This is a genomic window from Variovorax paradoxus, assembly GCF_000834655.1.
GTDB classification, from domain to species: domain Bacteria; phylum Pseudomonadota; class Gammaproteobacteria; order Burkholderiales; family Burkholderiaceae_C; genus Variovorax; species Variovorax paradoxus_F.
Genome location: NZ_JXQQ01000026.1, coordinates 1 through 55,729, shown reverse-complemented (window position 1 = coordinate 55,729; position 55,729 = coordinate 1). Strand labels below are relative to the sequence as shown.

Below are 55,729 nucleotides of genomic sequence, written 5' to 3'. Positions count from 1 at the left end.
GTCCGGGCGCTGGCGCCGTGCGTTGCGCGCGTTCGTGTTCGGGGCGGCGGTGGATGCGTCGGTCATACGTGGGATCGGCGGGTGGGCGCGATGGATGAAAAGAGGAACAACAGAAAACCGGTTTTGCGCTCAGCGCGGCCGGAACATCCTGAACATATTGTCGGGGCTGATCTCGAAATAATCGGCCGGACCGCCGCCGCGCAGGATGGGCTGCGCCGCCGCGGTGTCGTAGATGCCGTTCTTGAGCAGGTGGCGCGCGATGTGCACGCCCACCACTTCGCCGAGCACGAGCCAGGTCTGCACCGGCACGCCGTCGACGCCTTCGAGCTGGATCAGTTGCGTGAGTCGGCATTCGAACGACACGGGGCTCTCTGCCACGCGCGGCACCGCGATCTGCTTCGAGGCGACGGGCGTGAGGCCGGCGAGCTCGAACTCGTTCACCTCGGGCGGCACGGCCGCGCACGACTGGTTCATGCGCTCGGCCAGCGGTCGCGTGGCGAGATTCCAGCCGAACTCGCGCGTCTGGCGGATGTTGTGCAGGCTGTCCTTCGCGCCGATGCTCGCGAAGCCGACGATCGGCGGCGTGTAGTTGAAGGCGTTGAAAAAGCTGTAGGGCGCGAGATTGAGCACGCCGTTCTCGTCCTGCGACGAGATCCAGCCGATGGGGCGCGGGCCGACCATCGCGTTGAACGGATCGTGCGGCAGGCCGTGGCCCTTGGCCGGCTCGTAGAAGTGGAAGTCGTCGCTGGACATCGTGGGTCTTTTTGGATCAATGGCTCAGGGCCGACGTGCGCGCGGCCTGCCGCCCGATCAGCAGCCGGAACGGCAGCAGCATCAGCACGCCCACGCCCAGCTTCACCGCGAGGTCGCCCGCGGCCCAGGTGAGCCAGGGTCCGTCGGTGCCCGCGAAGGCGATGCCCCAGAACACGATGCTGTCGAGCACCGCCGCGATCACGGTGGCCACCAGCGGCGCACGCCACCAGAGGCCGCGGCGCAGGCTGTCGAACACGCGGATGTCGAGCAGCTGCGAGGCGATGAAGGCCAGGCCCGAGGCCAGCGCGATGCGCATCGGCGCGAGCGCGAGCGAAGCGGCAATGGCCACCGCGAAACCGACCCATGCCACGCGGCGCGCCATGCCGGGGCCGAAGCGCCGGTTGACCAGGTCGCTCACCAGGTACGCCACCGGGTAGGTGAAGGCGCCCCAGGTGAGCCAGTCGTTGAGGGCGAACTGCACCAGGATGTTGGAGGCCAGCACCACCGCGGCCATGGCCAGCGTGGCAACCGCGAACTGGCCGGCCGTGGGGCGAGCGAAGGACAAGGCGTGCATCAGACCTTCGCCGTGCGTTCGCGTTCGGCCGCGGCGAGCACGTTGCGCGCCACCGCCTCGGCCACCTTGATGCCATCGACGCCCGCCGAGAGGATGCCGCCCGCGTAGCTCGCGCCTTCGCCGGCGGGGTAGAGGCCCCGCACGTTGAGGCTCTGGAAATCGTCGCCGCGCGTGATGCGGATCGGTGACGAGGTGCGCGTTTCCACGCCGGTGAGTACCGCGTCGTGCGTATCGAAGCCCTTGATCTTGCGGCCGAAGGCCGGGAAGGCCTCGCGCATCGCCTCGATGGCGTAGGCGGGCAGGGCCTCGCGCAGGTCGGTGGGCGTCACGCCCGGTTTGTACGAGGGCGTCACGCTGCCGAGCGCCGCCGAGGGCTTGCCGGCCACGAAGTCGCCGACCAGTTGCCCCGGTGCGTGGTAGTTGCTGCCGCCGAGCACGTAGGCGTTCGATTCGAGTTCGCGCTGCAGCGCGATGCCTGCGAGCGCATCGCCGGGAGCATCGGATTCCCATCCTGGGAAATCCTTCGGATCGATGCCCACCACGATGCCCGCATTGGCGTTGCGCTCGTTGCGCGAATACTGGCTCATGCCGTTGGTGACCACGCGGCCCGGCTCGCTGGTGGCCGCGACCACCGTGCCGCCCGGGCACATGCAGAAGCTGTAGACCGAGCGGCCATTGCTCGCGTGGTGCACCAGCTTGTAGTCGGCCGCACCAAGCAGCGGATGGCCCGCATGGCGGCCCCAACGTGCGCGGTCGATGAGGCCCTGCGGATGCTCGACGCGAAAACCGATCGAGAAAGGCTTGGCCTCGATGTACACGCCGCGGGCGTGCAGCATCGCGAAGGTGTCGCGCGAGCTGTGGCCCAGGGCCATCACGACGAGGTCGGTGCGCAGCTCGCTGCTTTCGCCGGTGGTCTGGTCGAGCACCGTGAGGCCGCGCAGCTGCCCGTCTTCGATGTGCACGTCGGTCACGCGCTGCTCGAAGCGGATCTCGCCGCCGAGCGCGACGATCTGCTCGCGGATGTTCTCCACCACCTTCACCAGCTTGAAGGTGCCGATGTGCGGATGCGCGACATAAAGGATTTCGGGCGGCGCGCCGGCCTTCACGAACTCTTCCATCACCTTGCGGCCGAGGAAGCGCGGGTCCTTGATCTGGCTGTAGAGCTTGCCGTCGGAGAAAGTGCCGGCGCCGCCTTCGCCGAACTGCACGTTCGACTCGGGGTTCAGCACGCTCTTGCGCCACAGGCCCCAGGTGTCGCGGGTGCGCTGGCGCACGGTCTTGCCGCGCTCGAGCACGATGGGCCTGAAGCCCATCTTAGCGAGCATCAGCGCCGCGAAGATGCCGCAGGGGCCGAAGCCGATGACCACGGGGCGGCTCGTGCCCTCGGGTGCGTTGGCCGGCGGCGTGTAGCGCATGTCGGGCGCGGGCTGGATGTGCGGATGCGCTGCGTGCTTCGCGAGCAACGTGGCCTCGAGCTTCGCGTCGGCCAGCTGCACGTCGCAGATGTAGACCGTGAGCAGGTCGACCTTGCGCGCATCGAAGCTGCGCTTGAAGACGGTGTGGGAGGCGATCGCTTCGAGCGGGACGTCCAGCGTCCGGGCGATCAGTGTGGCCAGCGCTTCAGGCGCGTGGTCGAGCGGGAGTTTGAGTTCGGAGATTCTCAGCATGGCGGTGGCTTGTGTTTATCAAGCAGACCGCGGATTTTACGCGCCGGGGCGCTATGAAAGAGATAGCTGGCGTGGCACCGGAATTCAGGCGGGAAGGAAGCCCTCGACCGAGAGGTACCGCTCGCCCGTGTCGTAGTTGAAGCCCAGCACCACCGCATCGGGCGCGAGCGAAGGCAGCTTCTGCGCGATGGCCGCGAGCGTGGCGCCCGACGAGATGCCCACGAGGATGCCTTCCTCCTGCGCGCAGCGGCGGGCCATTTCGCGGGCCGGCTCGGCATCGACCTGCAGCACGCCGTCGAGCAGCGAGGTGTCGAGGTTCTTCGGGATGAAGCCCGCGCCGATGCCCTGGATCGGGTGCGGCGACGGCGCGCCGCCCGAGATGACCGGCGAGGCCACCGGCTCCACCGCGAACACCTGCAGCTTGGGCCACTTCTTCTTGAGCACCCGGGCCACGCCCGTGATGTGGCCGCCCGTGCCCACGCCGGTGATGATCACGTCGATGCCGTCGGGAAAGTCGGCCGCAATTTCCTCGGCCGTGGTGCGCACGTGCACCTCGACGTTGGCGGGGTTGTTGAACTGCTGCGGCATCCACGCGCCCGGCGTGCCGGCCACGATTTCCTCGGCGCGGGCGATGGAGGCCTTCATGCCGCCGGCGCGCGGCGTGAGGTCGAAGGTGGCGCCGTATGCCAGCATGAGGCGGCGGCGTTCGATCGACATGCTGTCGGGCATCACCAGGATCAGCTTGTAGCCCTTGACCGCCGCCACCATCGCCAGGCCGATGCCGGTGTTGCCCGAGGTGGGCTCGACGATGGTGCCGCCGGGCTTGAGGGCGCCGGACTTCTCGGCGTCCTCCACCATCGACAGCGCGATGCGGTCCTTGATCGAGCCGCCGGGGTTGGCGCGCTCCGACTTGATCCACACCTGCTGCTTCGCATTGCCGAACAGCCGGTTGATGCGGATGTGCGGTGTGTTGCCGATGGTCTGGAGGATGTTCTGGGCCTTCATGGAATCTCCTTGGGAATGCGGTTGTTCGGGCGGACAGCGCGCATTGTGGCGCGCTCCGGGTCGCGCTGCACCCCCGCCCGCCCCCCGAGAGACCGGCCCGCAACCGCTTCAGCGCGAGGGTGTTGCAGCAGGCAACAACCGGCCCTGCACCAGCAGCGCGATCGTCCGGAGCGCCAGGTATCCGATGATCGCGTTGGCCGCCACGAAGGCCACCGGCGCGACCCATTCGACCGGCCCCGTGGCGCCGGCCGCGACCAGGCGCATGGCCAGGGTGGGGAGCGCCGCCACGCCGAAGGTGAAGCCCCAGTACGACGGGGTGAACGGCTGCTTGGCGATCCACGGCAGGAGGCGAAGGAGCAGCAGCGCCTGGAACAGGCCGTAGCCCAGCAGCACCTGCGCGAAAAGGTCGGGCGCGCCGTGGTTCAGGCTCATGTACGTGACGCCGCCCACCACCGGCGGCGCGAGCTGGATGCCCAGCACGGGGCGCAGCGCCTCGGGCAGCGGCGAATGCGTCGCTGCGCGGCCGAGGATCAGCGATTCGATGGCCAGCCACGAGAACAGGCCTGCGCCGAAGAACCACATGCCCAGTTGCGGCCAGCCGAAGGCCGCCGCGGCCGCGCCTGCCACGAAGTTCTGCCCGACCGCCGGCAGGTAGAACGCGGGCGTGACGAGCTCGGGCGCGAGCCCGCCCTGCCATGTGCGCCCATAGAGCCAGAGGCCAAGCACGAGCGACGCGGCAATAGAAACAGCGAACACGGTCAGCGCGACCGTCCGCGCGTAGGGCATCAGCGCCATCGCCGCGAGCATGCTGGACAGCGGGACCAGCGCCGCGAACGACGACTGCACCGGGTGGTTCATCTCGGCGCGCGCGGCGTCGGCGTGGCGCAGCCACTTGTGCGCGTAGAGCGCCAGCAGCCCGAGCCATACCGCGAGGCCGCTCCAGGTCGCGACCACGGCGATGTCCTGCGGCAGATGCCAGAGCGGCACCGCGACGCGCCAGGCATTGCCCAGCGCCAGCGCACCGACGGCAATGCCGAAATAGGAAACGGGAATGGGGGCACGCTCCGAGGAGGTCATTCTGTTCACCTGAAGGGAGGATCGGTGAATGAATTCTGGGCGCCCGGGGTAAGATTTTGAATGCTCTCCCAACGCTTTGAATTGCTCCATCGTCTCAAATGACTGCCTACGCCGATTCCCTGAGCGAACTCGTCGACTGGCTCGGCCTGCGCGGGCGAATGGACCTGCGCTGCCTGTTCGGCGAAGACTGGGCGGCGCCCCACGAGGCCATCGGCCCGTGGCGTGCGCCCTTTCACATCGTGCTGCGCGGGCGCTGCGAACTCTGGCTGCCCGGGAGCCGCACGCTGGTCCCGCTGGAGGAGGGCAGTCTCGTCGTCCTGCCGCGCGGGTCGGCGCATGTGCTGCGCACGGCAGGGCTGCAAGGCGAGGGCCGCGCGATCCGGCTGCGAAAGGGCGAGCTGATCGATCTGAAGACCAACCTCCGGCGCCCCGAGAAAGCGGACACCGACATCCTCTGCGGCGAATTCGAGTTCCCCGGCCGGCGGCGCAGCGTGCTGCTGGAGGCGCTGCCCGAACCCCTGGTGATCGCCTTCGCAGACCACCCCGGATTCGCCCGGCTCGAAGGGCTGGTGCGGTTCATGGCGGAAGAGATCGCGCAGCAGCGCGCGGGAGCTGCGGCCATCGTGGCGCAGCTGTCGGGCACGCTCTTCACGCTGGCGGTGCGCGCGCACCTGGAGGCGCGGCCCGAGCTCACCGGTGTGCTCGGCCTCATGGCCAGCCCGCGCATGGCGCCCGGCCTGCAGGCGATGCTGGCGCAGCCCGAGGAGCCCTGGACCGTGGCCTCGCTGGCCGCGCGCTGCCATCTTTCTCGCGCCACCTTCGCGCGCGAATTCACGCGGCGCGTGGGCACCGGGCCGCTCGAATTCCTGACGACGCTGCGCATGGAACTGGCCTCGCGCCTGCTCGCGCATGGCGGGCAGGACACGGCCAGCATCGGGGAGGCGGTCGGCTATCGCTCGGAGGCGGCTTTCAACCGCGCCTTTGCGCGGCACGCGGGCGTCACGCCGGGGCGGTTCCGGCGCGCGGGCGTCGGCACCACGGACGGATGAAGCGCAGGTTCATCCGTGCGCCCGGGTTTTCCTGCCCTCAGGCTTCCAGTGCTTCCAGCGGACCGAAGAACTCGTAGCGAAGCTGTTGCTTGGGTACGCCGAGTGCAAGGCCGTTGGCATACACCGCCTTCATGAAGGGCTTCGGGCCGAGAAAGTACAGGTCGACGTCGCGGTCCGCCGGCAGCAGGCCGGCCAGCAGCTCGCGGGTGACGAAGCCGGTCGCATGCGGCCGGTCGGTGTCGCGCGGGGCGTCGTACACATAGAGCGGCTTCACGTTGGCATGCCGCTGCGCGAGCGCGTCCACGCGGGCGCGGAACGCATGCGCACCGCCGTGCCGGGCCGCGTGGACGAAGTGCACCGGCCGGCCCGTGTGCGCCATCGATTCGAGCATGCTCATGGCGGGCGTGATGCCCACGCCGCCCGTCACCAGCACCAGCGGGCGCGCCTGCCCGCTCGCGGGCTGCAGCACGAAATCCCCGCACGGTGCCTGCACCTGCAGCCGCGTACCGATCGCGGCGGTCCGGTGCAGCCAGTTCGATGCGCGGCCGCCTTCTTCCTTCTTCACGCTGATGCGGTACCACGGCTTGCCCGGCGCGTCGGACAGCGAGTAGTTGCGCCGCACCGGCTGGCCGTCGATGTCCAGCACCAGCGTGAGGTACTGCCCCGGCGAGAAGGCCAGCAGCGCGCCGCCGTCCACCGGCTCCAGGTAGAACGAGGTGATGACTTCGCTTTCGTCTTCGCGCCGCGCAACCCGGAATTCGCGCGTTCCCCGCCATCCTCCGGTTTGCGCCGCATTGGCGCTGTAGACCTTTTCTTCGGCGCCGATGAGGAGGGCCGCCAGCGATTCGTAGGCCTCGCCCCATGCGGCGATCACCTCGTCGGTCGCGGCATCGCCGAGCACATCCTTGACGGCGCGCAGCAAGTAGGTGCCGACGATCGGATAGTGCTCCGGCAGCACGCCCAGCGCCGCGTGCTTCTGGATGATCCGCGGCAGCGCGCCGGCGATTTCGTCCAGCCGGTCGATGTGCTCGCCGTAGGCGATGACCGCGCCCGCCAGCGCGCGGGCCTGGGTGCCCGCGGCCTGGTGCGCCTCGTTGAAGAAGGCCTTCACCTGCGGATGGCCCTCGAACATGATCCGGTAGAAGTGGCTGGTGATGGCCTCGCCGTGGGCCTTGAGCGCGGGCACGGTGGACTTGACGATGGCGATGGTTTGCGGATTCATGTCTTGCATTCCTGCGGTTGGAGATGCCTTTGACTTCTCACGATCCGTGCCAGCCGAAAATCCTCTGCAAGTGCTTGATGGGATTGGGGATTTCCTAGGCGTGGTCAAATTCGCAACAAATTCCATGTTGTATTCATGACCACAATCCGTGTCGATTCGACCACCGAGGCTTCGTCGCCAGCGCCCGAACCCGAGGCTGCCCGCTACCGATCGCTTCTCGCCGCGGCGCGCGGACTGGTCCGCTGCGATGCCGCCGCGCTGCTGCAGCTGGACGTCGATGTGCTCAAGCCCGTCGCGGTCGACGGCTTGAGCGACGAAGCCCTCGGGCGTCAGTTTCCCGTCGCCTCCCATCCGCGTTTTGCGCGCCTGCTCGGCAGCGAACGGGGCCTGCGTTTCGCCCACGATTGCAACCTGCCCGACCCGTACGACGGCCTCGTCGCCGGCCAGCCGGGCATCCTGCCGGTGCACGACTGCATGGGCGCACCGGTGCGGCTGCGCGGTGCCGTCTGGGGCTTGCTGACGCTGGACGCACTGGAGCCGCACGCGTTCGATGCGGTGAGCCCGGCGCAACTGGAGGCCTTGATCGCCCTCGTGGAGACCGGCATCGAGGCCGCCCACACGATCCGCGAGGTGGAGGCCCGCGCGATGCGGGAGCAAGCCGTCGCGCACGCCTTGCGCGCAGGACGCGGCGCTCCCCGCGAGTTGCTGGGAAGCAGCCCGGCGATGAAGCAGCTGTGCAACGAGATCGACACGGTCGCCGTCTCCGACCTCACCGTGCTGCTGCTCGGCGAAACCGGCGTCGGCAAGGACCTGGTCGCGCAGCGGCTGCATGCGCGCTCGCGGCGCAGCGACCAGCCGCTCGTGCAGGTCAATTGCGCGGCGATGCCCGAGACGCTGGCCGACAGCGAACTCTTCGGCCACAAGCGCGGCGCATTCACCGGTGCCGTGCAGGACCGGGACGGCAAGTTCGAGATCGCCGATGGCGGCACGCTTTTCCTGGACGAGGTCGGGGAGCTGCCGCTGAGCGTGCAGGCCAAGCTGCTGCGCGTGCTGCAAAGCGGCGAGGTGCAGCGGCCGGGCAGCGACCGCATGCGCAAGGTCGATGTCCGCGTGATCGCGGCCACCAATCGCGACCTGCCAGGCGCGATCGCCCAGGGGCGCTTTCGCGCCGATCTCTATCACCGGCTGTCGGTCTACCCGCTCGTCGTGGCGCCGCTGCGCGAACGCGGGCGCGACGTGCTCGTGCTCGCGGGCGGTTTTCTCGAGGAGAACCAGCATCGGCTGGGCGCGCGCAACCTGCGGCTCTCCCCGGCGTCGAAAGCGGCCATGCTGGCGCACAGCTGGCCGGGCAACGTGCGCGAGCTCGAGCATGTGATCAGCCGCGCATCGCTCCGGGCTTTCAGGGAGCAGCCGCGCGGTTCACGCTGGACGGCCATCGAACCGCGCCACCTGGCGTTGGAGAACGCCGCCGCGGGAAATAGCCCTGCCGCATCTCCTGCGGTGGAGGCTGTGCGGGCGCTTGCGAGCGAACTCACGGGGCGTGTGGCCGGGGGCGGCACGCTGCGCGAGGCAACCGAGGCATTCCAGCGGGCATGGCTCTCGGATGTCCTGGCTCGCAACGGCGGCCGCGTGGCCAGCGCCGCGCGCGAAGCCGGCATCGACCGCAGCAACTTTCACCGGGCGTTGCGCAAGCTTGGCCTGTCGCAGGCCGGCGACCCCGACGCGACCGATTGACGTCCGGCTCGCGGCATCGTCTGAAGGGCCCTCGGCGCGCCGGGCGATAATCCGCCTCGTGAAGCACGCCAGACCGCCGCTGGTGCAAGCCCGAAAGGGACGCTCTGCCTTCGGGCATCGTGTCGAAAGACCGCACTGGAGGAACGTCCGGACTGCACAGGACAGCGCAGGAGTTAACGACTCTCCACCGTGAGGTGAGGATCAGAGCAACAGAGACGAGCCGATTCAGTTCGGGTGAAACGGGCAATCTCTGCGCGCAGCAACACCAAGTAGGCCAGTATCGAGGTGGTTCCGCTGAGCTGGCGGGTAGGTGGCATCGAGCCGTTTGGCGACAAACGGCCCAGAGTAATGGCGGTCACGCCGAGGGCTTCGCAAGAGGCCTTCGGTGCACAGAATCCGGCTTATCGGCGGGCTTCACACTTTTCTTCTTTCCCCGTTTTTCTTTTCCCGGTTTTCCGGCGCCCAAGGCGGGCGCCAGCGTGGGCGCTGCACGGATCAGTAGTTACCCGTATAATCGATAGCAAGCTAACTAATTGCTATCCGCCGTGCCCACCTCCACAACCACACAGACCCGCGAACACGCGCTCATGCACCTGGGCATGTCGCTGTCCACGCTGCAGCGTGCCTATCGCGCAGCGGCCGACAAGGCCGTCGCACACGTGGGCGTGTCGCAGACGCTCGCCTGGCCGATCGTGATGATCGGGCGCATGGGCGACGGCATGCGCCAGGGCGTGCTGGCCGAGGTGCTGGGCATCGAAGGGCCGTCGCTGGTGCGCTCGGTCGATCAACTGGTCGAGGCGGGCTTCGTGCAGCGCCTGGAAGACCCGGCCGATCGCCGCGCCAAGACGCTGCATCTCACACCGACGGGCGTGACCGCCTGCGCAACCATCGAGGCCGCGTTGAGCCAGATGCGCGGCACGCTGTTCGAAGGCATCGGCGACGACGACATCGCCGCCTGCCTGCGCGTCTTCGCCACGCTCCAGGAGCGCCTCGGCCGCAATGCCCCGGCAACGCAGGAAGGACGCAAGTAAATGGCCGCGCTCCGCCTGCCGCGCTTCAGCCGCGCGGAGCTTCTGTTCTCCGGCAAGAGCTTCGCCGCCGCGATGCTCGCGATGTACCTGGCCAGCCGCGCGGGCCTGCCGCGTCCGTTCTGGGCCTTGATGACCACCTACGTCGTGGCCCATCCGCTGGCCGGCGCAGTGCGCTCCAAGGCGGTGTACCGCTTCGTCGGCACGCTGATCGGCAGCACGGCGACGGTGCTGCTCGTGCCCGCGCTCTCCAACGCGCCCGAGCTCCTGACGCTGGTGCTCGCGCTCTGGGTCGGCATGTGCCTGTGCATCTCGCTCTTCGACCGCACGCCGCGCTCCTATGTCTTCATGCTCGCGGGCTACACGGCGGCGCTGATCGGCTTTCCGTCGGTGCAGACGCCGCTGGTGCTGTTCGACACCGCCGTCGCGCGCGTCGAAGAGATCGGCCTCGGCATCTTCTGCGCGACGCTGGTCCATAGCCTCGTGCTGCCCACGGGCCTTGTGCCCACGGTGCTGGGCCTGCTCGACCGCACGCTGACCGACGCGCGCAAATGGCTCGGCGACCTGCTGCAGCCGGCCGGCCGCAAGAACGCTGCCGAGCCCAGGCGCCTGGATGACGATCGCCGCCGCCTCGCGGGCGACATCACGCAGCTGCGCCTGCTCTCCACCCACGTGCCCTTCGACACCACGCACCTGCGCTGGACGGCCGGCGCGATCCGCGCGATGCAGGACCGCGTCGCCGCGCTCACGCCCGCGCTCTCGGCCGTCGAAGACCGGCTGCTTGCGCTCGAACAGGCCGAAGGCGCGCTCGCACCCGACGTCGCCGCCGTGCTCGCGCAGGCTGCGCAATGGCTGCGCGAAGAAGCCGAACCCGCGAGCGGCGGCACCTCGCGCGCAGAGCGCCTGCAAGGCCTGCGCCACGCGATCGACGCACTGAGCGCCACACGGCAAGCCGACGCCGGCGCACAACCCTCTGCCTGGGGCCGCGCCCTGCGCATCGGCCTCGCGGGCCGCCTCGAAGAACTGGTCGACGGCTGGACCGCCTGCGCCCAGTTGCGCCTGGACATCGACGAAGGCCTCAAGGGCGCCGCACCGCTGCGCCGCACCGCCGCGCTCGGCAGCCGCGCATTGCACCGCGACTACGGCATGGCGCTGCTTTCCGCGCTCGCGGCCGTCATCGCCATCTGCCTGTGCGGCGCGTTCTGGATACTCACGGGCTGGACCATGGGCTCGGCCGCCACCATGATGGCTGCGGTCTTCTGCTGCTTCTTCGCGACCATGGACGACCCGGTGCCGGCGATCCACGGTTTCCTCAAGTGGACGCTGTGGTCCATTCCGATCTCCGCGGTCTACGTGCTGGTGCTCATGCCCACGGTGCAGGACTTCGGCATGCTGGTGGCGATATGCGCGCCGCTCTTCCTGCTGCTGGGTCTCTACCTGCCGCGGCCGACGCACTTCATGCCCGCGATGGCGATGATCTTCGGCGTGGCCGGCACGCTCGCCATGCACGACACCGCCAGCGCCGACCTCGTGAGCTTCATCAACAGCATGATCGGCCAGGTCGTCGGCGTGGTGGTCGCGGCGCGCGTCACGCGGCTCGTGCGCTCGGTGGGCGCGGACTGGAGCGCGCGACGCATCCAGCGCGCGACCTGGCGCGAGCTCGGGGAGATGGCGGCGTCGTCGCACCCGCAATACGCGCAGGGCGATGCCTACGCGGTGCGCATGCTCGACCGCATCGGCCTGCTCGCGCCGCGCATCGCGCAGGCCGGAGGCACCGTCGAGGGCGTGGCAGCCGACGACGCGCTGCGCGACCTGCGCATGGGCGCCGACATCGCCGTGCTGCAGCGCGTGCGCGCGCAGTTGCCGCTGGCCACCTCGGCCGCGCTCCTGGGCGGCATCGCGCGCTTCTTCCGCCAGCGCGGCGAAGGCCGCATGACGCCGCGGCCGCAGGGCCTCCTGCCGCAGATCGACCAGGCGCTCGACGCGGTGCTCGCCGCGCGCGACACCTCCGCGGCGTCGCGCTCCGCCGTCACCGCACTGGTGGGCCTGCGCCGCAACCTGTTTCCCGACGCGCCGCCGACGCTGGCGGCGGTCCCTTCCGCAGTCTCTCCTGCAGTTGTTCAAGGAGCTTCCGCATGATCGGCGAAGCCAGTTTCTACGGCCTCTACGTGCCCTGGCTCATGGTGCTCGCCGCCGGCGCGCTGCTCGCGCTCTGGGGCGTGCGCCGGCTGCTCGCGGCCACCGGCCTCTACCGCTGGGTGTGGCACCCGGCGCTGTTCGACATGGCGCTCTACCTGCTGCTGCTCTATGCGCTGAGCCGCCTCACTTCACACCTTCAATGACGACGAGATTCCCATGACAACCAGTTCAACCGCAGACAACCCCCGGGCGCAGCGCCTGGTGCGCGTCCTCCTCACCGTGGCCGTGGTGGCCGCGGCCGTCTGGGCCGGCTTCCGGCTCTGGGACCACTACGAGCTCGCGCCGTGGACGCGCGACGGCCGCGTGCGCGCCAACGTGGTCCAGATCGCGCCCGACGTCTCGGGCCTGGTCACCGCCGTGCCGATCCGGGACAACCAGCCGGTCGCCGCCGGCACGCTGCTCTTCGAAGTGGACCGCGCACGCTACGACCTTGCCGTGCGCCAGGCGCAGGCCGCTCTCTCCGCGCAGCGCGCCATGAGTGCGCAGGTGCAGCGCGAGAACGCGCGCAACGCGGGCCTGGACGAACTCGTCTCCAAGGAGTCGCGCGAACAGACGCGCTCGCGCGTCGAGCAGATGCAGGCCGCCGTCGCGCAGGCCGAGGTGGCGCTCGACTCGGCGCGCCTGAACCTGCAGCGCGCCCAGGTGCGTGCGCCCGCCGCCGGCCTCGTCACCAACCTCGACCTGCGCCAGGGCAGTTACGCCGCGGCCGGCCGGCCGGTGCTCGCGCTGGTCGATGCGCAGTCGTTCTACGTCGAAGGCTATTTCGAAGAGACGAAGCTGCCGCGCATCCACCTGGGCGACCGCGTGCGCGTCACGCCGATGGGCGGCGGCGCGGTGCTCGAAGGCGCGGTCGACAGCGTGGCCGCCGGCATCGCCGACCGCGACCGCTCCACCAGCGCGAACCTGCTGCCCAGCGTGAACCCGACCTTCAACTGGGTGCGGCTCGCGCAGCGCATTCCGGTGCGTGTGAAGCTCGATCCACTGCCCGAAGGCGCGCGGCTCGTGGCGGGCCAGACCGTGACCGTGCAGGTGCTGGATCGCGTCGCCGCCCGCAGTGCTGCCGCGCCGCAGAAGGGATGACGCCATGACCCGCTTCGCTTTTCGCATGGCCTCATTGGCGGTCGCCGCAGGGCTCGCTGCGTGCGCGGCGGTCGGGCCCGACTACAAGCAACCCGCCGATGCACTCGCCAGCCAGCCCGCTGCCGCAAAGCCTTTCGCCGAGGCGCCCGCGAATGCCGCGCCGCTGCCCCCGCACTGGTGGCGCCTGTACCACGACCCGCTGCTCGACAAGCTCGTCGCGCAGGCTCTCGCGCACAACACCGACCTGCGGCAGGCCGTGGCCAACCTCGAGCACGAGCGCGCCATCGAATCCGAAGTGGCCGGCGCCGAACGCCCCACGCTGGGCGTGAGCGGCGGCCCGTCCTTCGGCCACGTGTCGGGCCTCTCGCTGCTGCAAAAGGGCTATGAGCCGCCGAGCCGCTTCAACTACAGCGCGGGCGCATCGCTGTCCTACCAGGTCGACCTGTTCGGCCAGATCCGCCGCAGCATCGAAGCGGCCGGCGCCAGCACCGAAGCCGCCGCCGCCGCACTCGATCTCGTGCGCGTGAACGTCGCTGCCGGCACCGCCCGCGCCTACGCCGAGGCTTGCTCGACGGGCCTGCGCCTCGAGATCGCACAGAAGTCGATCGCACTTCAGCAAGATGCGGTGAACGTGACCGACCGCCTGCAACGCGCAGGCCGTGCCGGCGCGATCGACGCGGGCCGCGCACGCGCGCAGCTGCAGCAGTTGAACGCCACCGTGCCGCCGCTGAAGGCCGAGCGCCAGGGCGCGCTCTACCGCCTGGCCACGCTCACCGGCGCACTGCCGCAGGACTTTCCGCGTGAAGTGGCCGACTGCACCGTGCCCCCGCGCGTGACCGGCATGCTGCCCGTGGGCGATGGCGCGGCACTGCTGCGCCGCCGCCCCGACATCCGCCAGGCCGAGCGCAGCCTCGCCGCATCGACCGCGCGCATCGGCGTGGCCACGGCCGATCTCTATCCGAAGGTCACGCTCGGCCTCTCGGCTTCGTCGGCCGGCCCGGCCGCCGACTTCGGCCGCAAGGACACCATGAGCTGGAGCATGGGCCCGCTGATCTCCTGGACCATTCCCAACACCGGCATCGCGCAGGCCCGCATCGCCGAGGCCGAAGCCGGCACGCGCGGCGCGCTCGCCAGGTTCGACGGCACCGTGCTCACCGCGCTGCGCGAAACCGAAACCGCGCTCGGCACCTACGCCCGCGAACTCGACCGCCGCGCCGCCCTGCAGGCCTCGCGCGACGAGAGCGCCAAGGTCGCGGCGCAGGCCCGCCAGCTCTACCAGAACGGCCGCACCGGCTACCTCGACGCGCTCGATGCCGAACGCTCGCTCGCGGCAAGCGACGCGGCGCTGGCCGCCAGCCAGGCGCAACTGGCCGACGACCAGGTGGTGCTGTTCATGGCGCTCGGCGGCGGCTGGGAGCCCGACGCATCCGGTGCCGTGGCGCTCGAAGGAAGCACGGCGACCGTCAAGCAATGACCGCAACCAAAACGCCGTCGCCACGCGTGCACGCGCCGCTCTGGCTGCTCGCGCTGGTCACCTTCAGCGGCACGCTGGCCATGCACATCTTCGTGCCCGCCTTGCCGATCGCCGCCAAGAACCTGGGCGCCGGCATGGGCGCGATGCAGATGACGGTGAGCCTCTACATCTTCGGCCTCGCGGTGGGGCAGCTGCTGTACGGGCCGATGGCCGACCGCTTCGGCCGGCGCCCCGTGCTGCTGTTCGGGCTGGGCCTCTACTCGGCGGCGGGGCTCGTCGCCGCGCTCGCGCCCGACGTGCATTCGCTCATCACGGCGCGGCTCTTCCAGGCCATCGGCGGCTGCGCCGGCCTCGTGCTGGGCCGCAGCATCGTGCGCGACACGGCCGGGCCGCAGGAGGCCACGCGGCGCCTTGCGCTCATGAACCTCATGGTTACCGTCGGCCCGAGCATCGCGCCGCTGGTGGGCGGTGCGCTCGCCACCGCGCTCGGCTGGCGCTCGATCTTCTACGCGCTCTTCGCCCTCGGCATCGTCGGGCTGCTCTTCACCTGGCGCCTCTTGCCCGAGACCGGCACGCCGGGCGCGCGGCTCGATGCATCGGCGCTCGCGCGCAACTACGGCCAGCTACTGCGCTCGCCCGCGTTCCTCGGCTTCTCGATCGGCGGCGGCTGCGCGACCACCTCGATGTACGCCTTCATCGCGTCCGCCCCGTTCATCTTCGTGGACCAGCTGCATCGGCCGGCGCACGAGGCGGGCATCTACCTCGCGATTTTGGTGTCGGGCGTGTGGCTCGGCAGCTTCCTCACGAGCCACCTGATCCAGCGCGTGCGCGTGGACCGCCTCATGATCCGCTCGAACGCGCTCAGCGTGCTCGCGGCCTTCGTGCTGCTGGGCGGGGTGCTGTCGGGGCACCTGTCGGTGGCGCTGGCGGTGGGCACCATGTTCCTCTTCACCGTCGGCGCGGGCATGGCCTCGCCGGCGGCGCTCACGCAGGCGATCAGCGTCAACCCGCAGGTGATCGGCTCGGCCTCGGGCCTCTATGGTGCAACGCAGATGGCGGTGGGCGCGCTGTGCACGGCGCTGGCCGGCATGGGCCACCAGAATCCGGCGCTGGCCGCGGCGCTCGTGCTGGCCGCGGCGGGCATCGTGGCGCAGCTGTCGTTCGCGGTGGCGCTGCGCAGCCAGAAGCAGGCTGCCGCAGCCTGAACGCTCAGCGCGTGAACAGCCAGCCGCCCTTGGGCTGGCGCATCAGCTCATGGCGGCGGATCGAGTGCTCCTCGCCGTCGTCGCCCACGTAGACCACCTCGAAGCGCAGCAGCTTCGGCGACACCATCTTCCAGTTCTGGATGCGCTTGACGGTCACGCAGGCCGTTTTGTCGTGGTACTGCATCTGCAGCATCGGGCCGCCCTGGAAGCCCGTGCCGTCGAACAGCCGCCCCGGCGCCGCGAAGGGGTTGAGCACCGCGCCGTTGCGCGCGGTGATGCAGCCCTCGGTGCGCACGAACGACTCGATGGTGGGCGCCGCGCCGCGCACCACCTTGGTCACGGCCGGGCTGGGCGTCTTGCCGCCGATGGCTTCGCGGATGCGCTCGACCTGCTCGCCGGTGATCGGCGCCAGGCCTTCCCTGGACACCACCGCGGGCAGCGGGGCGGGCGATGCGGGTGCCGCGCCGGGCGCGGGCGACGGCTGCAGCGAGGCGAAGAAGCTGCAGCCCGCAAGCAGTGCCAGCGGCAGGGTCGAGGCCAATGCGGCGGCCGTGGTTCTGGTTCTTTCGAAGTTCATGGTTCGGGTCTCCCTCCGGCGGCCGAAGCCGCTTGCTGAAATTGCAGGCCGCGCGCGCGAAGCATGCGGCGCGCCGTTCTCACTTATTTTTTTCTTCGATCAAAAGCGTTCGTGGGGCGCCAGGTAGCGCCACTGGCCGGGCTGCAGCCCCGCGAGCGGCACGCGCCCGATGCGAATGCGCCGCATCGCGACGATGGTCAGGCCCATCTGGTCGCACAGGTGCGCGATCTGCCCGGGCCGCGCGCCCTTGAGCGCGAAGCGCAGGCCCGTCTGCTTGCCGTCCTCGGCCTGCCGTCCGATGCTCACGCGCGCGGGCGAACGCTCGAAGCGCGCGAGCACTTCGGGGCCCACCGTGCCGGCCACGTCGACCATCACCTCGTGCTCGAGGATGCCCGCGTCTTCCTGCAGCTTGCGCTCGATGCGGAACTCCTGCGTATAGGCCACCAGGCCGCTCGCGCCGGTCTCCAGCGGCGTCATGCAGTGCTGCCCCTTCACGTGCGCGGGCAGGAAGCGCTGGCCGGCCCGCTCGGGCTCGTGGTGGTTCGCGGCCGCCAGCAGCTTGAAGGCGTTGTCGGTCGGCATGCCGGCCGGCTTGTAGAGCAGCATCGTGACGGGGACGATGGGTTCGGGTTTGGCGCCGGCGGCGATCTCGACCTGCTGGTGCGCCTGCACGCGCGACTGCGGCAGCAGCGCGGGCACGCCATCCACGCGCACCGCGCCGTTCTCGATCAACAGCTCGGCCTCGCGCCGCGACACACCCGCGAGGGCGGCCACGCGCTTGGCCAGGCGAATGCCTTCGTCTTCCGTGGAGTTCCTGTTCATCGCGTGCCAGCCTGCTGTTGCTGCTGCTGGATGCGCGCCACGTGCGCCGCCAGCGAGCGCGCGGCCACCGGCCACATGCGCTCGGGCACGTCGTCGTAGGCGAGCGGCAGCCATTGCTCGGGCGTGCCTTCGGGCAGCCTCTGCATGGCGGCGGCGATCTTGGCCTCGCGCTTGAGGCGGTGCGCCTTCAGCTGCGCGATGGCGTTGCGCGCAAAGCCGATCACGTAGCCGTGGGCCGGCAGGATGAACTCGACGCCGCCGGTCGCGCACGCCACGTCGAGCGTGTCGAGCGAGTCGAGGTAGGCGGTCATGTCGCCATCGGGCGGATCGATCACCGTCGTGCTGCCGTTCAGGATGTGGTCGCCCGAGAAGAGCAGACCGTCTTCTTCGAGCATCAGGCACAGGTGGTTGGCTGCGTGGCCGGGCGTGTGGATCACGCGCAGCGTGTGGCCGACGGGTTCGCCCGCGGCGGTGGTGCCGGTGAGCGCGAGGCGCTCGCCGTTTTCCAGCGAGCGCTCGGGCGTGAATCGCGCCGTGGCGCGCGCGGTCGGCGCCGAGGGCAGGCCGAGGATCGGCGGCTTGTTGGTCTTGCACAGCGCCTGCAGCGGCGCGGCGCCCGGCGAATGGTCGGCATGCGAGTGCGTGCAGACGATCATGCGGATGTCGCCGCGCGTGATGCGCCAGAGGCGGCCGATGTGATCGAAGTCGTTCGGGCCCGGATCGATCACCAGGTAGCCCGTGTCCGCGTCGCCCACGATGTAGGTGTTGGTGCCCGGGCCGGTCATGGCGCTCGGGTTGGGCGCGGTGAGGCGCTGCACGTTCTTCAGGAGCGCCACCGGCTGCTCGCTCTGCCAGTCGAGCGCGTGCACCACCTGGCCGTCGGGGCACACCAGCGCGAGCTCGCCGTAGGGCGAATCGCTTTCCATGTAGCGCACGTCCTCGCCCTTGAGGAGACCGGCGCGCGGGCAGCTGGTCCAGAGCGGCGCTTCTGCGGTTCCGCCGTTGCCGCCGGGTGCGCAGGCCGCGAGCACCGCATCGACCGTTGCATAGGCGGCCATGCGCTGCAGCGTGCGCACGGTCGGGAAGATCATGAAGAAGTTGCCCGCCGCATGGCGCGCGAGTGCATCGGCCGGGCGCACCCAGCTGGGTTCGAACTGTTCGCTCTCGTCGGCCGTGGGCACCTGGCCCTCGGGCATGCGTGCGACGAGAAAGGGCACGTCGAAGCGCTTGGGCAGGTCGCGGTCGGTGATCCAGTGCGCGAAGGTGAACACCTGGTCCGATGCGAGCACCAGCCCGCGTGCCGCGCACTGGTCGGCGAAGCCCGTGCCCGCGGTGGCGTCGCGGTCCATCGCGGCGATGTCTTCGGCGAGCACCGGGCGGCCGTCGGCGTGGTGCGCGAGCAGCACGCCCAATTCTTCGAAAGCCTCGCGGATCGCCGCGATGGCCTGGGTGCGCTGTGCGCGGCTCTGGGTCGCGCGGCGGGTGGCGATGCGCTTGGCGGCTTCGTCGGCCGCGTCGATGTGGCCACCGGGGAAAACATAGGCGCCGGGCGCGAAGCTCGCGGTCGCCGAGCGGCGGGTCATCAGCACCTCGATGCCGGCGGGCGTGTCGCGCAGCAGCAGCACGGTGGCGGCGGCGCGCACGGGCGCGGGCTCGCGTGCGGGGTGGATCAGTTGGGAGGGGCGGACCATGGGGTGATTATGTGGAGCGGGTGCGGTGCACGTGTGTCGCGGTGCATAAGCTCATGGGGAAACGGGCATGAGCCGCGCGCCACAATCCACTTTTTGCACCGTCTTTACCGTCAGTCTCGTAGAAAGACAGTCATGGCCCATTCTCCGTCCTCTCCTTTCACCTCGTTTTCACGCCGCTCGCTGCTCCTGGCTGCGGCCCTCTGCGCCGCGGCATCGCCGGCCGCCTTTGCCCAGCAGGACTGGCCGCAGCAGCCCGTCACGCTGATCATGGGCTTTCCGGCCGGCTCGGGCGTCGACGTGGTCGCCCGCACCATCCAGGAGCCGTTGTCCAAGCAACTGGGGCGCCCGGTCATCATCGATTACCGCTCGGGCGCCGCCGGCAACATCGCCAGCGAATACGTGGCGCATGCCAAACCCGATGGCTACACGCTCTCGTTCGGCACCGCCGCCACGCACGGCAGCAACGCCGCGCTCTACAAGAAATTGCCTTTCGACGTGGAGACCGACTTCGTTCCGGTGGCGCCGGTGCTCGACGTGTCGAACGTGCTCACCATCAATTCGAGCGTGATCGACGTGAAGACCTTGAAGGAGTTCGTCGATCTCGTCAAGGCCAACCCCGGCAAGTACAACTATGCGTCTACAGGCAACGGCGCGGGCACGCACATGGCGTTTGCCGAATTCAATTCGCGCCTCGGGCTGAACATGGTGCACGTGCCCTACAAGGGCGGTCCCGAGGCCATCACCTCGGTGGTGCGCGGGGAGACCTGCTGCATCATGAACCAGGTGCAGACGGTGCTGCCGCACTACAAGGCGGGCAAGGTGCGCCTGCTGGGCGTGACCACGGCCGCGCCGGTGGCGGCCGTGAAAGAGGTGCCCACCATCGCCTCCAGCGGCGTGCCGGGCACCAAGGGCTTCGACAGCTCGATCTGGTTCGGCATCTTCGCGCCCAAGGGCACGGATGCGCAGATCGTCGAGAAGCTCAACGCCGCGGTGAAGGCGGTGCTCGAGCAGCCTGACATCCGCGAGAAGTTCGAGGCGCAGGGGAACACCATCCGCATCGAGTCGCCTGCGCAGTTCAAGAAGACCGTGCACGAGAACCGCGTGAAGTGGGCCGAGGTCGCCAAGGCTGCGAACATCAGCATCGATTGATGCGGGCGGGTTGCGTTCGCGGCGCGTGCGCAGGCCGCCGGGTACTCCCCTCCGCGAATGTCCCCCGGCCTTCGGCCTCCTCCTTGATTTCGCTGCGGGGAGCACCCGACGCCCTGCGCACAGGGGTACGCGGTCGGCGTGCAGCGATCGACGAGTGCCCTGACCGCTGGGTCTACAGCGTCTTCGTCAGCGTGACGATGAAGCGCGCCTTGTTGGGCGAGTAGGTCGTCCGGCCGAAAGTGCCGAAGCCGAAGTCCACGCCGGGGTTGCTCACCGCGGTGTACGCGCTCTTCTTGTTCGCACCCTGCACCGAGCCGGCCAGCGAGAGGCCGTTGCCGAAGTCATAAGAAGCGCCCACGTTGTAGTCGACGTAGTTCCTGTAGCCGAGGCTCCGGATGTCGCTCGACATGTTCGTGTAGCCCACGGCCGCCTTCAGCGTGAGCTTGGGCACGATCTCCTTGCTGTAGGCCAGGTTCAGGTAGCCGGTGTTGGTGCCCTTCAGGCCCGAGCCGGCCTTGTTGCCGGCGTAGCCGAAGTAGTCCTTCGACACCGTGTGCGAGTACTTGAGCGTGAACGAGCCGATCGCCTCGTTCGTGTAGCCGGCGCTGCCGTAGAGCTCGGTCGTGTTGCCCGACGAGTTGCCTGGGTAGACGTAGGTGAGCGCACCCACGTCCAGGTCGAGCGGGCCGGCCTTGAATTTGTAGCCGCCGTAGAAGTCGCTCTCCAGGCTGTTGCCCTTGAGCCAGTTGACGCTCGAATTCCAGTTGCCCACGTAGAAGCCGCTTTCGCCGAAGGCGTAGTCCAGGCCGCCCTGGATGGCGGGCTTGAAGCCGCTGGTCTTGGCGTAGTCGTTGCGGCCCAGCATGTCCTGGTCCTGTCCGCGGAACTTGTAGTTGCTGGTGAATGCGACGTTGCCGGTGAGTTGCGCGCTCGCGAGCATCGGCAGGGCGGCGAGGGTGGGAAGAACGAGCATCGGCAGGGCGATGCGCAGAAGGTTTTTCATCGAGAAATCGCTAACGGATGGAGGAGCCGGCAGCGTAGGAGAAGGCGTCTAAAAGCCGCGTAAAAATCGAGGGCTCCGGCGCAAAACTTCTGACGTCGGACCGCGCGCGCTCCGTGTTCGCCGCGCGCATCCGGCCGCGCTAGCGCAAAGGCGCCGGCGCGCGGTCACGCGCGGGCACCGTCATCGCGACCACGCCCGCCACGATGCACGCGAGCCCGGCCCACGCGGTGGGCGAGAGCGCTTCGCCGAGGAACACCACGCCGATCGCAACGCCGATGGGCACGCGCAGGTAGGCCTGCGCGGCGGTGGACATCGGCCCGAGCGTCTTGATGAGGCGAAAGTAGATCGTGAAGGCGAGCGCCGTGGAGAGCACCGCGAGCGCCAGCACCGCCATCACCGATGCGGTCGAAGGCGTGAGCGTCCAGGGCCTGTCGATCGCAATGCTCGCGGGCAGCAGCATCGCCGCGCCGCTCAGCAGCGAGCCCGCGGCCGGCACCATCGGGTCCAGGCCCCTGAACACGCGGCCGAACATCGCGGCGCACCCGTAGCAGACGGCCGCCGCCACCAGCCCGATCTGCGCGAGCAGCGAATGCCCCAGGCCGTGCAGCGCCTCGAAACCCACGATGAGGCAGATGCCCGCCAGCCCCGCGCCCACGCCGAAGAGGCGGCGCAGCGTGGGCCTGTCGGCACCGCCCATGCCGAGGCCCAGCAGGAAGATGAAGATCGGCGAGGTCGAATTGAGGATGGTCGCGAGCCCGGCATCCACGCTGCGCTCGGCCCACGCGATGAGCGTGAACGGCAGCACGCTGTTCAGGCACGCTTGCAGCGCGAAGCGCCCCCACATCGCGGGCTCGCTCGGCAGCTTCACGCCGCGCATGCGCAGCACCGCGAGCAGCAGCAGGCCGGCGACCAGCGTGCGCGCGGCGATCAGCGTGACGGGCGGCAGCGTCTGCACGCCGATCTTGATGAAGGTGTAGGAGGCGCCCCAGCAGGTTGCGAGCACCGCGAGCAGCGCCCATTCGAAGGCAAGGTCGGGGCGGGGCCTGGCGGCAGCATCGGGTGCGGTCGTGTGCATGGTGCGCCGATCATCGCGAGCGGTCGCGACGAACACTTCGCCCTGGAACGAATCGTGTGCGGTGATGACCGCGCGCCCGAATCTGGGTACGCTGCGCACGACAACTCGCCCGATGCTTTTCAGGACAACCATGCCCACGCTCCTCATCCGCAACGTTCGCCCCCTGGGCGCTTCCCCCGTCGACGTGCTGGTGCGCGACGGCCGCATCGCAGGCATCGGTGCCGCGCTGTCCGCGCCGGCCGATGCATCCATCGAAGAGGGCGGCGGCGCCTTGCTGCTCCCCGGCCTCGTCGAAGGCCACACGCATCTGGACAAGACGATGTGGGGCATGGACTGGTACCGCAACGAAGTCGGCACGAATCTCATCGACAAGATCGAGAACGAGCGGGCCCTCCGCCATGCGAGCGGACACGATGCCGCCGCGCAGTCGCTCGCGCTCGCCAAGGCCTTTCTCGCGCTCGGCACCACGCGGCTTCGCACGCATGTCGATGTCGATACGCAGGCGGGCCTCCGCCACCTCGAAGGCACGCTGCGCACGCGTGAGGCGCTGCGCGAGCTGCAGCAGATCCAGGTCGTCGCGTTCCCGCAGTCCGGCCTGCTCGGCCGGCCCGGCACCGCAGAGTTGCTCGACCAGTCGCTCGCGCTCGGCGCCGACGTGCTCGGCGGCCTCGACCCGTGCGCCATCGACGGCGACCCGGTGAAATCGCTCGACGTGCTCTTCGGCATCGCCGACAGGCACCGGCGGCCCATCGACATCCACCTGCACGAGCCCGGTGCCATGGGCGCGTTCTCGCTCGACTTGATCCTGCAGCGCACCGAGGCGCTGGGCATGCAGGGCAAGGTGGCCGTGAGCCACGGCTTCTGCCTCGGCGACATTGCCGAACGCGAGCGCGAGACGCTGCTCGCGCGCATGGCGCGGCTCGGCGTGGTGCTCGTCACCAGCGCGCCGCCGTCCCGCAGCGTGCCGCCGCTCATGGCCTGCCGGCAGGCGGGCGTGACGGTGGTCGGCGGCAACGACGGCATCCGCGACGCATGGACGCCCTACGGCAACCCCGACATGCTGGAGCGCGCGATGCTCATCGGCCTGCGCTACAACCTGCGCCGCGACGACGAGGTCGAGGTAGCGCTCGACACCGTCACCCACTCGGGCGCGCGCGGCTGCGGCTTCGAGGCCTACGGGCTCGTCCCGGGCAATCGCGCGGACTTGGTGCTGGTCGATGCACAGACCGTGGCGCATGCGGTGGTGTCGCGGCCGGTGCGCAAGCTGGTGGTGGCGGGTGGGCGTGTCGTGGCGCGCGGTGGCGTGCTGCAGGCCGAGGCTGCGGCGTTGTAGGAAGCAGAATCGAGACACGCGAGGCGTGTGTCTCGATCGTCAGAAAAATTGGAGGGAGCTCTCTTGAAGCAAGGTTTGATCGGCGCGTTTCTGTTCAGCGTCTGCATGGCCGCATCGGCGCAGACCCCATGGCCCAGCTACATCGGCGACCTTCCGCGCGCCGTCTCCGAAAGCCCGGTGGCGGCCGAGCTGCCGCCGCAGGTGGCCGCGCTGGCAGAAGACAGCACCGCGCCCGCCGAGGTCGCGCAATGGAGCGGTATCTGGCGCGGATGGGCGTGCCGCACGGCGGGCTGCGACGTCAAGGTCGCCATCCGCGACCTCTCGGCCACCGGCGCGACCGTGACCTACGTCGGCGCAAGCTCGCTGCAGACCGTGGTCGACGAAGCCTCCGGGCGCTTCGAGAACGACGAACTCCAGGTCACGCTCAAGACCGGCGCCAAATTGGTGATGCGCCTGCGCAAGGACGGCGACATGGAACTGGGCATCTGGCGGCCGGAAACCCAGCTCCTGTCCATGGGCGTGCTGTCGCGCCGCCCGCCTGCATATGTGCGACGCGTCGAATGGCTGGACACCCCGTTCACGGAAAACGGCAAGCCCGTGCGTCTAGAAATGGTGATCCACCGCCCCGAAGGGGATGGGCCTTTTCCCACGCTCGTCATGAACCATGGCTCGACCGGCATGGGCAATCGCCCGGAGTGGTTCACGCTGACCTGGGTCAGCCCCGAGGTGAGCGCGTTCTTCGTCGCGCGCGGCTGGCAGGTCGTCTATCCGCAGCGCCGGGGACGGGGCCACTCCGACGGCCTGTACGACGAAGGCTTCGAGACCGATCGCTCGCGCTATTCATGCCGGGCCTCGCTGTCGCTGCCCGGTGCCGAGCACGCACTGGCCGACCTGGAGGTGGCGATGGCGCACATCCGCCAGCGCAGCGATGTGGACGCCAAACGCGTCGTGATCGGCGGCGTCTCGCGCGGCGGCATTCTCGCGGCGGCCTATGCGGGCCTTCATCCGCAAGAGGAGGTGGGCGTCATCAACTTCGTTGGCGGCTGGATCGGTACGGGATGCCCCGATGCGGTCAAGGTGAACGGCGAACTGTTCAAGCGCGCGGCCGCGTTTCCGCAGCCGACGCTGTGGCTGTACGGCGAGGCAGATCCGTACTACCCCATTGCGCACAGCCGGGGCAACTTCAATGTATTCCAGGCGGCCGGCGGAAAGGGGACTTTTGACGTTCTCATGCCCCCTAAGGGGATGGACGGCCATGGCACCTACACCGTGCAACGCCTCTGGGGCTCGGCGGTCGATTCCTACCTGGGCTCGCTGCGTTAGGCAGCAAGTGCAGCGTGTGGGGCCCAGCCCCCAGTGCATCCGGGGCCCTCGCTGACACGCCGCGGCAGCAAGGGGTGCAACCATCGACTTCGATTCAACATCTGGAGGAACACCCCATGAACAAGACCCTGATCGCCCTGGCCACGTCGCTCACCCTGCTCGCAGCCGGCACGGCCAGTGCGCAGATCGGCAAGGCGGCTTCCGAGGCGACCGATGCCGCGCAGCACAAGATCGACGAGAAGCAGGCCGACAGCAAGGCCAAGAAGAGCGGCCCGGTCGGCAAGGCGGTGAACAACGTCAAGTCGGGCTATCACAAGAACCGCGCGAAGAGCTCGGCCAGCAAGGCCAAGCAGTCGCTCAAGAACGCGGGTTAAGGCAACCGCGCTACTTGCGTTCCCGGGCAAGCTGCAGCAGCGCGATCCCGGCCGCGACGAAGGAACGCACGGGCCCTTTCTTGCCTGTCAGGTGGCCGTTCATGTAGGCCCCATCGAAAAGCAGCCCCAGCTGGTCCGCCAGTTCTTCCGGCTTGCGAATGCCCGCTGTCTTCGCCAACACGGCGAGACGGCGGTGCAGCTCGAGCTTGTGCCGCGAGGTGATGGCGCGCGCCGGATGCGCGGCATCCGGAAACTCCGTCGCCACATTCAGGAACGGGCAGCCGCGATACGTGGGCTTGAGGATGTGGTTGGCGATCCAGCGGATGTGCGCTTCGAGTTCTGCCGCGGCATCGCCCTTTGCCTTCTCGGCCACGACATCCCAATCGCGCCAGTACTCCGCGTCTTCCTGCTCGAGAAACGCCACGACCAGGTCGTCCTTGGTCGCGAAGTGCCGATAGAGGCTGGTCTTCGCGACGCCCGATCGCTCCACCACCAGATCGACGCCGACAGCCCGCACGCCCTCCCGGTAGAACAGCGCGGCCGCCGTTTCGAGGATGCGCGCCCGCGCGACGGAAGGGCTGCGTTCGCTGGCGACTGCTTCGGTGGTCGCGACCGTGCGTTTGTTCATGTCGGCAGTTTACCTTGACACGCTACAGATCTGTACTCTAAGCTCCACGCCGAGGAGTACAGATCTGTAGCGTTGTGCCGCGGATGGCTCTGCATCAGAGGAATCCCGATGGCATCGAATCAATCCGTCGTCGTCTACGGCGCCTATGGACACACCGGCCGCTTCGTCGTGTCTGAACTGCACAGGCGCGGATGGACGCCCGTTCTTTCCGGCCGCGATGCGCGCAAGCTGGACGCGCTGGCGACCGAATACCCCGGCCTCGAAGCGAGGCCCGCATCGGTCGACGAACCTGCCGCGCTCGACCGCGCGCTGAAGGGCGCAGCGGCGGTCATCAACTGCGCGGGCCCCTTTGCCAGCACCGCCGGACCGGTGATCGAGGCGGCATTGCGCGCGCGCATTCCGTACCTCGACGTCGCCGCCGAAGTGGAGGCCAACATCGACACCTTCGCGCTGTACGCCGACCGCACTCGCGAGGCCGGCGTCGTCGTCGTGCATGCGATGGCGTTCTACGGCGGGCTGGGCGACCTGCTCGCGACCGCGGCCATGGGCGACTGGACATCGGCCGACGACATCTCCATCGCGTATGGCCTCGACAGCTGGTTGCCGACCGCCGGCACTCTTGCCGCGGGCCAGGTTTCAAGGCAGCGCCGCGACGGCCGCCGCGTCGTCTTTGCGAACGGAAAGATCGTGCACGCCACGGGCGCTGCGCCTGTCGTCGAATGGGAATTCCCCGCGCCCGTGGGCAGGCAGCAAGCCGTCTCCGAATTCACCATGGCCGACACGGTGACGATCGCGCGGCACATCGATGTGCCCGAGATCCGCTCGTACATGACGCTGGCCGCCGTCAAGGACCTGGTCGATCCGAACCCGAAGGCACCCACGTCCAGCGACGAAAGCGGCCGTTCGTCGCAGACCTTCGTCGTCGAAGTGATCGCACGCAAGGGCGGCGAAGAGCGCAGGGCGATCGCGAGCGGGCGCGACATCTACGCCGTCTCCGCGCCGCTCGTGGTCGAGGCGCTGGCGCGCTTGGTCGGCGGGGAGGTCAAGACAGCCGGCGTGCTGACGGCCGGCGAAGCCTTCGACGCGCGCGACTTCCTCGCATCGCTCGTCCCCGGGCACCTGTCCTTCGAGATCCGCTGAGGCGCTCACTACACTGGCTCCGATGAGCCAACGCCTCGCGTCCTCCCTCACGTCTTACTTCTGGAGCAACACCGCCCTGCGCAGCCGAAGCGTGGGCGGCGTCGTGCTGTCGGGCACGGTCGATGTGTCCGCGCCGCCCGCGCGGCTCGTGGCCGATTGGGAGCGCGACATCGCATCGACCCTGTTCCTCGAACCCGGCGATGTCGAGCCCTTGCCGCTGGCCCGTGCCCGCATGCGCTGGCCCGACTACAGGCTCTGCGTGCAGGCGATGACCGACTGGATGCGCACGCTCGGCCTCGACGACGTGCTGGCCGCGAGCGACATCGCCCTGATGGCCTGCCGCGGCGCGCGCTACCACCACGACGGCGAGCAATACGGCAGCGCGGCTTTCTGCAATCTCTTCGTGAGCGAGGACAAGGGGCTCGATGTGCATTTCCCATCGACGGGCGATCGCATCCCGCTGGCGCGGGGCACGGTGCTGATGTTCGACACCGCGCAGCCGCATGCCGTGATCCGCCGCGGCAGCAGCGGCTTCGACGCGGCCCACTTCGCACCCGGCATCGACTGCAGCCAGCTGTTCTTTACCTGGGAGCTGCCCATCGAGAACGCCGGCGTCGCGCGCGCACTGCGCATCGACTTCGACACGGACCCTTCGACCGCATCGCAACTTGACGAAGAGCAGGTCTGGCTGAACGGCGCGCGGGCCCGCGTGTGCCCCGACACGGGCGAGTGGCGCGCGGCCGGCTGAGCCGAAGAAGCCTCAGCCCTCGGTGGCGCGCAGCAGTTCCGCCTTTTGCGCGAGCGCCACCGCCTCGACGATCTCCTCGGTGGAGAGCGGCCCCATCAGCTCGACCTCTCCGGCCAGCACGCTGTCCAGCGCGTCCTTGCCCGCACTGCTGGTAAGCCACGCGAACACCGAAGTGATCGAGCCGCCGCCGAACTTCGCCTTCAGCGCCTTCGATGCCGCGCGGCTCACTTCCGCGAATGCCGCGTGGTCCGTGGCGGCCGAGGCCGCGCGAACGACGACGCAGAAAGCTTCGAGCTTGTCGGCCTCGGTGCGCAGGCGCCGTGCCTTGCCTGCGCTCTGCGCGGCGCGTGCGGGCGCCGGTGTTGCTGCGGGCGCGTCGGCCGGCGGTTGGTCGGTGGGAGAAGAGGGCGTGCGAGGTTCGGTCGGCATGGATGCATTCGTTTGCAGGGAGTGACTCGATTGTCCCCGCACGCCGCCTCGCCCATTGCAGTCGCGATTCACGACGATGTTGTTACTCCCTGCCGCGCGCCCGCATCCCTAGAGTCGTGATGCGGCGCCATCTGCAGTGCGCCACGAGGAGCATGCAATGACCATCACAGGAAACGACGACGACGAAGCGATGACGCAAACACCTGTCGGGCGCGCATTCGCCATCCATCGAAGCATTGCCGCATGCCACGCGCACATCGCGCGCGGCGACGGCGTTCATGCGCTCACCGCTGCACTGATGCTTCCGTGCTACGAGGCCGCGTTCCATCGCATCGCGCGATCGCTCGATCATGCGCAAGCGAGCGAACTTAGGACTTCGCTCGATGCGTTGTACGCGCCCGCGTGACGATGCTTTGGACGGAACCGATATCTTGCGCGGCGTCCGGAATTACGCAGATGGATTGAACGGGATTCCACGCGTAGACGATGCATGTGCCCGAGACCGAGACTCCGCTTCCCCAACCGGGGATTCAATGATTTGAAAGGAGCTGGTAATGGCAGAGCCTGGAAAAAAATTCACCATTCTTTCGTTCGTCGGCGGCGGCATACGCGGCCTGATGTCCGTCACGATCCTCAAGAAGCTGCAGACGCACTTTCCGGATCTCGTCCGGCGCACCGATCTGATCGCGGGCTGCTCGACGGGGTCGATCATCACGAGCGAACTCGTTGCGGGGCTGCCTGCCGCAGAGATCATCGAATTCTTCAAGCACGGCGAGATCAAGTTCTACGACAACATGGACACGGACCCGGACACGCCCGCGTACAACATCCAGGACGTCTACAACTCGCAGCACGCACTGCACGGAGACAAGCTCGTCTCGGATCTCACGCGCAAGGTCCTCTTCGTGACCTTCAATGTCGGCGGACTCGAAACGTCGGCCGAAGGTGTGCAGACGCCCATTCCGTGGAAGCCGGTCATGTACACCAACATGATCCCGGGCCATGGCAACGTGTCCATCGCCGAGGCCGCCACCTCCAGCGGCGCGATGCCGGGGCAGCTGGGCTCGTACATGGGCAATGTCGATGGGGCGTTCTTCAACCACGACCCCACCGTGGCCGCCATCGCCCTCGCGGTGAGGGCAGGGCACAAGCTGGAAGACATCACCGCCATCACCATCGGCACCGGGATGATGCATGACTGGATCGCCAGCGACACAGCCCAATGGGGCGCCAACCAGTGGATGAACGGCGATGCCAACCCGTTCAACAGCACGCCGCCGTTCCTCATGAACCAGAGCAAGCCGGGGCCCATCCTGGACATGTGCCTGAACGGCACCTCCACCGAGCTCATGCCCACGCTGGCCGGCTTTCTGCTGGGCGACCGCTACGTCAACATCAACCCGAGGCTGCCGTTCTTCATTCCGGAGAACACGACCTACCCGCAGGCCATCCAGCTGCTGCAGGACAAGGGCGAGCGGGCCGACACCGCCCACGCGGAGGCGCTGATCGATGCCTACTGGTGGAACCACCTGCCGGACGGTCCCTTCGAGGGCGAAAGCCGGAACGCCGCCGCTCGCCGCTGAGCGGCAGAGCCCACACGAACGCTTTTCCTTGCAAAGGAGCAACGATGTCGACCAATGAAAAAGTCATCTCGCCGCCGCCGCCGCTGACGGACGAACTGAACCTGGGCCCGTACTTCATCCAGCGCATGCCCGGAAGCCACTACGTGCTCGACGTGGACAGCGGCAGCACCACCACGGGCACCCAGGTCATCGCGTATCCGCGCAAGACCTCGGGCACCGGCAACCAGCTGTGGCAGTTCGTTCCCGCCGGCCCGCAAAACCCCGGCTGGTGGTTTCTGAAATCGATGATGGGCACCGGCTTCGTCATGACGCTGGAGCCCAACGTCCAGGTCGAGCCGAGGCCCGTGGTCATGATGCCCAGGGACCCGGCCGAACCCGACCAGCAGCTGTGGTGCCTGCAGTCCACCGAGACGCTGGGCTACTGGTACATCCAGAGCAAATTCCGCGCGAGCAATTCGCAGCCGCCGATGGTCATCGGGGTGACCGGCGATCAGTCCGCCGCCGCGGCCGTGGCCGGTGCGATCAGCTTCGTCGAGTTCGAGAAACAGGCCTGGGGTTTTGCGCCCGGGTCCTAGTGCTGGATAGAAGGAAAAAGAAGGAAGAGAAGGATAAGAAGAACGAAGAGGTGCCGAAGCTCACGCGCGCGAAAGCTCAGGGCGCGCGCGTGAACTTCACCGGCCTGCCGGCACGTTCCTTGCCGTTGATGTCAGAGAAAGTGGATCAGAGTCTGAGACAGCGCATTAAAGTCCGAGGCAACAATCTCGGTCGGCTTCGGCCACAACCAGACGTTCAATCCAAAGACCAAAAATGACCCTGGAAAACTCTGAATGGCCGTTCGATAGTCCACCCAACGTGGCATGCATCACCGTGCGGTCCATAGTGGATGTTGGCAAGCCTGTACTCATGGCTACCCGCGATGCGGACGACGGAGCATGGCAGTTTCTAACCGGGGATGCTTTCGAGGAGGCAGAGGTGATGCTCGTCTCGCTGAGGAGCATGGTCGAGCGAGACTCGACCCTGCTTGAACTCGCCGATGTGCAGCCTGGTTGGATGGCTTGGCGTGAGCATCATGACTCCCCTTGGAACCGCCAGGCCGTAGTGACACAAACCGAGCAATGAATCGATTGACTGGACGCGGCCACCGCGGGCCCCGGGTCAAGGTCGGCGCAGTGGCCGTCGGACGACGCCGGTGGTAGCCGCGATTCCTCGCCTCGCACTCTAGGTACTCGTGAACACCAGGACCGAGCGCCCCGTCACGAGGTAGTCGGCGACGCCTGCCGCTTCGCCGGCGCCCAGCGCCGGATCCGCGGTGTCGAGCCGCAGCGCCCACGCTCCCGCGGGCGGAGGCGGCAGCACGTAGGGCACCGGGTCATGCCAGGCGTTGAACACGAGGAGCACGCTGGCGTCGTGCGCTTCGACGGGAAGCGCGGAGGCGGGCGCGCGGCCATCGAGCAGAAGCGCAAACGAGCGCGTCTGCGGATCTTCCCAATGCGGCGCCTGCATTTCCTCGCCCGCCGGCGTGAACCAGGTCGCGTCCTTCGCGCCGATGCCCTCGTAGTAGGCGCCGGCCAGAAAGCGGTTGCGCCGCAACGCAGGCAGCTCCTGGCGAAGGGCCAGCAGCCGCGATGCGAAGCCGGCCAGTTCCCGCCCGGCTTCGCCGTGCGCCGCGTTCCAGTCGACCCAGGAGATGGCGTTGTCCTGGCAATAGGCGTTGTTGTTGCCCTGCTGCGAGCGGCCGAATTCGTCGCCCGCCAGCAGCATCGGCGTGCCCTGCGACAGGAGCAGCGTCGCCAGGAGGTTGCGCTGCTGGCGCGCGCGCAGGGCCAGCACGGCTTCGTCGTCGGTGGGGCCTTCCACGCCGCAATTCCACGAGCGGTTGTCCGAATGGCCGTCGCGGTTGTCCTCGCCGTTGGCCTCGTTGTGCTTGTCGTTGTAGCTCACGGTGTCCGCCAGCGTGAAGCCATCGTGCGCACTGATGAAGTTGACGCTGGCCCACGGCCGGCGCCCGCGCTGGTTGAAGCGGTCGCCGCTCGCGGTCAGGCATTGCGCGAGCTTGCCGGCCATGCCTTCCTCGCCCTTCCAGTAAGCGCGCACGGTGTCGCGAAACTGGTCGTTCCACTCGGCCCAGCCCGGCGGGAAACCGCCGACCTGGTAACCGCCGGGGCCGATGTCCCACGGCTCGGCGATCAGCTTCACGCTGGAGAGCACCGGGTCCTGCCGGCAGCTCTTGAGGAAACCGCCGCCTTCGTCGAAGCCGTGCGGCTCGCGCGCCAGGATGGTCGCGAGATCGAAGCGGAAGCCGTCCACGCGCATCTCGGTGACCCAGTAGCGCAGGCTGTCCATCACCATCTGCAGCACGCGGGGATGGCTCAGGTTCACGGTGTTGCCGGTGCCCGTGTCGTTGATGTAGTAGCGCGGTCCCGGCCCGTCGCCGTCGGGCATCAGTCGGTAGTAGCTGGCATTGTCGATGCCCTTGAAGGAGATGGTCGGCCCGAGTTCGTTGCCCTCGGGCGTGTGGTTGTAGACCACGTCCAGGATGACCTCGAGCCCGTGCGCATGGAAGCGGTCGACCATGTGCTTGAACTCGTCGATGTGCGGCCCGTCCATGTAGCGCGGGTCAAGCGCGAAGAATCCGATCGTGTCATAGCCCCAGAAGTTGGTGAGGCCCTTTTCGAGCAGGGACGACTGATTGAGGAACATCTGGACGGGCAGCAACTCGACGCTGGTCACGCCCAGCGCCCGGATGGGTGCCAGCACCTCTTCGCGCGCCATGCCGGCGAAAGTGCCCCGAAAGTGCTCGGGCACCGCCGGGTGCTGCATGGTGAAGCCGCGCACGTGGGTTTCGTAGAAGACGGTGTCCTTCCATGGCACCCGCGGCGCGTCGGTCTGCGTCCACTCGAAGCGCGAGTCGACCACCACGCACTTGGGCATGAAGGGCGCGCTGTCCCGCTCGTCGAAGCTGAGGTCGGCGTCGGCGTGGCCTACGGTGTAGCCGAACAGCTCCGGGCCCCAACGGAGCTCGCCCATGTAGGCCTTGGCATAGGGGTCGAGCAGCAGCTTGTGATGGTTGAAGCGATGCCCCTTCGCGGGCTCGTAGGGGCCGTGCACGCGCAGGCCGTAGCGCGCGCCCGGCTGCAGGCCCGGCACGAAGCCGTGCCAGATCTCGTCGGTGTACTCGGGCAAGGTCACGCAGCCGATCTGCGTGGTGCCGGCTTCGTCGAAGATGCAGACCTGCACCTTCGTGGCATGGGCCGAGAACACCGCAAAATTCACGCCCTCGCCGGTGAAGGTCGCGCCCAGCGGGTGCGACATGCCCTCCAGCACTGCCAGGGGGAGGGGAGAGGATGAGGAAACGGACATGGGGCAGGGCTCCGGTGGTTGACGGCGATTGATCGAGGGGCCGCCGTAGTCTCCACATGCCGTGGCTCGGCCCGCGTAGTGCTTTTTACGCGGCCGGATGTAGGCGACTTGCCGCATGGGCCTTGGTGCGGCGCGACTGCCGCATTGCTCCAGCGCCCGCGCGCCCGCCTGCCGGCGAGCCGCGCCGGGCGTGGGTTGAGAATCTGGCCTATGGAACTCCGATCGCTGCGCTACTTCATCGCCGTCCTGGAAGCAGGCAGCCTCTCGCGCGCCGCCGGTGCGTTGTACGTGGCCCAGCCCGCGCTCACGGCGCAGATCAAGAAGCTGGAGATCGAACTCGGCACCCAGCTTTTCGAGCGCTCGCACGTCGGCGTCACGCCCACGGCGGCGGGGCTGCAGCTCTACCAGGACGCGCGCAAGCTGCTCTCGGATGCCAGCGCAATGCGCGAGCGGCTGCAGCGCGCGCCAGGCGGACCGGAGGGCTCGGTCACGATCGCGGTGCCGTTCCTGCTGGCGTCGCTGCTGATGGGGCCGGTGCTTGCGAAGCTCAAACAGCTGCATCCGCGCATCCGCGTGTTCGTCCTGGACGACCTGAGCCTGATGGTGCGCAAGGCCATGGTCGAGCGGCGCGCCGACATCGGCATCCTGGTCGACACCGACGACATCAACGGCCTTGACGTGAAGCCCTTCGTACGAGAACCGATGTTCGTCTGCGGCCACGACGCCGACGGCGTGGTGGCCGCCATGACGGTGCAGCCCGCCGCCCGAAGCAGGAAGAAAGGCAGCGCCGCGGCGACGCTGCGTCCCGAACTGCCCTTCGCCCGCGCGGTCGGCTTGCCGCTTGTGCTGCAGTCGCGTCGCTTCAGCATCCGCGCTCAGGTCGAGCACTGCGCCGCCGACCTGGGCCTGGAGCTCAACATCGCACATGAGCATGACTCGGCGCGCGTGATCCGCTCCCTGTACCTGGCCGGCGCGGGTTTCACCTTCACGCCCGCCTGCTCCCTGGGCGATGCGCCGCCGGGCGGCAAGCACTGGCTGGTGGCGCGCGTGGTGCAGCCCGACCTCGCACGCACCTACGCGCTGGCGACCCCTTCGGCGCGAGCGCCCGATCCAGCGACCCAGGCGGTGATGACTGTGCTGGTCGACGAGACGCGCCACATGATCGCCTCGGGCCGCTGGGAAGCCGAGTTTCTGCTCGGCAGGCGGCGTGCGCAGGGCACCGAGGCCGCTGCGACCAAGCCATAGCGCCGGACGTCCAGGGCGAGCTGGGTCATCAATGTTTGTGATGGCCAAGCATCAGCAATCGGTATTTGTCGTCGGGCCCCGTCTGCTGCCAAAGTTGCCTCCACGCCATGCCGTGGCATGGCCATCCAGGAGACAACTTGCAAACCACATCCCCCGAGATCGCCAATGTCGGCGAGCTTGCATCCCGTGCCGCCCGCATCCACGCGAAGCGGCTGGCCGTCACCAGCGCCCAGCGTGCGGTGACCTACGAAGAACTCGAGCAGCGCTCCAACCGCCTGGCGAATGCGCTGTGCGGCCTGGGCCTTCAGCGCGGCGACCGCGTGGGCGTGTACCTGCCCAACTGCATCGAGATCGTCGAGGTCGAGCTGGCCTGCTACAAGGCGGCGCTGGTGAAAGCGCCGATCAACGCTCGGCTCGCGCCCGTCGAGGTGGCCGAGGTGATTGCCAACAGCGAGGCGACGCTGATCGTCACCACCGCCGAGCGCGCCGAGGGGTTCCTCGCGCAGCTCTCGGGCGAAGCGCCGCGCCTGCTGCTGCTCGATGCCGCCGAGGACTCGCAGGCTTCGTACGAAGGACTGCTCGCCCGCGCCAGCGACCGCTTCGCGCCGGTGCGCGTGCACGCGGACGAGCTCGCAGTGCTGCACTACACCTCGGGCTCCAGCGGCGTGCTCAAGGCCGCGATGCAGACCTTCGGCAACCGGCTTGCGCAATTGCGCAAGTTCCTGATGCGCGCCGACAACCTGCAGCCCGGCGACCTGTTGGGGCTGGTCGGCCCGATCACCCATGCATCGGGCATGCAGCTGGTGCCCGCGCTGTGCAGCGGCGCGACGATTCGCCTCTTCAGCGGCTTCGACCCCGGCCGCTTCATTGCCGAGATGAAGCGCGAGCGCGTGACCCACACCTTCATGGTGCCAACCATGATCAACATGCTGCTGGCCGAGGTGCAGGGGCGCTATCGCCCGCTGCCCGACCTGCGGCGCCTGGGCTACGGCGCAGCGCCGATGGCGCCCGCCCGCATCATGCAGGCGATGGACGTGTTCGGCCCGGTCCTCTCGCAGGGCTACGGTGCGGGCGAGACGACCTCGGGCGTGTGCGGCCTCAGCGTCGAAGACCACCTGTTCGCGCGAGCCGCCATGCCTGAGCGGCTTGCGTCCTGCGGCCGGCCGTTCCTCGAGTCGGTGGTGGAGATCGTCGACGACGAGGGCCTGCCGGTGACTCCCGGCGAGATCGGCGAGATCGTGGTGGGTGGTCCCGATGTCTTCGCTGGCTATTGGCGTGCGCCGGAGCTGACGGCCGAAGTGCTGAAGAACGGCCGCTACCACACGGGCGATCTGGCACGTGCAGACGATGACGGCTACATCTACATCGTGGACCGCAAGAAGGACATGGTCATCAGCGGCGGCTTCAACGTGTACCCCTCGGAGGTGGAGGCGGTGCTGTACCAGCACGCCGCCGTCGATGAGGCCTGTGTGTTCAGCGTGCCCGACGACAAGTGGGGCGAGGCCGTCGCCGCGCACATCGTGCTCAAGCCCGGCGTGGCCGCGGACGCCGCGGCGCTCGACGCTTTCTGCGCCGAACGGCTCGCAGGCTTCAAGCGGCCGCGTCGCATCGCGTTCGTCGAGGCGCTGCAGAAGAACGCCAACGGAAAGGTCGCGCGCAAGCTCATCCAGTCACCGTATTGGGCCGGCCACGACCGCCGCGTGAATTGAGGAGCCGCAGCGCCATGAACACACCCGTCATCTCATCCGCATCCGCCGACACGCCTGCTTCGGGCGTGCGCTCGCCGCTGTTCGACGGCCCCTTCGAAGGCTCGGCGCGCGCGGCGGACATGATCTCGCGCATCGGCGACTTCCTGCACGGCGAACTGGCCGCGCTGGTGCGCGAGGAAGGCATCGACCACGAGCATGGCGCCGACAAGGCCATCCTGCAGCGCGTGTGGCGCCGTTCCCACGAACTCGGCTTCTACGGCATGACGCTGCCCACCGGCATGGGCGGCCTCGGGCTCTCGCTGCTCGACCACGTGCTGATAAAGGAATCGATCTACGCGAGCGGCTCGCCCTTGGCGCCACACGTGTTCGGCGAACTCAGCGGCCCGCCACGCGTGGGCGCGCTGGCGCGCCATGCAACGCCGATGCAGCTTGCGAACTTCATCGTGCCTGTGGCGCAGGCGGAGAAGTCGATCTGCTTCGCGCTCACCGAAACGGAAGCCGGCTCCGACCCCGGCGCGCTGCAGACGCAGGCGCGGCTCGAAGGCGACACCTATGTCATCAATGGGCGCAAGCGCTTCATCTCGGGCTCGCCTTTCGCGGACTACGCGGTGCTCATGGCCTCCACCTCCGACAGCCCCGAGCGCCGCGAGATCTCGGCCTTCTTCGTCGATCTGAGTCAAAGCGGCGTGGAAGTGAAGTCCGGCTACAAGACGATGGCTGGCCAGTCCTCTACGGGCGACATCGTGCTGACGGATTGCCGCGTGCCGGCCGCCAACCTCATCGGCGAGCCGGGCCGCGGTCTGGCGCTCGCGCTGGGACGCATCACCGTCAACCGGCTTCTGCATTGCCCGGGCATGGTGGGCCTGGCAACTGTTGCGCTGAAAGATGCACGCGACTACGCGCGCACGCGACGCCAGTTCGGCCGGCCGATCGCAGAGTTTCAGGCCATCCAGCATTCGCTGGCCGACATGGCCACGCAACTGGCCGCGGCGCGCGCGCTGATGATCTCGACCGCCCGCCAGCTCGACGCAGGCGGCGATGCACGCGCCGATGCGTCGATGGCAAAGCTCTTCTGCTCGGAGGCGGCCTTCCGCATTGCCGACGCGGCGGTGCAGATCCATGGCGGCGAGGGCATCGTGCAGGGCCGGCGCGTCGAGTTCCTGTTCCGCATGCTGCGCATGTATCGCGTGCTCACAGGCACCAGCGAAATACAGAAGAACATCATCGCGCGCGAATTGCTCGACGGAGCCAAGTAGGCCAGGCCTTCCGCGAAGCACCGACAAGACAACGATCCGGAGACAAGCCAATTGAACATCGACATTTCTCGCCGCGCCTTGTGCCGCGCGGTCGCGGCATCGCCGCTCCTGCCACTCAGCCGCATCGCTCGCGGCGCCGGGCAGTGGCCCAACCGCCCCATCAAATGGGTGGTGCCCTACCTGGCCGGCACCGGCCCGGACACCGGTGCGCGCATCCTCGCCGAGGCGGCCAGCCGGCTGCTTGGCCAGCCAGTCATCATCGAGAACAAGGGTGGCGCCGCCGGCAACATCGGTGCCCGCCAGGTGGCCCGGGCCGCGCCCGACGGCTACACCTGGATCTACTCGGCCGCGCCGATGGCCGCGAACGTCCTGATGTATCGCAGCCCCGGCTATGACCTGATGAAGGACTTCAGGCACGTCATGCGCCTGACCACGTCGGATGTGCTGCTGGTCGTCAATCCCTCCTCGGGCATCGAGACGCTGCAGGACCTCGTCGCCAGGGCGCGCGCGAATCCCGGCAAGCTCGACTACGCCTCCGGCGGCGTGGGCACGCCGTCGCACCTGGGCGTGGAGTTGTTCCTCCATGCGGCCGGCATCAGCGCCACGCATGTGCCGTACAAGGGCGCGTCGGAACTGGTCAATGCGGTGCTGGGCGGCCAGGTGAGCTTCGGCATGCCGATCTTCGCGGTCGCCTACCCGCACGTGAAGGCGGGCAAGCTCAAGGCGCTGGGCGTGGCCGGCACCAGACGCAACGCCAGCCTGGCGGACGTGCCCACGCTCGCGGAACAAGGATTGCAGGGCGTGGAGCTCACCTCATGGGGTGGGCTCTCGCTGCCCGCCGGCACGCCCGATGCGATTGCCGCCCGCATCTACGATGCGTTCAGCCAGATGCTCAAGGACCCGCAGGTGATCGCGTCGTTGACCGAACTGGGCAGCCAGGTCTCGCCTTCGACGCCGGAAGGCTATCTGCAGGTGATGCGGCATGAGGTCGAGCTCACGGGCCAGATGATGAAGAGCGCCAGGATCCAGTCGTTCTGATTGCTGGTTCCTTGTCATAGAGTCAGAGATAGCGCATCGAAGTCCGAGCCAGCGCATTAAAGGCTGAGACAACAAGCCGGGGGGCGACCGGTTTCGGCCAAGAGCGGACGTTCGCCAGTGCGGCAGAATTCGGCCAAGAGCGGTCGTGCAGTGCGTAGTGGATGAGGAGTCTTGATATGAGCTGGATGTGGTCGGGCTGGGTATGGCGGGTTGGAGCGATGGCATGCCTATTGGCTGTCGTTTATGCCAATGAACGCTTCAATCTCGCCAATCCGGACCTTGAGCGCAAGCTAGTTGGCTGCTGGGGTAGTAAGGTGGATGGAGGAAAAGCGTTTCTCGCGCTTTCCGCTCTTGACTTGCGAGACAACGGCTCGTTTTTGGAGCAGGGCTCCGAAAGCTTTTTAAATGGGGAAATGAAAAAGCCGGTGTCGGCGGAGGGTACTTGGAGCGTGAGGAAGAATAAGCTCACCCTCAGCTATGTGAAATCAACGGCTTCATGGCTACTACCACGAGCGGGGCAAGCACTACGCCTGGTGGTTCTAGAAATTGGCGACGCGTCATTGAAGGCTAAAGGTGACAATCCCACAGGCATGTCGCTCGAGTTTTCGCGTCTTGGTGGTCCCACCGCGTGCCGGCTTCCGGGCATCTAGGCGGAAGACTACTGTCGGCCAGGAGCCGACATCCGTCGCTGGCGCACAACGGTGAGGTCTTCCGTGCGAACGCACACGACGATTGACCGGCAAGATTCGGCAGCAAGCGCTTTTCGACCCGCTGAAACCTTTCGCAAATGGCTCATCTTCAACGCGCCGTGGCCTCGCTTCGAGTCATCGGAGACGATGTCGTACCGGCCGAAATCACCAGGCTCCTCAGAACATTTCCGACCGCGGCATACGCTAAGGGAGACGAGTGGCATTTGCCAAGTAGCGTTGGCGTGCGCACATCTGGGATGTGGCGATTGGACGCAGAGGTCGTCGAGCCTGAGAACTTAGGTCAGCAGGTTTCTGAACTACTTCGTCGCACAACCGCGGATCTTGGCGTCTGGCAGGCCCTCTCGGCCGCTTCCGAGTCGATCTGTTCTGCGGCTGGTTCATGAGCGGTAGCAATGAGGGCATCGAGATTTCCCTTGCAACGATGGTCGCCCTTGGCACGCGAGGGATCGTTCTGTCTGTCGACATCTACAGCCCCAATGTCGAAGGCGAACACGGGTAGAGTGCCCCGATACTCGCCGGCCGACTTCGGCCAGGAGCGGACATCTAAGGGTTCATGAACATACGCTGGTTGGTACTTGCCGTGCTGCTTTCCGCGGGTGTTTCTGTGGCTCTACTCTATGGCGCCGGCGAGGTGCTGAGCCGTCCGGCAACTAGAGCCATCGGCCCTCCACCAGCCGACCTTCACGCAAGATCAGTTCGGATACCTTCAGGATCAGAAGAGTTTGTGGCGGGCTGGTTCGCCGCAACCACAGCCAAAACTGGTGCAGTTCTTCTGCTGCACGGGGTTCGATCAGATCGAACGCAGATGCTTGGCCGCGCCCGCGCGCTGCATCGGCAGGGGTACACCGTCCTGATGATTGATCTGCCAGCGCATGGGGAGAGTACGGGGGACAGAATCACATTTGGCGCCAAGGAGTCGGCAGGAGTCATTGCTGCTCTGACCTTCTTGCGCGAGAAGGCTCCGGGCGAGCGGATTGGTGTCATTGGGGTCTCACTCGGCGCGGCATCAACAGTATTAGCGAAGATCGAATCGCCGCCCCAAGCCGTCGTCGTGGAGTCAATGTATCCAACTATCGAAGAAGCTGTAGCAGACCGGCTGGCAATGAGGCTTGGCCCATTTGGCGCCACCCTCGCGCCGCTCTTACTGTGGCAACTGCCGGCAAGGACGGGCGCAAAGCCCGAACAGCTTCGGCCAATCGAACGCATTGCCAGCCTTGGAGCCCCTGTTCTTGTAGCCTCCGGGTCCGAGGACCAGCATACAACCTGGGCTGAGACCGAGCGCTTGTTTCACTCGGCGCTTGCTCCCAAAGAGCTATGGCGCGTGGAGGGCGCAGCACACGTGGACCTCTATGCCTACAACCCATCGGACTACGAGCGCAAGGTGCTTACGTTTTTGAATAAGCACCTTCGCAGTAATGGCTGAGACGTCGCTCAAGGTGCCGCTCCGCTACCGCGCGCACGCCCTGCTAGGCTCCGCTGAAGGCCGCCAGCGTGAGGCAGAATCCGGCCACTACCAGCCAGTCACCAACTTCGGCTTGCGCGCAGGCCAGCGACTGCTCGGCCACCACTCAAACCCATGCAACGCAAAGACAGCATTCCACGAGAGGCATTGACCCAAGTATTGGGCGCGGTTTACCAAGGCTCACCCGTGGTGATGGAGGCCTATGCCGTGCCCGGCTGCGAACTGATGCAATTCGACGACCAGCCGGCGCTCGAGCAGTTCATAGCCGCCGAACTGGCAGCCGGCCGCCCCACAGCCAATCTGGCGCTGCACTATCCCGAGACGGGCGGCCTTGCAGTGCAGGAACGCATCGATGTGAACAATCCCGCCGCCAATGGCGCTACCTGGCGCTACACCCTCAGCGGATGGGGCCTCATACAACTGCAACTCGAATTCCGCCAGCCCGGCTTGGTCGGCTGCCGCATCGCGGTTAACAGCGCTGAACGCGCGCGTGCCTGGGCCAAAACCTACCCCCGCTTGGGCGAACCCGACCTGTGGGATTGGCCGGCGATTGAGAAGCACGCACGACGGCTGATCCGAGTGCTGCGCAAGTACGCATGATTAGCTGGGGCGACGGGTGAAAGACAGCTTTGTGCCGCTGAGGTCGAGCGGCTGAAGGACTGCAACGGGCCCAAAGCCGAAGTCCACTCTTCTCCAAAGTGGACCTTGTTTCCTATGCAGAGATTTTGGCCAAGAGGTCCGAGCGCACTTCCTCCGGCGTGAAGGCTCTCAGAATTACTTCTTTGGGCTCGACCGCACCTTCGGCCCGTGCCAAATCTATCCTGGCAATCTGCTCTGGAGATAGAAAGTGGTCCTTCAGGGCGACGGCAACGCTCGTTATCTGAGTACGTCGAGCTAGGAAAGAATGCATCTGCGCGACGGTAAGTCCAATCGCATGACCTGCGGCGACTTCAGCTGCAACATGCACTGTGATGCGAGAACCTGCGTCCACATTAACCGCCGCTTTGAATTCCGCAAAGTATTCTTCAAGGTTCATTAGGTGTCCGGTTTTGGCCGACTGCAGGTGGACAGGTTGCCGGCGCAAAGGGGCACTTTGCGGACCTTCGTGTCATCCGGACGCTGTAGCTTTCAAGCATTGTTGGCAGTCAGAGTTCTCGCTACGATCATCTCAGGTGAGATGGGCTCATTGCAATATTTCAGAGGCAGTAACGATGGCGGGAAGCATCACAGTATCAAAAGGGAAGCACGGTGCTAAAGGCGTCACGATCTCGGTGGGTAGTGAGTGGTACACGCTGGTCGTGGATGCGGCCCGTCAGTACTTCCCCGCCAGCGCCACTCACTATGTTGAGCAGATCTACGGCGAGGGTGATGAAGGCTTTGGCGATTGGGCGGATCTTCGGGAAGTTTCGGCAGAGGGTTTCAACATCTTCTACCGTGCGATCAGACGATCTATCGAAGCGCAAGCAAGATGCCTTTTCGACTCCGACGGCAGGTCGCGACCGACGCCCTTCGGGACATATACGGACTCAGAGATCATCGCAAAGCTCGAAGCAGATCCCCGCTTCGACTCAAGGGTTTGACGCACCTTCGCTGACCTCATCGAACGACTGCTTTGACACGAATTCTGTTGGCTCGTCGAACTTCCGCTGTTGGCCGTGAGCAGTCCGCCGCCATGCCGTATTGCTCTCCGGAGAAAATTTGCCAGCGCCAGATTCAATCATGATGCATCGCGCACACAAACTGCTTTCTGCCTCGAGTCCCAGACTTCACGGCGCCGCTTCAATCCGATGCACGCACGCACGAGTGCGCGCCTGCCTCGGACTTTGATGTCAAGGAACGCGACACCTCGATGCCCATCGGCATCGCACACCGTGCCCGCTTGTCCGCTACCCTTGCGCGCTCAGCTTCAACGACGGAGACGACCCGACATGGCGACAAGCAAGCTTCTGTTTTCCCTTTGCGTCCTCGGTGCCTTCGCGAGTGCCACCGCAGCACCGGCCACCTATGACATCGACCCCGAGCACACCTACCCCAGCTTCGAGGCCGACCACATGGGCATCTCGGTGTGGCGCGGCCGCTTCAACAAGACCACCGGCAAGGTGCTGCTCGACAAGGCCGGCGGCACCGGCACGGTAGACATCGCCATCGACACCGCGAGCATCGACTTCGGCCACCCCAAAGTCGCCGAATACGTGGCCGGGCCCGAGCAGCTCGATGCGGCCAAATACCCCACCATCACCTACAAGGGCAAGCTCGGCGGCTTCAGGAATGGCGCGCCCACCACGCTGACCGGCGAGCTCACCATGCATGGCGTGACCAAGCCCGTCGCGCTCAAGGTCAATTCGTTCAAGTGCGTTGCGCACCCGATGCTCAAGCGCGACTACTGCGGCGCCGATGCATCGGGCAGCTTCAAGCGCGATGCCTTCGGGCTCGACTACCAGCCGCAGTGGGGCTTCAAGCCCGACGTCACGCTGCGCATCCAGGTCGAGGCGATCAAGGCCGAGTGATGCGAGACGGCAAGGCGAAGGGCCGGCCGCTTTACCGGGAACAACAAAGTCCCCGCAGGCCCCGCACTTAAACTCCGCCCATGCAACGCCCCAGCGAAGTCCAGCCCAACCTGCAGCCCGTCGTGGAACTGCGGGGCGAGGGCGCGACGTTCGCCTACGCCGTGCGGGCACCGCGCTCCAAGGGCGTGATACCCCCTAGCTCCTACAAGAACGGCGGCTTCGACACCCTGCCCGAGTGCCTGCGCGATGTGGCCAAGGCGCTGGGCGGCAACTTCAAGCGCATCTACGTGCGGCTCGACGGCCATTGCGTCGGCGAGCGCGACATCGCCGAGCTGCGCCTGTCGCCCGACAAGGTCGCGGCCGAGTTGAAGTCCGAATGCGATGCGCTGAACGCGCTGCACATCAAGCCCGCTGCCATCTCCGCGCAGAAGAAGAGCGGGCCGGTGGTCGCCGAGTAGGCGGCGCTCCCTTATTCCCGTTACTCCACGTACCGCACCCAGAGGTGCGTGCGCCCCGCGATGCCTTCGGCGAACGCCTCCGCCGCCAGCGCCTGCCCGCTGAATTTCATGTCCGGCAGACGTGTTTCGCATGATGAGGAAAGCGACGCCGGTTGCACCGCACCGAGCCGCCGTTGTCCTACTCGCGGAGCGGAACTTCAATGGCAGCGCCGCGCCACACGCAGCACAACAACGCGCCATGGCTACCTACGAGTCCGTTCTCCACGTCACCGCCCGCTTCGAAGTTGTCGATGCGCACGAGCGGCCGGATACGGTGCTTGAGTACACCGAGTGCCTCTACCGCGTGAGCGTCTCCAAGCGCTACCCGGTGCTCAGGGGCGAGGTGACCTATCGCCTGCGAGACGGCACCCCGCTGCGCCGCTCCAGCAAGGGCTACTTCGACACGCTGGATGGCGTGTGCCGGCTCTTCACGGTCGAGGCGGTGGAGAAGTCCGACGCGGCGTGCTGATGCGCGTCGGCTGCTGGCAGCGTATAGCCGCTGCGGCCCGCGCTACTTGAAGACAGGCGGCGGCTGGCGCTCTTGCGCGCGCATGAACGGTCTGGTGTCGTTCGTTTCGCAGTACGCGCCCGAGAACTGAGCGGGTACGAGGCGCGGGTTGCGGTTGACGTTACTCGCTTGCCAGCGATCCAGCTTCACGCCGATGGCGCAGCTGCTGCGGTAGAGCATGTCCGCGTTGCATACCGAGCAGGACTCGTTCCGGCCGCTTCGATCGAACTTCGCCACCAATCCGGAATAGACAAACTGGACCATGGTTTTTCCGCGCGTGCTGTCGTACTCGCGGATCGCGATGTCGATGGCTTCCTCGCGGGATCGCGCCGCATAGACCCACACCCTCCGGCCGCCGGCCCGCGCGACGTTGCCCGGGTATTCGGTGGATTCGACGTACGAATCGACGAACGCGAACCATCCGAAATCCAGCGCCAGATAGTCCTTCCCCGGCTTGCCGTGGCGGAGGGTGCCCCCGAGATGCGAGTAGCCGTACTGCGATTCGGCGACCTTGGCGGCCTCCTCGGGGCTGGTGCCGATCACCCATCCGACTTCGCCGGGCGCGAGGCTCATCCACTTGTGGGCGTACAGGATCGCCGGCTCGACGGCCGGCCCCGCCGAACGCGAGATCGTGAGCGGGCCTGTCGACGCCCGGACCGCGACGCTCGATTCGTCGACAACCTGCCTGCTGCCGCTTGCAGGCGCATTGGATGAAGGGCCAGAGGGCTTTGCAGGCGCGCTGCCCGGGCCTGCGGCGACGCCCGTTTGCTCTGTCAACTGTCGGGCCGCCTCGGTCGCCAGTGGGTGATTGGGAAAGCGGCTCATCAAGGCGCGCAGCACCTCGCGGGCGCGGGCGTTCTCGCCGCGCGTGCTCAACTCGTCGGCGCGCGCAAAGAGCTGGCCCGGGTTCATCGTCTGCAGGCTGGTGCGGAACTGCTGCTCGGCGCGCGCGACCTCGTCGCGCTGCAGCTGCTCGGCGCGTGCGGCTTCATCGCGCTTGCGCTGGGCTGCGTCTGCTTCCGCCCGCCGCGAGTCGATGTACCTGTGCGCCGCGGCTGAACGGGCACTCGACGAGCGCGGGCTCTTGCACATGAGTTTGTTGGTGGCCGGGTCCAGCTCTTTCCACCAGTACGTGCCATCGGGATACCAGTCGATGCATTCGACCGCGTCGCTCCAGAGGGCGGGCTCCCCGGGTCGCTCGAGGCCGCGCTGCGCCGCCGGTGATCCGCTGTCGGCAGTGGCCTCGTCCCTGGCGCAATGGCCCTTGTAGCCAGAGCCGGCAACGTACCTCCACCCCGCCGAGCCTCTGTGCGCCGTGGAGCAGGCAAACCAGTGCACCGTGCCATTGAGGATGTTGCCTTCCTCCTTGCCGGGGCCCAGCGTGCTGAGCCCCCCGCCGGGGCATTTGAAGGCGTCGGAACTGTCGAAGAAATTCTTGGTCTGCTGCGGGTTCTCGACGCAGAAGCCGACGTCGACCGGGTAGTCGCACTGGTTGAACAGCGTGCGGTTCTTGCCAATCACGCAATGGCTGTCGGTGCCGTCGCCCGCCGCATGTGCCTGCATGGCACCCAAGAGCAGAAGCCCCGCAATCAAGATGCGTGTGATCGACATGCGGGGCCTCCGGTGGTTTTGGCCGGAGTTTGAATCTAGGCGTTCAATTTGTAAACCAAATGCTGCATTTGTGCGCGGCGGCCCGCCACTCGGGCGATCGATCGATCGCCCGACCTCTCAATCAATCCCAAGCCGGCGACAGCCCCGCCGGATCGGTGAGCCGCTCGTTGCGGTCGAGCGCCGCGATCTGCGCCATCTCTGCATCGCTCAGCTTCAACTGCTGCGCCTTCAGGTTGCCTTCGAGGTTCGCGCGCTTGGTGGACGACGGAATCACCGCGTAGCCCAGCTGCATCGCCCACGCCAGCGTGACCTGCGCCGTCGTCGCGTTGTGCGCCTTGGCAATCGCCTCGATCACGGGGTCGGCGATGACCTTGCCGTACGCGAGCGTCATGTACGAGGTGATGTGGATGCCCTGGCTCTTTGCGAACTCCGCCACCTTGCGGTTCTGCAGGTACGGGTGCAGCTCGATCTGGTTGGTGGCGATGTTCTCGGCGCCCACGGCCGCAATCGCTTCCTTCATGAGCGCGATGTTGAAGTTCGACACGCCGATGCGCCGGGTGAGCCCCTCTGCCTTGGCCTCGGCCAGCGCGCCCATGAACTCGGCCACGGGCACCGCGTTGCCGGGCGAGGGCCAGTGGATCAGTGTGAGGTCCACATGATCGGTGCGCAGCTTGACCAGGCTCTCTTTCAGGCTCGGCACCAGCTTGGCACGTGCGTAGTTGTCGGTCCAGATCTTGGTGGTGATGAAGAGGCTGTCGCGCGCCACGCCGCTTTCGGCAATCGCCTGGCCCACCTCGGCTTCGTTGCCGTAGATCTGCGCGGTGTCGATGACGCGGTAGCCCACGTCCAGGCCGTTCTTCACCGAGTCGATCACCACCTGGCCCTTCAGGCGGAAGGTGCCGAGGCCGAAGGCGGGAATGGCGTTTGCGTTGCTGTTCGTCGTTGTCATGGTCGTGTTGTCCTTGTGCGTTGAAAAAGAAAAAGAAGAAGCGAGAAACCAGCGATCAGTGACCGACCGGCACCGGCCCCGAGGCGCGAACCGGAATCCCGGCGCGGCGGTCCAGCGTTCCGCTCCACTGCGTGAGAGCAAGCGACACCAGCACCACCAGCGCGCCGATCCATGGCGTGTGCATCAGGCCCAGGTGCGTCACGATCAGGCCGCCGGCCCAGGCTGCCAGCGCAATGCCCAGGTTGAAGGCCGCGATGTTCAGGCCCGAGGCCACATCGACCGCCTGCGGCGTGAAGCGCTCGGCTTGCTTGACCACATACACCTGCAGCCCCGGCACGTTGCCGAACGCGACCGCGCCCCACATCAGCACCGCCACCAGCGCCAGCCACTTGTGCGGCGCCGCGAAGTTGAAGACCAGCAGCACGGCGGCCAACAGCGCGAAGATGATCTTGAGCGCCGGAATCGGCCCCAGCCGGTCGGCCAGCTTGCCGCCCCAGATGTTGCCCACCGCCACCGACACACCGTACACCAGCATCACCCAGCCCACCGCGCCGGCGCTGAAGCCCGACACGTCGGTAAGGATCGGCGCCAGAAACGTGAACGGAATGAACGAGCCGCCGTAGCCGATCGCCGTCTTGGCATACACGAGCAAGAGGCGCGGCTCGGCCAGCACCTTGGCCTGCTGCGCGAGCGACGCCGGCGCCGTGTGGCGGATGTTGTTGGGAATGAAGATCCAGCTGCCGACGAAGGCGATCACGCCCAGCGCGGACACGGCCAGAAAAGTCTCGCGCCAGCCGAAGTGCTGCCCGATGAACGTGCCCAGCGGCACGCCCGTGACCAGCGCCACCGTGAGCCCGGTGAACATGATCGCGATGGCGCTGGCCGCCTTTTCCTTGGGCACGAGGCCCGTGGCGATGGTCGAGCCGATCGAGAAGAACACCCCGTGCGCAAGACCCGTGAGGATGCGCGCGGCCACCAGCGATTCATAGCTCGGTGCCTTCCACGCCAGCAGATTGCCGAGCGTGAAGAGCGCCATGAGCCCGAGCAGCAGTGCCTTGCGCGGCAGCTTGCCCGTGAGTGCGGTGAGCACCGGCGCGCCGATGGCGACGCCCAACGCGTAGAGGCTGACCAGCAGGCCCGCCGAGGGCAGGCTGATGGCGAGGTCAGTGGCGACCGTGGGGATGAGGCCAACGATGACGAACTCGGTCGTCCCGATGGCGAAGGCGCTGAGGGTCAGCGCGAGTAGGGCGATGGGCATTGAGGCACTCCTGGATGGGTTAGGAGGAGTGTCTTGGGGATACCTTTGCGGATAAATGGGGTTGTGGGCAGAAGATAGTTGTGTAGAAGTCAAGTATCAGAAGGGGGAGCATTCCCCCGTTTCAGACGTGAGACTGTTTGCAATTGCGCGAAAACTTATTGGACTGACGGGGTTGGGCTCTTGCGTGTAGTGACACTTTGACTCTGCGTTTTCGATTCGCCTTGTCTCCTAACCGCAATGCACTTCACAAATGGCGCGAGAGGATGCGATGAAATGGGAGTGTTACCCCTCGATACCAGTTGCTCCATAGTTGGTAAGCTCGCTTTTATTAATGAAACTTTTAGTCGTTCGAGCTCAATAAAGGCAAACAAATGTTTGATGCAGTAACTGTTGCTAATTTCATGAGAATTAATGAAGCCGTGACAATTCCACTGGGCCCAGTTACCATTTTGGTTGGCGAGAATGGATCGGGTAAATCGTCGATTCTTAAGGCCATTCACTGGGCAGCCCGATGCGCCGTTCTTCGCGATAGCTCTGACAGAGTAACTTTAGAGCGAATGGACTATGCGCCGAGCAGAGATTTTTTACATCTCGCACATAAAGCCCGACTTAACAGTGAAGGAGCCTCTCCAAGAGTTGCTGTGGAATTGATATCTGGTCCGGATCGTGTGTCAATCAGTATGAATTCGACTCGTAATGACGCAGGTATTAAAGTCGCAATTAGAGGAGCATTAACCACTACCTTTACAGCCTCATCCAAGATTACCGCCTATATACCTGGCTTGGCAGGGTTATCTGAGGCCGAATCTCTGTTGGCAACCCCTGTTTTACATCGGCGCGCGGCTTCAGGCGAGGGTGGTTCGGTATTGAGGCATATCCTATTGGGCTTGGCAATTACGACGGTCGCGAAAGACAGTATAGATAAGCATGAAGAACTGACCGAGCTTGGGCGCTGGGTTGGAAAAATATTTCCAGGGGTGCGATTTTGGGTAAAGTTTGATCGCTTACGAGACGTTTTTATCGATGCTAAATTTCTTACGCTCGACATGGTAGTAGGGGGTAAGAAATTAGAGCAACAGTGGAAGTCTCTGGAAATGGCAGGAACAGGCTTTCTTCAGGTCGTTCAGATTTTCGCCTATTTGCTTCACTTTAAGCCGAAATTGCTATTAATCGACGAGCCCGATTCTCATCTTCATCCGGGCACGCAGGAGCGCCTAATAAGAGCGGTTGAAGACGCGGCAAAAGAATTTCCAGAAACGCAATTTCTACTCACAACGCATTCGTCGAACCTAGTTCGGGCTTCAAGCGCTGTGTCGCAAGTTAGATGGATGGCAGATGGCGTGCTTCGACCCGAAAAGGAAGATCAAGTAAGGCAACGCATGGGCTGGGGGGCTCTCGATAAAGATTTGATGCTAATTACTGAAGATGGAAATCTAACTTTCATGAAGAATATCTTATCTCAGTGGTCTGAGCTTGCCCGCAAGGTTTTGCTTTGGCCGACCTTTGGAGCGGGCTCTCTTCCTCGCGGTGGAGCAATAACGAAAATTAGAAATGAACTCGGTATCGCAGTTGTAATTCATCGGGATAGAGATTTTTTATCTGATGAAGATAAGAAGGCGTTCGAAAAAAAGATGGAATATGACACCCATGAGGTGCCTTTTTGGATGCCAGCGGGGTCCGACATTGAGGCTTCATTTTGCGCGCCTGAACATTTGGAAGGTGTGTTCGGGATTGGTGATGCTGAAGCCAAAATTCTTGCATTGGACGCATTGGCTTTGGTTGACCAAAATGCCGCGGAAAAGGATTTCAATACGGCATATCAGTCCACATTGGGTGGCCTAGATAAGGATTCGGTCGGCATGCCGAGTAAGCGATGGAGGGATTTGGGTGAATTTGGTTCCAATACGATAAAAGGAAAAAAACTGCTGGATGCAATCAGGCAGGCTGTAACCAACAAATTCCTTGGAACTACTGATGTTGCCAAACTTAATGGATTAAAGAAAATAACTATTCCAACTATAAAGATGCATGAAGATCTGAAAAAAATTATCGAGACTGCAATATTGGCGCAGAAAAAATTATCACCTGACGTTAGGAAAAGTTGATGCGCGCTGGATATACTTCGTGGCCGCGCTAAATGCGCGGCCGGGTTTGGAAGCCCGCTAAAACCCCTGCGACGAAAGCCGCAGGACCCGCACATGGACTGCGGCTTTTTCGTTCGCGCTGCTTTTAGGCGGCTCGGACGGGAGGGCGCGAGCCCTGCCGGTTTCCTTCAGGGGTTTTCCGGTCTTCCAACCTGTTCGAGCCGCCGCCACCGTTTGGAAGCGGGTGCGGCGGTTGTGGCAAATCAAAAATCCCAGGGAGGCCGTACATGGCTGAGTCCGCATCCACCCCCGCGCAATCAAGCGCCCATTTCATATCCCCCACCCTCGACGACCTCGCAATCCAAACCTGCGACGACGCCGAAACCCTCAACGCGGTCCTGCTCGCATACACCGCGTTCGAAAAGATCATCGAACCCGGCGTCCCGAACTACAGCGAAGTGCTCACCCCCACCCGCAGCGAACTGAGCGCCTTGCTCGGCCTGCTCAACGAAGCGCTCGTGGCGCGCATCGACGCCGTCAACGCAGCCGCTGGCGACATGCGCCGGGCGCTGATGCAAGGCAGCCTGCCCTCGGCGTCCTGATCACCAGGGCAGGGGCTGATCGCCCACGTCCCCACAGCGTGCCCTCGTGCGAAGAGAAAGCACCGGGTGTCCCCCGCAGCGAAATCATGAGGAGCCCGAAGGGCGGGGGACATTCGCGGAGCAAGGACCCCGTCGGCGTGGGCGCCGCCCTGAACAACAACAGCAAGCACCGCCCACAGGCGCCCGCGTACGCCAGCTGTCTACCTGTTCTCGGGTATGGCCTTGCCCCCTCCGCAGACCTACGATCGCCGGCGACAAAAGTTCACAAAAGGGTTGCTCAGATGGCACAACAGCATTCGGTGCGAAGCCACCTCCCGGCAAAGCGGGCCATCCGCCTCATCGGCACCGCACTGGCAGCCCTGCTCATCGCGGCCTGCGGCGGCGGAGGAGGCGGCGGTGCTGGAAGCAACGGCTTCCTGCCGATCGTCTCCCCACCGCCGCCATCGCCGCCACCTCCGGCGCCTGCCGCCACCAGCTTCACCATCGGCGGCACTGTCAGCGGCCTTGCAGGCACCGTCGTCCTGCGCAACAACGACAAAGACAACCTCGAGCTCATGGCAGATGGCGCTTTTGTCTTCGCCACCAGCGTGGTCGGCGGCAACCCTTACAGCGTCACCGTGGCGCAGCAACCCGAGGGCCAGACCTGCGCCGTCAGCGCGGCCCAAGGCACCGTCGCCAGCGCGAACGTGAGCGACGTGCGCGTGGTCTGCGCCGCGCAGACCTACGCCATCGGCGGCACGGTCAGCGGCCTGGCGGCCTCGGGCACGCTGGTGCTGCGCAACAACGGCGCCGACGAACTGAGCGTGACGGCCAATGGCGGCTTCGGCTTTGCCCAGGCGCTGCCACACGGCGCAGCCTTCGACGTGACGGTGCGCACCCAGCCGGCCGGCCAGCTGTGCACGCTGGCCAACGCGAGCGGCATCGCCACCGCGCCGGTCACCGCCATTGCCGCCACCTGCGTGGCCGACCCAGCGAGCCTTCCGCCCGCCGTGCCCGCGACACCGTCGGTGGGCTATGCGCCCAAGGCGTTTCTCTTCAGCTGGGCGGCTGTGGCCAGCGCCACGTATTACCGGCTCGGCGAAGACCCGGCCAACAGCGGTACCTTCAGCGTGCTGGCCGACAACCTCGCCGGCACCACCTATGCGCTGCAGAACCTGGTGCTGACCGCGCCGCCCGCGGCCTACCGCTATGCGCTGCAGGCTTGCAACGCGAACGGCTGCAGCGCCTGGTCGGCCCCGGTGCTGCCCGATGCCACGCTGGCCATCGGGTACTTCAAGCGGCCGACGGACCTTGTCGGCCTGTCCGGCATGGGCCAGACCAGAAACGCCGTGGCGTTCACGCCCGACGGCCTGGTGATGGCGATCCTTGACTGGCGGGCGGACGCGGTTCATCTGTACGCCAACGATGCGGGCAGCTGGCGCTGGACACAGACGCTGGTGGTGCCGGGCCTACGGCCGGGAAGCGCCAGTTTCTCGGGCGAGGGCACGTTGCTCGCGGGGAGCCAGCAGGCGGGTGCCATTCCGGGCGGTCAGGTCGAGGTGTTCGTGCGCGGACCACAGGGGTGGACGCACGAGCAGACGTGGTCGTCACCGGCGCCCCGAACGCTAGGCGATTTCGGCGCCTCGCTGGGCATCTCGCTGGACGGCACGGTGGCGGTGGTGTCCGAATACGGTTCGGGCGGTGCAGGCAACTTTTATGTGTTCCGCAAGGTGTCGGGTCAATGGAGCATTGAGCAGCGGGTGGACGCGCCCAGCGGCCAGTCGGGCTCGCTCTTCGGCGCCTTCGCCACGATTTCGCAGGACGGCACCACGATCGCGGTCGGTTCGCAGTACGAAAACATCGGCGGCGTGGCGGACGCCGGTGCGGCGTACGTCTACACCAAGCCGGCCGGCGCCGCCGCCTGGACGCTGAACACGCGCGTCGAATCGACGGCCCCGTTGCTCAACGCCTGGTTCGGCGGGGCGGTGGCGCTGTCGGGCAACGGCGAGGTGTTGCTCGTCGGCGCGAGCCGCGATAGTGACGCGGGCTATGCGGTGGCGGGCGCGCTGTATGTGTACCGGCGCGTGGGCGCGGGCTACCAGCTGGAGCAGCGAATCTCCGCGCCCTTTCCAAGGCAGGAGGGCCGCTTCGGCGGCTACGGCACGGCGGTGTCGGCCAACGGCTCGTTGATCGCCATTGCCAGCTTCCGCGACGGCGCGGCATCGACCGGGGTGAATGGCGACATGACGCCCGTGGCGGGCAACACCACGGGCGCGGTCATGCTGTACGAGAAGCCCGGCGCCACCTGGACGCTGAAGACCTTCGTGAAGGCACCGAACCCGGACAACGACGACGCCTTCGGCTACGGACTTGCGCTCTCGGGGGATGGCAAGACGCTCGCGGTGGGCGCGACCAACGAAGACAGCAATGCGACGGGTATCGGGGGGAATCAGGCGGATAACTCGGCGTCGAATGTGGGGGCGGTTTATTTGTATTGAGGTGGCCGGGGATGGAGCCGGGGCAGGGGGCGAAAAAATATTTCGCACCCCCTGCATCCAAACGCCCACCTGGCGTGTAGTTCCCTTCAGCAGCGAGGAGCTGCTGACCTTCTACAACCCAGGAGTAATTCCATGCACACCTCCCGTTCGATCGCCGTTCTCGGCGCCATCTCCGCCGCCGCCGTGCTCACCGCCTGCGGCTCGATGTCGATGGCCCCCACGTTCAACCAGTCCAGCCTGCCGCCGACCATCCAGGTGCCCGCCGGCAACAAGGTCGCCATGGAAACCGTCGGCGTGGGCGACATCACGTACGAATGCCGCGACAAGGCCAACGCCCCCGGCCAGACCGAGTGGGTGTTCGTGGGCCCCGACGCCAAGCTCAACGACCGCAGCGGCAAGCAGGTCGGCAAGTACTACGGCCCGCCGGCCACCTGGGAGTCGAACGACGGCTCCAAGCTCACCGCCACGCAGCTGGCCGTCGCACCCTCGAGCCCGACCAGCCTTCCGTACCAGCTCGTCAAGGCCAACCCGGCCGTGGGCTCGGGCGCGATGTCCGGCGTGACCTACATCCAGCGTGTCGCGCTGCAAGGCGGCGTGGCACCGGCCGCTGTGCCGTGCACGCCCGCCACCAAGGGCCAGAAGCAGGTCGTGAAGTACCAGGCCGACTACATCTTCTACAAGGCGTCCTGATGATCCGGGGGTGAATTTCGCGGCGCGGCGTGCCGGCTCCACTACGATGTGGCCGCCACCACCCGCCGCCGACCTTGCCCCCCACATCCACCGCCCCCTTCGACTACGACGCCGCGCTCATGGCCTGTGCCCGCGGCGACCGTAAGGCATTGCAGCAGCTCTACCAGCGCGAGAGCCGCTACCTGATGGGCGTGGCGCTGCGCATCGTGCGCCAGCGCCAGCAGGCCGAAGACGTGCTGCACGATGCCTTCATCAGCATCTGGCAGCGGGCGGAGAGCTTCAACCCCGCGCTCGGCGAAGGCCGGGGCTGGGTCTACAGCGTGGTGCGCAACGCCGCCCTGAACATGGTGCGAAGCGGCGCGCGGCAGGTGAGCCTGGACGAAGACGCGGCCGTTGCGGTCGACGACCAGGCCTCGCTCGCGGCGTATGCGGCCGCCGGCGATCCGTTCGAGCTGCGCGCCGACCTGGGCAAGCTGCACGGCTGCCTCTCGGGGCTGGAGCCGGCGCGGCGCGATTGCATCCTCTATGCGTATGTCGAAGGCTGCTCGCATGGCGAAATTGCCGAGCGGCTGCAGACGCCGCTGGGCACGGTGAAAGCCTGGATCCAGCGCGGCATGCGCGCGCTGCGGGAGTGCATGGGATGAGCACCGCTGAAGAACAACTGCCACCGAACGAAGACATCAACGACATCGACGGGCTCGCGGGCCAGTACGTGTTGGGCACGCTGTCGGCCACCGCGCGCGCTGCCGTCGAAGTGCGCATGCGCAGCGAGCCGGCGCTGCGCGAAGCGGTGCGCGCCTGGGAGGCGCGGCTGCAGCCGCTCACCGCGCTGGCAGAGCCGGCCGATCCGTCGCCGTCGCTGTGGACGCGCATCGAGCGCAGCGTCGACGGGCTGGGCCGTGCCTCGAAGGCGCAGGCCGCGGGCGTCGTCAGCTGGTGGAACAACCTCAAGCTCTGGCGCGGGCTGGCCGCGGGCGGCTTTGCCACCGCGGCGCTGCTGCTGGCGGTGGTGGTCACGCGCGTCGGGGCGCCACCGGCCACGCAATACATGGTGGTGCTGGTCGCGCCCGAGAACAAAGCGCCCGGCTGGGTGATCCAGGCCAATTCGTCGCGCCAGCTCAACCTCGTGCCGCTGGGCACCTTCGAGGTGCCGCCGCAGAAGACGCTGCAGTTCTGGACCAAGGCCGACCAGTGGCGCGGGCCGGTGTCGCTGGGCCTCGTCAAGCAGCAGGGCCAGACGCTGCGCATTCCCATCGACAAGCTGCCGCCGCTGGAGCCCAACCAGCTTTTCGAGCTGACGCTGGAGCCCGAGAACGGCTCGCCGATCGACCGTCCGACCGGGCCGATCCAGTTCATCGGGCGTGCGGTGAAGGTGATGTAGCAGCGGCGTGTTCGCATTGCTCCTTCCCCTTCCGGGGGAAGGCTGGGATGGGGGCAAGCGGCCCTCGTTCGGCCCATTGCTTCATCCACCGCCGTCGTGCCCCCACCCCAACCCTCCCCCGGGAGGGGAGGGAGAAAGACAGCGCTCACGCTCAAGCTCATCGGACGCACGGTGAAGGAGCCACAGCAGCGGCGTGTTCGCATTGCTCCTTCCCCTCCCGGGGGAAGGCTGGGATGGGGGCAAGCAGCGCTCGTTCGGCGCAGTGCTTCATCCACCGCCGTCGTGCCCCCACCCCAACCCTCCCCCGGGAGGGGAGGGGGAAAGACGGCGCTCGGGGTCAAGCTATTGGGCGCGCGGTGAAGGTGCTGTAGCAGCGGCGTGTTCGCATTGCTCCTTCCCCTTCCGGGGGAAGGCTGGGATGGGGGCAAGCGGCCCTCGTTCGG

General features: G+C 66.8%; 55 protein-coding genes and 1 other RNA gene (1 of these 56 cut by a window edge). 37 read left to right on the top strand and 19 right to left on the bottom strand.

Annotation, left to right across the window (positions count from 1 at the left end; genetic code table 11):
- From RT97_RS11820 to tehA, 6 genes are all read right to left on the bottom strand, one after another.
- Nucleotides 1-66 carry the beginning of a ProQ/FinO family protein gene (locus tag RT97_RS11820; protein ID WP_042578975.1) on the bottom strand. The gene continues 864 nt to the left of window position 1, outside the view, so only the first 66 of its 930 coding nucleotides appear in the window; the start codon lies at nt 64-66; its stop codon lies off the left edge, out of view.
- Between the two features lie 63 nt (nt 67-129).
- Nucleotides 130-753, bottom strand: coding sequence for a flavin reductase family protein (locus tag RT97_RS11815; protein WP_042578974.1), 624 nt, complete (start codon nt 751-753; stop codon nt 130-132).
- Between the two features lie 16 nt (nt 754-769).
- Nucleotides 770-1,327: a VUT family protein gene (locus tag RT97_RS11810; RefSeq protein WP_042578973.1), complete on the bottom strand. Its 558-nt coding sequence runs from the start codon at nt 1,325-1,327 to the stop codon at nt 770-772.
- The gene (locus RT97_RS11805) at nt 1,327-2,994 is read right to left on the bottom strand and encodes an NAD(P)/FAD-dependent oxidoreductase (RefSeq protein WP_042578972.1); all 1,668 of its coding nucleotides are present in this window, start codon (nt 2,992-2,994) and stop codon (nt 1,327-1,329) included. Before RT97_RS11805 ends, RT97_RS11810 begins: the two co-directional genes overlap by 1 nt.
- Before the next feature lie 84 nt (nt 2,995-3,078).
- On the bottom strand, nt 3,079-3,999 hold the full coding sequence (gene cysK / locus RT97_RS11800) for a cysteine synthase A (RefSeq protein ID WP_042578971.1): 921 nt from the start codon (nt 3,997-3,999) through the stop codon (nt 3,079-3,081).
- A 108-nt stretch (nt 4,000-4,107) separates the two neighbouring features.
- A complete protein-coding gene (gene tehA / locus RT97_RS11795) occupies nt 4,108-5,076 on the bottom strand; it encodes a dicarboxylate transporter/tellurite-resistance protein TehA (protein ID WP_042578970.1) in 969 nt (322 codons plus the stop codon).
- Nucleotides 5,077-5,174: 98 nt separating this feature from the next.
- Here tehA and RT97_RS11790 point away from each other — a divergent pair, with 98 nt between their 5' ends.
- A complete protein-coding gene (locus tag RT97_RS11790) occupies nt 5,175-6,125 on the top strand; it encodes an AraC family transcriptional regulator (RefSeq protein WP_042578969.1) in 951 nt (316 codons plus the stop codon).
- 37 nt (nt 6,126-6,162) lie between these two features.
- On the opposite strand, the gene hmpA is transcribed toward RT97_RS11790, so the two are convergent.
- Complete coding sequence (gene hmpA / locus RT97_RS11785; protein WP_042578968.1) at nt 6,163-7,347, bottom strand: NO-inducible flavohemoprotein; 1,185 nt, start codon at nt 7,345-7,347, stop codon at nt 6,163-6,165.
- A gap of 135 nt (nt 7,348-7,482) precedes the next feature.
- Between hmpA and norR the strand changes: the two genes are divergently transcribed.
- The 8 genes from norR to RT97_RS11750 all read left to right on the top strand — a co-directional run bounded on the left by norR (nt 7,483) and on the right by RT97_RS11750 (nt 16,067).
- Nucleotides 7,483-9,081 (top strand): nitric oxide reductase transcriptional regulator NorR, encoded by a 1,599-nt coding sequence (norR, locus tag RT97_RS11780; RefSeq protein ID WP_042578967.1) that lies wholly within the window; start codon nt 7,483-7,485, stop codon nt 9,079-9,081.
- 60 nt (nt 9,082-9,141) lie between these two features.
- An RNA gene (rnpB, locus tag RT97_RS32100) (RNase P RNA component class A) lies at nt 9,142-9,501 on the top strand.
- Between the two features lie 167 nt (nt 9,502-9,668).
- A complete protein-coding gene (locus tag RT97_RS11775; RefSeq protein ID WP_042578966.1) occupies nt 9,669-10,112 on the top strand; it encodes a MarR family winged helix-turn-helix transcriptional regulator in 444 nt (147 codons plus the stop codon).
- Nucleotides 10,113-12,248 carry an FUSC family protein gene (locus RT97_RS11770; protein ID WP_042578965.1) on the top strand — a complete coding sequence of 712 codons (2,136 nt, stop codon included), beginning with the start codon at nt 10,113-10,115 and terminating at the stop codon, nt 12,246-12,248.
- Entirely contained in the window at nt 12,245-12,451 is a 207-nt protein-coding gene (locus RT97_RS11765; protein WP_042578964.1) for a DUF1656 domain-containing protein, read from the top strand. The genes RT97_RS11770 and RT97_RS11765 overlap by 4 nt, the downstream gene beginning before the upstream one ends.
- A gap of 13 nt (nt 12,452-12,464) precedes the next feature.
- A complete protein-coding gene (locus RT97_RS11760; protein WP_042578963.1) occupies nt 12,465-13,388 on the top strand; it encodes an efflux RND transporter periplasmic adaptor subunit in 924 nt (307 codons plus the stop codon).
- A gap of 4 nt (nt 13,389-13,392) precedes the next feature.
- A complete protein-coding gene (locus tag RT97_RS11755; protein WP_042578962.1) occupies nt 13,393-14,862 on the top strand; it encodes an efflux transporter outer membrane subunit in 1,470 nt (489 codons plus the stop codon).
- Nucleotides 14,859-16,067 (top strand): multidrug effflux MFS transporter, encoded by a 1,209-nt coding sequence (locus RT97_RS11750; RefSeq protein ID WP_042578961.1) that lies wholly within the window; start codon nt 14,859-14,861, stop codon nt 16,065-16,067. The genes RT97_RS11755 and RT97_RS11750 overlap by 4 nt, the downstream gene beginning before the upstream one ends.
- Before the next feature lie 4 nt (nt 16,068-16,071).
- Here the strand turns inward: RT97_RS11750 and RT97_RS11745 are convergent, their stop codons facing one another.
- From RT97_RS11745 to RT97_RS11735, 3 genes are all read right to left on the bottom strand, one after another.
- Nucleotides 16,072-16,644, bottom strand: a complete 573-nt coding sequence (locus RT97_RS11745) for a hypothetical protein (RefSeq protein ID WP_042578960.1) — start codon at nt 16,642-16,644, stop codon at nt 16,072-16,074.
- 99 nt (nt 16,645-16,743) lie between these two features.
- Complete coding sequence (locus tag RT97_RS11740) at nt 16,744-17,466, bottom strand: RNA pseudouridine synthase (protein WP_042578959.1); 723 nt, start codon at nt 17,464-17,466, stop codon at nt 16,744-16,746.
- The gene (locus RT97_RS11735; RefSeq protein WP_042578958.1) at nt 17,463-19,157 is read right to left on the bottom strand and encodes an MBL fold metallo-hydrolase; all 1,695 of its coding nucleotides are present in this window, start codon (nt 19,155-19,157) and stop codon (nt 17,463-17,465) included. Before RT97_RS11735 ends, RT97_RS11740 begins: the two co-directional genes overlap by 4 nt.
- Nucleotides 19,158-19,289: 132 nt before the next feature.
- Between RT97_RS11735 and RT97_RS11730 the strand changes: the two genes are divergently transcribed.
- Complete coding sequence (locus RT97_RS11730; protein WP_042578957.1) at nt 19,290-20,306, top strand: Bug family tripartite tricarboxylate transporter substrate binding protein; 1,017 nt, start codon at nt 19,290-19,292, stop codon at nt 20,304-20,306.
- A gap of 172 nt (nt 20,307-20,478) precedes the next feature.
- Here the strand turns inward: RT97_RS11730 and RT97_RS11725 are convergent, their stop codons facing one another.
- On the bottom strand, nt 20,479-21,309 hold the full coding sequence (locus RT97_RS11725; protein WP_042578956.1) for a TorF family putative porin: 831 nt from the start codon (nt 21,307-21,309) through the stop codon (nt 20,479-20,481).
- A 139-nt stretch (nt 21,310-21,448) separates the two neighbouring features.
- Nucleotides 21,449-22,384 (bottom strand): DMT family transporter, encoded by a 936-nt coding sequence (locus tag RT97_RS11720; RefSeq protein WP_042579017.1) that lies wholly within the window; start codon nt 22,382-22,384, stop codon nt 21,449-21,451.
- Between the two features lie 130 nt (nt 22,385-22,514).
- Here RT97_RS11720 and RT97_RS11715 point away from each other — a divergent pair, with 130 nt between their 5' ends.
- The 3 genes from RT97_RS11715 to RT97_RS11705 all read left to right on the top strand — a co-directional run bounded on the left by RT97_RS11715 (nt 22,515) and on the right by RT97_RS11705 (nt 25,414).
- Nucleotides 22,515-23,717 carry an amidohydrolase family protein gene (locus RT97_RS11715; RefSeq protein ID WP_042578955.1) on the top strand — a complete coding sequence of 401 codons (1,203 nt, stop codon included), beginning with the start codon at nt 22,515-22,517 and terminating at the stop codon, nt 23,715-23,717.
- 63 nt (nt 23,718-23,780) lie between these two features.
- Nucleotides 23,781-25,040, top strand: coding sequence for an alpha/beta hydrolase family protein (locus tag RT97_RS32095; RefSeq protein ID WP_155403791.1), 1,260 nt, complete (start codon nt 23,781-23,783; stop codon nt 25,038-25,040).
- A 116-nt stretch (nt 25,041-25,156) separates the two neighbouring features.
- Complete coding sequence (locus RT97_RS11705) at nt 25,157-25,414, top strand: hypothetical protein (RefSeq protein ID WP_042578954.1); 258 nt, start codon at nt 25,157-25,159, stop codon at nt 25,412-25,414.
- A gap of 10 nt (nt 25,415-25,424) precedes the next feature.
- On the opposite strand, the gene RT97_RS11700 is transcribed toward RT97_RS11705, so the two are convergent.
- Entirely contained in the window at nt 25,425-26,042 is a 618-nt protein-coding gene (locus RT97_RS11700) for a TetR/AcrR family transcriptional regulator (RefSeq protein WP_042578953.1), read from the bottom strand.
- 108 nt (nt 26,043-26,150) lie between these two features.
- On the opposite strand from RT97_RS11700, the gene RT97_RS11695 reads away from it, so the two are divergent.
- The gene (locus RT97_RS11695) at nt 26,151-27,182 is read left to right on the top strand and encodes a saccharopine dehydrogenase family protein (protein WP_042578952.1); all 1,032 of its coding nucleotides are present in this window, start codon (nt 26,151-26,153) and stop codon (nt 27,180-27,182) included.
- Between the two features lie 22 nt (nt 27,183-27,204).
- Nucleotides 27,205-27,930, top strand: coding sequence for a hypothetical protein (locus tag RT97_RS11690; protein WP_042578951.1), 726 nt, complete (start codon nt 27,205-27,207; stop codon nt 27,928-27,930).
- A gap of 12 nt (nt 27,931-27,942) precedes the next feature.
- Here the strand turns inward: RT97_RS11690 and RT97_RS11685 are convergent, their stop codons facing one another.
- On the bottom strand, nt 27,943-28,359 hold the full coding sequence (locus tag RT97_RS11685) for a hypothetical protein (RefSeq protein WP_042578950.1): 417 nt from the start codon (nt 28,357-28,359) through the stop codon (nt 27,943-27,945).
- A gap of 157 nt (nt 28,360-28,516) precedes the next feature.
- Here RT97_RS11685 and RT97_RS11680 point away from each other — a divergent pair, with 157 nt between their 5' ends.
- The 4 genes from RT97_RS11680 to RT97_RS11665 all read left to right on the top strand — a co-directional run bounded on the left by RT97_RS11680 (nt 28,517) and on the right by RT97_RS11665 (nt 31,061).
- On the top strand, nt 28,517-28,765 hold the full coding sequence (locus RT97_RS11680) for a hypothetical protein (RefSeq protein WP_042578949.1): 249 nt from the start codon (nt 28,517-28,519) through the stop codon (nt 28,763-28,765).
- A 148-nt stretch (nt 28,766-28,913) separates the two neighbouring features.
- Complete coding sequence (locus RT97_RS11675; RefSeq protein WP_042578948.1) at nt 28,914-29,942, top strand: patatin-like phospholipase family protein; 1,029 nt, start codon at nt 28,914-28,916, stop codon at nt 29,940-29,942.
- A gap of 44 nt (nt 29,943-29,986) precedes the next feature.
- Nucleotides 29,987-30,517, top strand: coding sequence for an RICIN domain-containing protein (locus RT97_RS11670; protein WP_042578947.1), 531 nt, complete (start codon nt 29,987-29,989; stop codon nt 30,515-30,517).
- A gap of 232 nt (nt 30,518-30,749) precedes the next feature.
- A complete protein-coding gene (locus RT97_RS11665) occupies nt 30,750-31,061 on the top strand; it encodes a hypothetical protein (RefSeq protein ID WP_042578946.1) in 312 nt (103 codons plus the stop codon).
- Nucleotides 31,062-31,160: 99 nt separating this feature from the next.
- Here the strand turns inward: RT97_RS11665 and glgX are convergent, their stop codons facing one another.
- A complete protein-coding gene (glgX, locus tag RT97_RS11660) occupies nt 31,161-33,302 on the bottom strand; it encodes a glycogen debranching protein GlgX (protein ID WP_080898264.1) in 2,142 nt (713 codons plus the stop codon).
- Nucleotides 33,303-33,512: 210 nt separating this feature from the next.
- On the opposite strand from glgX, the gene RT97_RS11655 reads away from it, so the two are divergent.
- The 8 genes from RT97_RS11655 to RT97_RS32090 all read left to right on the top strand — a co-directional run bounded on the left by RT97_RS11655 (nt 33,513) and on the right by RT97_RS32090 (nt 41,322).
- The gene (locus RT97_RS11655; protein WP_042578945.1) at nt 33,513-34,547 is read left to right on the top strand and encodes a LysR family transcriptional regulator; all 1,035 of its coding nucleotides are present in this window, start codon (nt 33,513-33,515) and stop codon (nt 34,545-34,547) included.
- Nucleotides 34,548-34,654: 107 nt separating this feature from the next.
- Nucleotides 34,655-36,256: an AMP-binding protein gene (locus RT97_RS11650; protein ID WP_042578944.1), complete on the top strand. Its 1,602-nt coding sequence runs from the start codon at nt 34,655-34,657 to the stop codon at nt 36,254-36,256.
- Between the two features lie 119 nt (nt 36,257-36,375).
- Nucleotides 36,376-37,512 carry an acyl-CoA dehydrogenase family protein gene (locus tag RT97_RS11645; RefSeq protein ID WP_437184096.1) on the top strand — a complete coding sequence of 379 codons (1,137 nt, stop codon included), beginning with the start codon at nt 36,376-36,378 and terminating at the stop codon, nt 37,510-37,512.
- Between the two features lie 51 nt (nt 37,513-37,563).
- Nucleotides 37,564-38,550, top strand: a complete 987-nt coding sequence (locus RT97_RS11640; RefSeq protein WP_253278211.1) for a Bug family tripartite tricarboxylate transporter substrate binding protein — start codon at nt 37,564-37,566, stop codon at nt 38,548-38,550.
- A gap of 176 nt (nt 38,551-38,726) precedes the next feature.
- Complete coding sequence (locus RT97_RS33110) at nt 38,727-39,200, top strand: hypothetical protein (RefSeq protein WP_155403790.1); 474 nt, start codon at nt 38,727-38,729, stop codon at nt 39,198-39,200.
- Nucleotides 39,201-39,337: 137 nt separating this feature from the next.
- Nucleotides 39,338-39,643, top strand: coding sequence for a DUF4279 domain-containing protein (locus RT97_RS34120; protein ID WP_155403789.1), 306 nt, complete (start codon nt 39,338-39,340; stop codon nt 39,641-39,643).
- Between the two features lie 170 nt (nt 39,644-39,813).
- Complete coding sequence (locus RT97_RS11635) at nt 39,814-40,683, top strand: alpha/beta hydrolase (RefSeq protein WP_042578942.1); 870 nt, start codon at nt 39,814-39,816, stop codon at nt 40,681-40,683.
- 153 nt (nt 40,684-40,836) lie between these two features.
- Nucleotides 40,837-41,322 (top strand): hypothetical protein, encoded by a 486-nt coding sequence (locus RT97_RS32090; protein WP_155403788.1) that lies wholly within the window; start codon nt 40,837-40,839, stop codon nt 41,320-41,322.
- A 112-nt stretch (nt 41,323-41,434) separates the two neighbouring features.
- On the opposite strand, the gene RT97_RS33105 is transcribed toward RT97_RS32090, so the two are convergent.
- Nucleotides 41,435-41,758, bottom strand: coding sequence for a hypothetical protein (locus tag RT97_RS33105; RefSeq protein WP_155403787.1), 324 nt, complete (start codon nt 41,756-41,758; stop codon nt 41,435-41,437).
- Nucleotides 41,759-41,933: 175 nt separating this feature from the next.
- Here RT97_RS33105 and RT97_RS11625 point away from each other — a divergent pair, with 175 nt between their 5' ends.
- From RT97_RS11625 to RT97_RS11610, 4 genes are all read left to right on the top strand, one after another.
- The gene (locus tag RT97_RS11625) at nt 41,934-42,302 is read left to right on the top strand and encodes a hypothetical protein (RefSeq protein ID WP_042578941.1); all 369 of its coding nucleotides are present in this window, start codon (nt 41,934-41,936) and stop codon (nt 42,300-42,302) included.
- A 348-nt stretch (nt 42,303-42,650) separates the two neighbouring features.
- A complete protein-coding gene (locus RT97_RS11620; protein ID WP_042578940.1) occupies nt 42,651-43,229 on the top strand; it encodes a YceI family protein in 579 nt (192 codons plus the stop codon).
- A gap of 80 nt (nt 43,230-43,309) precedes the next feature.
- A complete protein-coding gene (locus tag RT97_RS11615) occupies nt 43,310-43,687 on the top strand; it encodes a hypothetical protein (RefSeq protein ID WP_042578939.1) in 378 nt (125 codons plus the stop codon).
- A 238-nt stretch (nt 43,688-43,925) separates the two neighbouring features.
- On the top strand, nt 43,926-44,195 hold the full coding sequence (locus RT97_RS11610; RefSeq protein ID WP_042578938.1) for a hypothetical protein: 270 nt from the start codon (nt 43,926-43,928) through the stop codon (nt 44,193-44,195).
- Nucleotides 44,196-44,237: 42 nt separating this feature from the next.
- On the opposite strand, the gene RT97_RS11605 is transcribed toward RT97_RS11610, so the two are convergent.
- From RT97_RS11605 to RT97_RS11595, 3 genes are all read right to left on the bottom strand, one after another.
- Nucleotides 44,238-45,845 (bottom strand): hypothetical protein, encoded by a 1,608-nt coding sequence (locus RT97_RS11605; RefSeq protein ID WP_042578937.1) that lies wholly within the window; start codon nt 45,843-45,845, stop codon nt 44,238-44,240.
- Between the two features lie 121 nt (nt 45,846-45,966).
- A complete protein-coding gene (gene dkgB / locus RT97_RS11600) occupies nt 45,967-46,794 on the bottom strand; it encodes a 2,5-didehydrogluconate reductase DkgB (protein WP_042578936.1) in 828 nt (275 codons plus the stop codon).
- 55 nt (nt 46,795-46,849) lie between these two features.
- Complete coding sequence (locus tag RT97_RS11595; RefSeq protein WP_042578935.1) at nt 46,850-48,052, bottom strand: MFS transporter; 1,203 nt, start codon at nt 48,050-48,052, stop codon at nt 46,850-46,852.
- A gap of 371 nt (nt 48,053-48,423) precedes the next feature.
- Here RT97_RS11595 and RT97_RS32480 point away from each other — a divergent pair, with 371 nt between their 5' ends.
- The 6 genes from RT97_RS32480 to RT97_RS11570 all read left to right on the top strand — a co-directional run bounded on the left by RT97_RS32480 (nt 48,424) and on the right by RT97_RS11570 (nt 55,286).
- Nucleotides 48,424-50,157 (top strand): AAA family ATPase, encoded by a 1,734-nt coding sequence (locus RT97_RS32480; RefSeq protein ID WP_080898263.1) that lies wholly within the window; start codon nt 48,424-48,426, stop codon nt 50,155-50,157.
- Nucleotides 50,158-50,423: 266 nt separating this feature from the next.
- On the top strand, nt 50,424-50,738 hold the full coding sequence (locus tag RT97_RS11590; protein ID WP_042578934.1) for a hypothetical protein: 315 nt from the start codon (nt 50,424-50,426) through the stop codon (nt 50,736-50,738).
- Between the two features lie 281 nt (nt 50,739-51,019).
- Nucleotides 51,020-53,215, top strand: coding sequence for a hypothetical protein (locus RT97_RS32085; protein WP_052810624.1), 2,196 nt, complete (start codon nt 51,020-51,022; stop codon nt 53,213-53,215).
- A gap of 132 nt (nt 53,216-53,347) precedes the next feature.
- Complete coding sequence (locus RT97_RS11580) at nt 53,348-53,905, top strand: DUF3455 domain-containing protein (RefSeq protein ID WP_042578933.1); 558 nt, start codon at nt 53,348-53,350, stop codon at nt 53,903-53,905.
- A 74-nt stretch (nt 53,906-53,979) separates the two neighbouring features.
- On the top strand, nt 53,980-54,549 hold the full coding sequence (locus tag RT97_RS11575) for a sigma-70 family RNA polymerase sigma factor (protein ID WP_042578932.1): 570 nt from the start codon (nt 53,980-53,982) through the stop codon (nt 54,547-54,549).
- Nucleotides 54,546-55,286: an anti-sigma factor gene (locus RT97_RS11570; RefSeq protein ID WP_042578931.1), complete on the top strand. Its 741-nt coding sequence runs from the start codon at nt 54,546-54,548 to the stop codon at nt 55,284-55,286. Before RT97_RS11575 ends, RT97_RS11570 begins: the two co-directional genes overlap by 4 nt.
- The last annotated feature ends 443 nt before the right edge of the window (nt 55,287-55,729 follow it).

Coding starts and splice junctions, on each gene's coding strand:
- RT97_RS11815 (WP_042578974.1), bottom strand. CDS start 753: ATGTCCAGCGACGACTTCCACTTCTACGAGCCGGCCAAGGGCCACGGC.
- RT97_RS11810 (WP_042578973.1), bottom strand. CDS start 1,327: ATGCACGCCTTGTCCTTCGCTCGCCCCACGGCCGGCCAGTTCGCGGTT.
- RT97_RS11805 (WP_042578972.1), bottom strand. CDS start 2,994: ATGCTGAGAATCTCCGAACTCAAACTCCCGCTCGACCACGCGCCTGAA.
- cysK (WP_042578971.1), bottom strand. CDS start 3,999: ATGAAGGCCCAGAACATCCTCCAGACCATCGGCAACACACCGCACATC.
- tehA (WP_042578970.1), bottom strand. CDS start 5,076: ATGACCTCCTCGGAGCGTGCCCCCATTCCCGTTTCCTATTTCGGCATT.
- RT97_RS11790 (WP_042578969.1), top strand. CDS start 5,175: ATGACTGCCTACGCCGATTCCCTGAGCGAACTCGTCGACTGGCTCGGC.
- hmpA (WP_042578968.1), bottom strand. CDS start 7,347: ATGAATCCGCAAACCATCGCCATCGTCAAGTCCACCGTGCCCGCGCTC.
- norR (WP_042578967.1), top strand. CDS start 7,483: ATGACCACAATCCGTGTCGATTCGACCACCGAGGCTTCGTCGCCAGCG.
- RT97_RS11775 (WP_042578966.1), top strand. CDS start 9,669: ATGCACCTGGGCATGTCGCTGTCCACGCTGCAGCGTGCCTATCGCGCA.
- RT97_RS11770 (WP_042578965.1), top strand. CDS start 10,113: ATGGCCGCGCTCCGCCTGCCGCGCTTCAGCCGCGCGGAGCTTCTGTTC.
- RT97_RS11765 (WP_042578964.1), top strand. CDS start 12,245: ATGATCGGCGAAGCCAGTTTCTACGGCCTCTACGTGCCCTGGCTCATG.
- RT97_RS11760 (WP_042578963.1), top strand. CDS start 12,465: ATGACAACCAGTTCAACCGCAGACAACCCCCGGGCGCAGCGCCTGGTG.
- RT97_RS11755 (WP_042578962.1), top strand. CDS start 13,393: ATGACCCGCTTCGCTTTTCGCATGGCCTCATTGGCGGTCGCCGCAGGG.
- RT97_RS11750 (WP_042578961.1), top strand. CDS start 14,859: ATGACCGCAACCAAAACGCCGTCGCCACGCGTGCACGCGCCGCTCTGG.
- RT97_RS11745 (WP_042578960.1), bottom strand. CDS start 16,644: ATGAACTTCGAAAGAACCAGAACCACGGCCGCCGCATTGGCCTCGACC.
- RT97_RS11740 (WP_042578959.1), bottom strand. CDS start 17,466: ATGAACAGGAACTCCACGGAAGACGAAGGCATTCGCCTGGCCAAGCGC.
- RT97_RS11735 (WP_042578958.1), bottom strand. CDS start 19,157: ATGGTCCGCCCCTCCCAACTGATCCACCCCGCACGCGAGCCCGCGCCC.
- RT97_RS11730 (WP_042578957.1), top strand. CDS start 19,290: ATGGCCCATTCTCCGTCCTCTCCTTTCACCTCGTTTTCACGCCGCTCG.
- RT97_RS11725 (WP_042578956.1), bottom strand. CDS start 21,309: ATGAAAAACCTTCTGCGCATCGCCCTGCCGATGCTCGTTCTTCCCACC.
- RT97_RS11720 (WP_042579017.1), bottom strand. CDS start 22,384: ATGCACACGACCGCACCCGATGCTGCCGCCAGGCCCCGCCCCGACCTT.
- RT97_RS11715 (WP_042578955.1), top strand. CDS start 22,515: ATGCCCACGCTCCTCATCCGCAACGTTCGCCCCCTGGGCGCTTCCCCC.
- RT97_RS11705 (WP_042578954.1), top strand. CDS start 25,157: ATGAACAAGACCCTGATCGCCCTGGCCACGTCGCTCACCCTGCTCGCA.
- RT97_RS11700 (WP_042578953.1), bottom strand. CDS start 26,042: ATGAACAAACGCACGGTCGCGACCACCGAAGCAGTCGCCAGCGAACGC.
- RT97_RS11695 (WP_042578952.1), top strand. CDS start 26,151: ATGGCATCGAATCAATCCGTCGTCGTCTACGGCGCCTATGGACACACC.
- RT97_RS11690 (WP_042578951.1), top strand. CDS start 27,205: ATGAGCCAACGCCTCGCGTCCTCCCTCACGTCTTACTTCTGGAGCAAC.
- RT97_RS11685 (WP_042578950.1), bottom strand. CDS start 28,359: ATGCCGACCGAACCTCGCACGCCCTCTTCTCCCACCGACCAACCGCCG.
- RT97_RS11680 (WP_042578949.1), top strand. CDS start 28,517: ATGACCATCACAGGAAACGACGACGACGAAGCGATGACGCAAACACCT.
- RT97_RS11675 (WP_042578948.1), top strand. CDS start 28,914: ATGGCAGAGCCTGGAAAAAAATTCACCATTCTTTCGTTCGTCGGCGGC.
- RT97_RS11670 (WP_042578947.1), top strand. CDS start 29,987: ATGTCGACCAATGAAAAAGTCATCTCGCCGCCGCCGCCGCTGACGGAC.
- RT97_RS11665 (WP_042578946.1), top strand. CDS start 30,750: ATGACCCTGGAAAACTCTGAATGGCCGTTCGATAGTCCACCCAACGTG.
- glgX (WP_080898264.1), bottom strand. CDS start 33,302: ATGTCCGTTTCCTCATCCTCTCCCCTCCCCCTGGCAGTGCTGGAGGGC.
- RT97_RS11655 (WP_042578945.1), top strand. CDS start 33,513: ATGGAACTCCGATCGCTGCGCTACTTCATCGCCGTCCTGGAAGCAGGC.
- RT97_RS11650 (WP_042578944.1), top strand. CDS start 34,655: ATGCCGTGGCATGGCCATCCAGGAGACAACTTGCAAACCACATCCCCC.
- RT97_RS11645 (WP_437184096.1), top strand. CDS start 36,376: ATGATCTCGCGCATCGGCGACTTCCTGCACGGCGAACTGGCCGCGCTG.
- RT97_RS33110 (WP_155403790.1), top strand. CDS start 38,727: ATGAGCTGGATGTGGTCGGGCTGGGTATGGCGGGTTGGAGCGATGGCA.
- RT97_RS34120 (WP_155403789.1), top strand. CDS start 39,338: ATGGCTCATCTTCAACGCGCCGTGGCCTCGCTTCGAGTCATCGGAGAC.
- RT97_RS11635 (WP_042578942.1), top strand. CDS start 39,814: ATGAACATACGCTGGTTGGTACTTGCCGTGCTGCTTTCCGCGGGTGTT.
- RT97_RS32090 (WP_155403788.1), top strand. CDS start 40,837: ATGCAACGCAAAGACAGCATTCCACGAGAGGCATTGACCCAAGTATTG.
- RT97_RS33105 (WP_155403787.1), bottom strand. CDS start 41,758: ATGAACCTTGAAGAATACTTTGCGGAATTCAAAGCGGCGGTTAATGTG.
- RT97_RS11625 (WP_042578941.1), top strand. CDS start 41,934: ATGGCGGGAAGCATCACAGTATCAAAAGGGAAGCACGGTGCTAAAGGC.
- RT97_RS11620 (WP_042578940.1), top strand. CDS start 42,651: ATGGCGACAAGCAAGCTTCTGTTTTCCCTTTGCGTCCTCGGTGCCTTC.
- RT97_RS11615 (WP_042578939.1), top strand. CDS start 43,310: ATGCAACGCCCCAGCGAAGTCCAGCCCAACCTGCAGCCCGTCGTGGAA.
- RT97_RS11610 (WP_042578938.1), top strand. CDS start 43,926: ATGGCTACCTACGAGTCCGTTCTCCACGTCACCGCCCGCTTCGAAGTT.
- RT97_RS11605 (WP_042578937.1), bottom strand. CDS start 45,845: ATGTCGATCACACGCATCTTGATTGCGGGGCTTCTGCTCTTGGGTGCC.
- dkgB (WP_042578936.1), bottom strand. CDS start 46,794: ATGACAACGACGAACAGCAACGCAAACGCCATTCCCGCCTTCGGCCTC.
- RT97_RS11595 (WP_042578935.1), bottom strand. CDS start 48,052: ATGCCCATCGCCCTACTCGCGCTGACCCTCAGCGCCTTCGCCATCGGG.
- RT97_RS32480 (WP_080898263.1), top strand. CDS start 48,424: ATGTTTGATGCAGTAACTGTTGCTAATTTCATGAGAATTAATGAAGCC.
- RT97_RS11590 (WP_042578934.1), top strand. CDS start 50,424: ATGGCTGAGTCCGCATCCACCCCCGCGCAATCAAGCGCCCATTTCATA.
- RT97_RS32085 (WP_052810624.1), top strand. CDS start 51,020: ATGGCACAACAGCATTCGGTGCGAAGCCACCTCCCGGCAAAGCGGGCC.
- RT97_RS11580 (WP_042578933.1), top strand. CDS start 53,348: ATGCACACCTCCCGTTCGATCGCCGTTCTCGGCGCCATCTCCGCCGCC.
- RT97_RS11570 (WP_042578931.1), top strand. CDS start 54,546: ATGAGCACCGCTGAAGAACAACTGCCACCGAACGAAGACATCAACGAC.